This window comes from Bradyrhizobium sp. SZCCT0148 (assembly GCF_018129985.1).
In the GTDB taxonomy this organism is placed as follows: Bacteria; Pseudomonadota; Alphaproteobacteria; order Rhizobiales; family Xanthobacteraceae; genus Bradyrhizobium; species Bradyrhizobium japonicum_H.
In genome coordinates this window covers 1-45,194 of sequence record NZ_JAFCKT010000024.1, presented here as the reverse complement: position 1 = coordinate 45,194, position 45,194 = coordinate 1, and the positions used below count along the sequence as shown (strand labels likewise).

Sequence of the window (45,194 nt, the reverse complement as noted above, 5' to 3'; positions counted from 1 at the left end):
GTCGAAGCGAGCCATCAAAGCCTCCCTTTGGGAAGCCTTGAATCACTCCGCCTCATCACCCGCAAGGGGTTTGGGTACAGAACCTAGTGAGCCACCAGCAAAAGCTGAAAGAGGCAATGGCAATGATCCAGGACATTGCCGAGCTTTCTCATGCAATTTTGTAGATGTCTTTAATGAGAATGCTCGAATTGGAGGGATGACGCAGCCGATCTACTTCGCCTTATGGCCCATCGCGGACCAGTTGGTGCGACCTGGCCCTGTCCGCTATTGACAACTGAACGGGCAAGGTGCCGCCTCCACGCGGGCTGATCGGGTTGACGAGTACACGCCCTAGCGCACGAGCGACTGGATCTCGCCGGGAACGCAGCCCGGGCCTATTTGTTGGTGCTGTCAGGACATATCCCGACAGGAACCCCATGTGCCGCTGGATCGCATACCGAGGCGAGACCACCTCGTTCGAGCCTTACGTCACCGAGCCCGAACATTCGCTGGTCGCGCAGAGCATCCGCTCGCTGCAATCGACAGCGGGCTCGAACGGCGACGGCTTTGGGCTCGGCTGGTATGGCGAGCATCCGGAGCCCGGCCTTTATCGCGAGACGCGCCCGGCCTGGTCCGACGAAAACCTGCGCTACCTCTGCCGGCATCTGCGCTCCCATTTGTTCTTCGCGCATGTGCGCGCCGCCACCGGCACGGCGGTGACGCGGCAGAATTGCCATCCCTTTGCCTGCGGCCACTGGATGTTCATGCACAACGGATTCGTCGGGAGTTGGAATCGGCTGCGGCGCAAGGTCGAGGCGCTGATCCCGGATGCTTACTATCCGTCGCGGCTGGGCACGACCGATTCGGAAGCCGTGTTCCTGGCGATGATGGGTGCCGGGCTCGACGGCGACCCGCTGGGAGCGACGCAGCGTGTGCTGAACGCCCTGGTCGGCCTCGTCAACGAAGGCCAGCTGCGCGAACGGCTCCGCTTCACCAGTGCGATCGCCAACGGCCGGGATCTCTACGCCTTCCGGGTCGCGGTCAACGACGCCGCGAACACGCTCTATTACCGGGAGGACGGCGGCCAGGTCATCGTGGTGTCCGAACCCTTCGACAAGGAATCGGACTGGATCGAGGTGCCGCCGAACCACGCGCTGATCGCACGCGCGTCAGAGAGCGTGAAGATTGTTCCGTTCGACGCGACAATTTGCAGTAGCGCCGACCGGGAACCCGCCCCGACCAGGAGGATTAGTGCCCGCAGGTGAGCTTTGCCGGGTGGGATATGACATTTGCTTCAGACGTTTTGAAACTGCTACGCCTCGATTCCTCGGGTGACAAACAGCATCTCGTGATTCGCTCTGCCGGCGGCGGGGCCAAGGCGGCTGAATATTCCTTCGGCATCGAGGAGGAGTACTTCCTGGCCGACCGCCGCACTTTCGAGGTCGCGATCCACACGCCCAACGAGCTGTTCGAGTCGGCGAACTGGTCGACAGGCGGCCAGGCCATGCGCGAGATGCTGCAATCCCAGCTCGAGGTCGCCACCAACGTCCATGTCGACGTCAACGACGCCCGCGAAGAGCTTCGCTTCCTGCGGCGCGAGGTCGCCAACGTCGCCGCGCAATATGGCTTCGCGATCATGGCCTGCGGAACGCACCCGACCGCGGTGTGGCGCATGTCGCAGCCGAGCCCGAAGCCGCGCTATGAGGACATGATCGAGGATCTGCGCAGCATCGGCCATCGCAACATGATGTGCGGCATGCACGTGCACGTCCAGCTGCCCGATCCCGAGAAGCGCATGGCGGTGATGCGGGCGATGCTGCCGCATCTGCCGCTGTTCATCGCGCTGTCCGCGTCCTCCCCGTTCTGGAATTCGCACAAGACCGGACTGAAGGGCTACCGCCTCGCCGCCTATTCCGAGCTGCCGCGCACCGGCCTGCCCGAACTGTTCGAGAGCCGGCAGGACTACGACGATTATGTCGGCGCCTTGCAGCGCTCCGGCGTCATTCCCGACGAGAGCCACATCTGGTGGGCGATGCGTCCTTCGATGCGGCATCCGACCCTCGAGCTTCGAGCGCCCGACACCTGCACTCTGGTCGACGACGCTGTCGCCATCGCCTCGCTCTATCGCTGCCTGACGCGCCACCTCTATCTGCGGCCGCATCTGTCGAAGGAGGTCACGGCGGTCGAACGCGCGATCGCGGTGGAGAACAAGTGGCGCGCCCAACGCTACGGCACCGATTGCATCTTTGCCTCCAAGGACGGACCGGTCACCATCGCGGAGATGCTCACCCGAATCATCGACGACACCGCCGGGGACGCCGAGGCGCTGGGCTGCACAGCCGAGATCGAGCATTGCCGCACCATCGTGGAGCGCGGCAGCTCGGCCGAATTCCAGCTTCGCGCCTACCGCGAAAATGGCGACGACATCACAGCCGTGTCACGATGGATTGCTACGACGACGACGTCGGGCACGATCGCGCCGATCGGGCGCAGTGCGCCTGCGCCGTCATAGCGCCCGCGCAAGCTTCGCGGACGAGAACGTCATTTCTGATTTGATACGCCGTAGAGGAATGCATGACTGACATCGCCCGGTGCGCAGGTTGCGGCCACAGCATGGTCCCGATCCTGTCCGAGAACGGCCGCGCGCGGCCGAACTGCTTGTGGTGCGAGGGCGTCGATGCGCGGACCATCGAGATGGCTAAGTGGGCGGACAGCCCGGCCGGCAAGCCGGATCGGGCTGCGCCTCACGCTTTCGATTGAGCCGGCTTCCGCGTCACGCCCGCGCCACCACGCGCGGCCGGAACACGGACTCGACCGTCGGCGCCCGAGCCGCGGCCGGCTTTCGCGTCGGCCGGCGTCGCGGGATGAAGAAATTGTTCACGAGGATCGGCTCGTAATCGCCGAGCGCGGTTCGCTCCTTCACCAGCAGGCTCATGACCGAGCGCATCTTGATGACTTCCTGCGCCACGAAGCTGCAGTCCTCCGAGCGATTGATCTGCTCATGCATGATGGCTTCGGCTTCGCGCATGCTGACGCGGAGCGCCCTGATCGTTCTGCGGATTTCGTTGATACGGTTGTCCATGGCTGCCTCCATCTCGGTCGCAGCATAAGAACAAAACATGAACAATCTGTCAATCGCCGTGGCGCTGGTCCCGGCGTCATCGCCGATGCCAAGGGCGGCTTCGTACCGATCCGTAGCCTCTGCCGTTGCACGCGCGTTGGCGAGCTTGCCGACAAATTAGACAGGCCCCGTCGCCGCGCCGCAATCGCGCCGCTGCGGCACGCGTCGGACGATCAGAGCCAGCCGTCGATCTAACCTCCCGTGCAACCACCGGATTTTTCCCGAACCGCCGCGTCTGCATCACGGTGCCGTGGACGCTTGCTGCTTCGCAAACCAACTGGCCCAAAATTCGCAATGACATGGCCAGCGAAGCAACGGCGCAGAGCGGAGAACGTCATGAACGTGCATGCGGGCGATCTCAGGACCACCGGCCTCACCCATCCGAACGGCGCGCCGCTCCGCCTCAACATGCAGGACTTCGTCGCCATCGACCGCGACCGGAATGCGAAGTTCGAGGCGACCTATCGTCCGCAAGCACTCTACAACCGCGCCAACGAAGGCTTTCACGCCAACAACGAAACCTTCCTGCTCCACGAAGTCGCGACCAACCTGCCGATCTACCGCCCCGACACGGGTCCCACCGATTTCCACCTGCATCTTCCACCCGGCGGCTTCCAGCTGGTGCTGGTGACCTCGGGCGCGTTCACCTTCGACTATGACGGGCGCTTCTACAATGTCGGCCCCGGCGCCGTAATGCTGCAAAGCGCGATCGTGCATCGCCAGCTGTTCTACACCTGGTCGGGACTGTCGACCGAAGAGAACTTGAAGACGCCGCAGACGGTGGTGCCGGATCCGGTCTCGATGGGCTATTCGGGCAAATTCCTCGAAGCGTTCATCACCGATCCCACCACCTTTCCGAATCCGACCATCGTCGGTCCGGACCAGATCAATGAAGCCGAGACGCCGCGCGTGGCCTGGAGCCATCCGCTGCACGATCGCCCGGCCAATGCCGGCTTCTGGCTTCAGGATCCGCTGGCGCTGGATGCTCTATTCAAGCCGCTGAGCGACGGTTCGATCAGATCGGCGCTGCCGGTTTACGCGCGCGACATCGGCATCGAAGCACCGAGCGGCCAACTCGTCACCGGGCACATCATCGCAACCGACCCGCGCGGCGGGTCGCTGCTGCCGAAGAGCACATCGTCATCAGCAGACGCCGCCTCGTTCGCCAAGGGCGAGGTGGTGATCTATCGCGTCATTCGCGGCACGGCCGAATTCAAGAACAAGGCGGGCGAGACCTTCGAGCTCGCGGCCGGCGACGTCGTGACCGCGGGCAAGAGCTCGATCAGCCTCATTGCGGTGGGAGAGAACACGCAGGTGCTCCGGCTCGGTCTGCTCAAGGGCATGAACGATCTCCGCAGCTGGACGCCGACCCAGCGCGACGAGATCGACGGTCTCGCCGGCCAGATCATCACGCAGAAGGACATTCGTCCGCTGCGCACCGAAGGTAAGCCGGTCGGATATCTCTACGGGTAGTCGTACAAGGAAGGGCCCGCCCAAGCGGGCCTGGCAAGCGATCTCGGACCCGCAGCGGCATCGTCGTCAGCGAGCGGCGCGAGCAGGTCTTGCCCGCCGGCACCGTCGTCCGCGCGCTTATTCCGGAAGCCGGTGCGCCGGAGAGGTCAGACACGCGTTGATATCGGCAGCCATCTTGTTGCGGTGCGCCTTGTTCAAGAGCGCGTCTCGCTCCGCTCCCGGTTCAAGGCTCGAGGCCTGCTCACGCAGCCTCACTGCATCGGCTGCGAGACGTTCGGCAAGCGAGGTCGCCTGTCGTGCACGGCTGCGGTTCCCAGTCATGACCAATATCCTCGTGGTGTGTCGGAGTGTGGCGAGATCAAGCCAACGTGTTTTGCGGATGAGATCCCAGCACCGCTCGTGTGATGCCGTGGCGACGCAATGTCAGCCATTGTCCTGAACCACTCGCGCGCTCCAGCTTGCGACGACGATTCAAAGAATGAGAGATTACCGTTCAATGCGCGCCTCCGGTCTGTGGCGGGAGCGCGGCAGCGTCTCTCTGTCACCGGGCGCCAAGCATATCCGTGCCCGTGATACTCTGAATATGGTGTCTCAAACGACATTCGCCAGAGCGTTGCCTGAGAAGCCGGTTCCTGCCCCCTTGTCGACGGCCCTAATCGACTGCCGGGCGGCATTCATCGGGTTAGGAACATCCCTCCCTCCCTTCTGTTGGACCTGCACGACATGACCGGTAAACGCGCATGCCGTCCCTCAAAATGGAGATTTGACCATGCGTGCACTCTGTTGGCACGGCAAAGGCGACGTCCGGGTCGACACGGTCCCGGATCCCAAGATCCAGCATCCGCGTGATGCGATCATCAAGATTACCGCCTGCGCCATCTGCGGCTCGGACCTGCATCTCTTCGACGGCTACCAGCCGACCATGGAGAGCGGTGACATTCTCGGCCATGAAAACATGGGCGAAGTGATCGAATTGGGCTCGGAAGTGACGAATCTGAAGATCGGCGACCGCGTCGTCGTTCCCTTCACGATCAGCTGCGGCAATTGCTGGTTCTGCCAGCAAGGATTGTTCTCCTGCTGCGACCGGACCAATCCGAACGCGGAGATCGCCGCCAAGGCGATGGGCCAGTCGCCCGCCGGACTTTTTGGCTTCAGCCACATGCTGGGCGGCTATTCGGGTGGACAAGCCGAGTATCTGCGCGTGCCGATGGCCGATGTCGGTCCGATCAAGATTCCCGACAGCATCACCGATGAGCAGGCGCTGTTCCTGTCCGACATCTTTCCCACCGGCTACATGGCTGCCGTCAATGCGCAGATCGAGCCGGGCGACACCGTTGCGATCTGGGGCTGCGGCCCCGTCGGCCAGTTCGCGATTCGCTCCGCACTCATGCTGGGCGCTGGACGCGTCATCGCCATCGACGAAGTGCCCGAGCGTCTCGAGATGGCGGAAGCCGGCGGTGCCGAAACCATCGATTTCTCGAAGTCCGACGTCCATGAGGAATTGATGCGGCGAACCAACAAGCGCGGTCCCGACAGCTGCATCGATGCGGTGGGCTGCGAGGCATCGGGCCACGGCTCGGCAGACGCGGTGCTCGACAAGGTCAAGGCGGCCACTTTCCTGGCAACAGATCGCGTTCACGTTCTGCGTCAGGCCATCATGGCTTGCCGCAAGGCGGGCACGATCTCGATCCCCGGCGTTTATGTCGGAATGGGTGACAAGATCCCGATCGGCGCCGCAATGAACAAGGGACTGACCATCAAGACAGGTCAGACCCACGTTCAGGCCTATACCAAGCCGCTGCTCGCCAAGATCGTCGAAGGCGAAATCGATCCCAGCTTTGTGGTGACCCATCCGGCCAGCCTCGAAGACGCGCCGGAGATGTACCAGAAATTCCGCGACAAAGAAGCCGGCGTCATCAAGGTCGTGCTGAGACCAGGACGTTAATCCGGAAGTATTCCTTCCCCACTCTCAAATGGCTGGCTGACGTCAGCGAAAGTGTCTTATGCGCATACTGAAAAAGCGTTCGCCATCGCTGGCGGCGACGACCCTTCGCACGCTCGCGGAATATCCGTTCGCCTCCGCCCTTGTCGCAGCGGCCGGCCTGATGGCAACAGCCGCGGTCGTCAATCGGCGCCTTGCCGACAAGGCGCAGCGCGACAACCCGCCTCAAGGGCGATTCATCGACGTCGATGGCGTTCGCCTGCATTACGTGGAGCGTGGTTCCGGACGCCCGCTGGTGCTGCTCCATGGCAATGGCAGCATGATTCAGGATTTCCAATCGAGCGGCCTGATTGACCTCGCCGCGAAAGACTATCGCGTCATCGTGTTCGATCGTCCCGGCTTCGGCCACAGCCTGAGGCCCCGCAACGTGGTGTGGACGCCTGCGGCCCAGGCCGACCTCTTCAAGGATGCGCTCGCGCAGCTCGGCGTCGAGAAGGCGATCGTGCTCGGACATTCCTGGGGCGCGTCGGTTGCGATCGCCCTGGCAAGCAGGCACCCCTCAATGGTCGAGGCGCTGATCCTGGCGTCGGGCTACTATTTCCCGACAGCCCGCGGTGACGCGATGATGGCGATGGCGGGACCGGCGATCCCCGGATTTGGCGATATCCTCAGTTACACGATCTCCCCGATCCTCAGCCGTCTGATGTGGCCGACGATGCTGCGCCAGCTGTTCGGGCCGAAATCCGTCCCGCAAAAGTTTGACGGCTTCCCCAAATCACTGGCGGTGCGTCCTTCGCAGCTGCGGGCCGGCGCGGCCGAGGCGGCGCTGATGGTTCCTGCTGCAATGCTGTCTTCCAAGACCTACGGCGAGCTGGCCATGCCGGTCACCATCCTGGCCGGCGAGGATGACCGCCTGATCGATATCGATGAGCAGTCCGGCCGGCTGCATGACGAAATCAAGCACAGCAAGATGCGTCGCGTCCCGAATGCGGGTCACATGATCCAGCAGTCCGACACGGCCGACCTGATGGCCGCGGTCAACGAGGTCGCGGCGGGCACGCTGCACTGAGGGCCTTATCGGGCCAGACGGATCTGAGTCCAAGGTCTGAAGGCAAGATACCGGAGCAACCTCGTTGCTTCGGTCTCTTGGCCTCGAACATCATTTGACTGGGCAGGATGGTTAGCTTTCGCTTCCGTCATGACCCGCGTCGGTACAGTCACTCGACTGCTTCACGCAGCAACGCGGGCTGACGATTGCATGGCCTCGCGCTGAGCGCGGGTGAAGTCGCGTTGCGTGACAGCTGACGCCGCCGGCCGCCTTGCCTGTCGCCACCAGTGGGCAACCTCACTTCAGTCTCTCAGCCTGAATGTGCAAGACAAAGAGCGGGTTCTGAAATTCGTCGGTGACTTCCATCCGCCATTCGCGATCGGGCTTGAGCCTGCCGTCCAGACCTTGAAGAATCCGACCTGCTGTGACCGTCGCTTCCTGCCAGGCGGCATGCCTGTCGGGCAATTCCTCGCCTACGCGGTCGAGGTCGTCGCAATGATGATAAATATGAAAAAAATATCGGGGCATGGAGGGTAAGCGGCAGCGCTGCAGCATGTTCCCCGGAAAGGCCGTCTGCTCCGGATGCACCCCCGGAGCGGCGCGGCCCAGAAGAATGTCGCGACGGAATAAACGATCGTCCCGATGCGCACGGCGCCTTGGCCAAATGATCGGTCCGTCGGGCAATAGGAAACCAGCCGGTGATCGCCGCCCTACTCCGCCGCCTGACGTACATGGCGCGCCGTCGGCGTGCGCATGGTGACCAGCTCTTCGGCCGCGGTCGGATGCAGCGCGATGGTCGCGTCGAAATCGGCCTTGGTCGCTTTCATCTTCACTGCGATCGCGACGACCTGCGTGATCTCGGCGGCGGCGTCGCCGACGATGTGGCAGCCGAGCACGCGGTCGCTCGCACCATCGACGACCAGCTTCATCAGCACGCGCGTGTCGCGGCCCGACATCGTCGCCTTGATCGGGCGGAACGAGGTCTTGTAGATGTCGACGTGACTGAATTGGGCGCGCGCCTCGGTTTCCGTCAGACCAACCGTGCCGACCTCCGGCTGCGAGAACACGGCAGTCGGGATGTTGGCGTGATCGACCTGCACGCTACGCTTGCCGAACACGGTGTCGGCGAAGGCATGGCCCTCGCGGATCGCGACCGGCGTCAAATTGAAGCGATGGGTGACGTCGCCGATCGCATAGATGCTGTCGACCGAGCTCTTCGAGAAATGGTCGACCGCGATGCCGCCGTTTGCCGGGTTGATGGCGACACCGGCGTTCTCCAGCCCGAGATTGGCCACTGCCGGATGGCGGCCGATCGCGAACATCACCTGGTCGGAGGCGAGGCTCGATCCATTCGACAGATGCGTGGTGAACTCGTCGCCGTGGCGGTCGACCTTGCTCACCGTGCAGCCGGTGAGAATGGTGATGCCCTGCTTCTCCATTTCGGCACGAACATGGGTACGAACATCCTCGTCGAAACCGCGAAGGATGTTGTCGCCGCGATAGATCACGGTCACGTCGGAGCCGAAGCCGGCGAAGATGCCGGCGAATTCCAGCGCGATGTAGCCGCCGCCCTGGATCACGATCCGCTTCGGCAGCTTCTTCAGATGAAATGCCTCGTTGGAGGAGATCACGTGCTCGATGCCGGGAATCGCCGCACCGTGGTTGGGCGCGCCGCCGGTGGCGATCAGAATGTACTTCGCGGTGATCTTGCGGTCGTTCTCGAGCAGGCGGACGGTGTGCTTGTCCGCGATCACCGCGCGGCTCTTGACGATCTGCGCGCCCGACTTCTCGACATTGGCGGTGTAGGCTGCCTCGAGCCGCGCGATCTCCTTGTCCTTGTTGGCAATGAGCGTCGGCCAGTCGAAGCTGGCGGGCGGGACGGTCCAGCCGAAACCCGCGGCATCCTCGAGCTCGTGGCGGAAATGCGAGCCGATCACGAACAGCTTCTTGGGCACGCAGCCGCGGATCACGCAGGTGCCGCCCATGCGATACTCTTCCGCGATCATCACGCGGGCGCCGTAGCCGGCCGCGATCCGGGCGGCACGCACGCCGCCCGAACCACCACCGATGACGAAGAGGTCGACGTCGAATTCAGCCATTGTCCACTCCGACCCCCATCAGGAATTACCGATCAGATAGTGTCTGTCAGATTTCCTTGCCACGCTTGCGCATCTCGGCGCGAAAAGCCCCCATCACGGTCTCGGAGAAGTTCTGGGCCCAGGAGTTCATGAAGGCCATGCTGAGCCCGATGGCGCGCGGCTCGGCGTCGATGAGCTTCTTGCCCAGCGGCGACTTGTAGAAGACGACGAGATCCTTCAGCTCCTGCTCGGTAAACTCGCTGGCGTAGATCTGTGCCATGCCATCGCCGATTTCGTTCTGACGGCCATTGAGCTGCTGTTCGACGATCGGGGCGACCTCGTTGAGGTCCTTCTGGTAGTTCAGATTCTGCTGGATCAGCGCGATCTTGGTCTTCTGGACGAGACCGGGCACGGCGCCCGCATACATCGCGGTGGCGTTCTTGATCTGCAGGATCTCCTTGGCCGCCGCAACCGCCGCGGGCGAGGCTTTCGGCTGCGCGGGTGCGGCAGCTGCCTTGGGCGCTGCCTGCTGCGCAGCGGCCGGGACGACCGTGAGGGCCAGTCCCATCGCGAGGGTCGCAGCCGGCAAAAACTTCAAGACGCTCTTCATTCCTAGTCTCCTTTCGGCTTACGCCGTTCAATCACGCGAATTCCCTCGCCGCCCGCCAGTACGGCCGAGCTGGCCAAGCCGATGAATAACCCGTGCTCGACCACGCCGGGGATCGCGCTCAACGCCTTGGCGAGACGCGCAGGATCCTCGATCCGTCCGAGCTTTGCATCGACGATCCAGTGGCCGCCGTCGGTGACGAAAACGTGGCCGTCCTTGTCCCCGCCTTTGGCCTTGCGGACCGCCATTTGCCCGGAAACGCCGCATTCGGCAAATGCCTTCTCGATCGCCCGGCGCGTCGCGCCAAGCCCGAACGGGATGACCTCGATCGGGAGCGGAAATGCGCCGAGCGTCGGCACCCATTTGGTGTCATCGGCGATCACGATCATGCGATCCGAGGCCGCAGCCACGATCTTCTCGCGCAGCAGCGCACCGCCGCCGCCCTTGATCAGGTTGAGTTCGGGATCGATCTCGTCGGCGCCGTCAATTGTGAGGTCGAGATGGTCGATCTCATCCAACGTGGTCAGCGGCACGCCGCACCTGACGGCATCGAGGCGAGTCGCCTCGGACGTCGGCACGCCGATCACCTTGAGCCCGGCGGCGACGCGCTCGCCGAGCAGCTCGACGAAATGCTTGGCGGTCGAGCCGGTGCCGAGCCCGAGCTGCATGCCGTCCCGCACCTCCTCGAGCGCGCGCGCAGCCGCCTGTCGCTTCAACTGGTCCATATCCACGTCTGCGCCCACCTCATGAGTCCCGAACGTGCCGCCGATCGTGGCCGCTTTCGGCGGCCTATGTAGCCTCGTTTGCCGCCGGAGAACAGGGTCTGGGGAACCAGGCTATAAGGTGATCTTATGACGCCGCCCCTTGCACTGGCCTGACCGGGCCGGTAGCGCTTGGACCATGACCCCTCACACCATCGTCTTCGATCTCGACGGCACGCTTGTGGATACGGCGCCCGACCTGATCACCGCGCTGAACCACGTGCTCGACCGCGAGGGGCTGCCGCCCGTGCCGATGGCCTCGGCCCGCAACATGATCGGCGCCGGCGCCCGCAAGCTGATTGAGCGGGGGCTGGAGGCCGAGGGCCGCAGCGTCACCCCCGCCGACATGGACCGGATGACCGCGGATTTCATTGCCTATTACGCCGACCATATCGCGGTCGAATCCCGCCCCTTCGAGGGGCTCGAGGCCGCGCTGGACCATTTCTCGGAACAGGGCCATCGGCTCGCGGTCTGCACCAACAAGCTGGAGTGGCTGTCGAAGCGGCTTCTGGACCAGCTCGACCTCAGTCGCCGCTTCGCGGCAATCTGTGGCGCCGACACCTTTGGCGTCCAGAAGCCCGACCCGACCATCTTTCGCGAAACGGTGGCGCGGGCCGGCGGAGCGGTCAAAGCCAGTATCATGGTCGGGGATGCCGGAACCGATGTCGGGGTCGCTCGCCGGGCCGGGGTGCCCGTGATCGGGGTCAGTTTTGGCTATACCGACGTTCCGATCGCCGAGCTGAAGCCGGACCGGCTGATCCATCATATGCGTGACCTGCCGGCCGCCGCCAGCAGCCTGATGACCGGATAGCACCGGCAAGCTATTCATATCTCACGTCTATTCGGCCGACCCTGCATTAGCCATTCATTAACCATGCGCAGCCCGGCGGTTGCCTGCCCCGAACGACACTCCTATGGTCCGCGCGGGGTATGTGGCGGTTCGTCGCAGCCGAAGTGGATGGGTCATGCGTCGTGTCATCGCGTTTGCGTTAGCCGGAGCGAGTGTTTTGGGAGCGTTAGGACTTGGGGGCTGCTCCTCGATGTCCTGGGACATGTTCAAATCGGCCCCACCGACGGTTCAGCTCCGGCTCGAATCCAACCCGGGAGCCGACGCCACGACCTCGCTCGGGCCGGGATGCAAGACCCCCTGCTCCGTCTCGGTTCCCGCCCCCGAGGCGCCCTTTACGGTTGCGTTCGTGCTGCCGAAGTACCAGCCGGCGAGCGTCCCGGTGAACGTGATCCGAAATCCCGGGGATTTCACCACGCCCGCTTCGGTGACATCAGACCCGAATCCGGTGTTTGCGGAACTCCAGCCGGCCACTCCGCCGAAACCGGTTCGCAAGCCGCACCGGCCGAGGAAGCCCAAACCGGCTGCGGCTGCGGCCCCCGCCGAATCCGCACCGGCCGCGGGCTCCCCGTTCCCCGATCCGAACGCCGGCAGGCGCTGATCTAAGTAGACCACCCGATTGTCCTCGTCGCGTCCGATGCTTAGATTGAATCCCGAGCACCGCTGATGCAAAGGTGCGCCCGACGCCGCAAGTGAGACAAGGCCTCTCCATGAACGGATCCACCGCGCTGTCGACCCCGATGACCGATCCGTTCGGGCGGACCATCAGCTATCTGCGCGTCTCCGTCACCGATCGCTGTGACCTGCGCTGCTTCTACTGCATGTCGGAAGACATGACGTTCCTGCCGAAGGCGAACCTGTTGACGCTGGAAGAACTCGACCGGCTCTGCACGGCTTTCATCGCCAAGGGGGTCAAGAAGCTGCGGCTCACCGGCGGCGAGCCGCTGGTCCGGCGCAACGTGATGACCCTGGTGCGCTCGCTGTCGCGCCATCTGTCGAGCGGCGCGCTGAACGAGCTGACCCTGACCACCAACGGCACCCAGCTTGCGAAATACGCAAGCGAGCTCGCCGATTGCGGCGTCCGCCGCATCAACGTCTCGCTCGATACGCTTGATCCCCGGAAGTTTCGCGAGATCACCCGCTGGGGCGAGATCGACAAGGTGCTGGAAGGCATCGAGGCCGCGCGCGCCGCAGGACTTGCCGTGAAGATCAACGCGGTGGCACTGAAGAGCCTCAACGAGGACGAACTGCCGGACCTGATGCGCTGGGCCCATGGCAAGGGGATGGACCTGACGCTGATCGAAGTCATGCCGATGGGCGAGATCGGATCGGGACGGATCGACCAGTATCTGCCGCTGTCGCTGGTGCGCGCGCGCCTCGCCCAGCAATTCACGCTGACGGATCTGGCGGAAAGCACCGGCGGCCCGGCGCGCTATGTCGGCGTCGCCGAGACCGGCGGCAAGCTCGGCTTCATCACGCCGATGACGCATAATTTCTGCGAATCCTGCAACCGGGTTCGCGTCACCTGCACCGGAACGCTGCACACCTGCCTCGGCCATGAGGATGCCTCGGATCTGCGCAAACCTCTGCGTGCATCCGATGACGACGCTCTGCTTGCGGATGCGATCGACCGCGCCATCGGGCTGAAGCCCAAGGGCCACGATTTCATCATCGACCGCCGTCACGACCGTCCCAGCGTCTCCAGGCACATGAGCGTCACCGGCGGCTGACACCGGCGGATTACGGTCTTATTCCCCTGAACTATCAACAAACTTCCAATTGACTGGCGGCACGCCCGCTGGTTTGGTGCGGCTGCCTCATGCCTGCGCGGCGAGACAAGCCACGCGCCCGTTCGGCGCAGTCAAGACGGCCGAGGCACACCATCGGGGGAGGACCTATCGTTGCAAGCGCTCCTAAAGCTGAGCCGAGGGATCGACGCGTTCACACGCTGGACGGGCAAACGCCTTGCGTGGCTGATCGTGGCCGCCGTCATCATCTCGGCGGTCAATGCGATCATCCGCAAGTCGTTCGACACGTCGTCGAATTCGTGGCTCGAGCTGCAATGGGTGCTGTTCAGCATCGTGTTCCTGCTGTGCTCGCCCTGGACGCTGCTCGACAACGAGCACATCCGCATCGACATCGTGAACAACGCGCTGCCGAAGAAGTTGCGCAACGTGATCGACCTGGTCGGTCACCTGTTCTTCCTCATTCCGCTCTGCATCGTCATGATCGTCACAGGCGTGCCGTTCTTCCAGCGCTCGATGCAGATCAACGAACAGTCCGGCAATGCCGGCGGCCTGCCGCAATGGCCCGCGAAGTCCCTCATCATGATCGGGTTCGCCATGCTGCTGGTTCAGGCCATCTCCGAATTGATCAAGCGGATTGCGGTGATGCGCGGACTGATACCGGACCCGCATGAATCCCAGGTCTCGGCGCTGGAGGCTGAAGTCGAGCATCTCGTCGAAGCGATCGAGAAGAAGTAGCCGTTGGCGACGGTTTAAGGGGGAATCATGACCGCGTTTATCATCGCCAATATGGCGCCCATCATGTTCGCGTCGCTGGTCGTCGTGCTGCTGCTCGGCTATCCCGCGGCATTCTCGCTCGGCGCCGTCGGCCTGTTCTACGCCATCATCGGCGTCGAGCTCGGCCAATTCCACCCGGACTTCCTGCAGGCGCTTCCCGAGCGCGTCTACGGCGTGATGAACAACGACACGCTGCTCGCCATCCCCTTTTTCACCTTCATGGGACTGGTGCTGGAGCGGTCGGGCATGGCCGAGGACCTGCTCGACACCATCGGCCAGCTGTTCGGCACCATCCGCGGCGGCCTTGCCTATGCCGTGATCTTCGTCGGCGCGCTGCTCGCTGCGACGACGGGCGTGGTCGCGGCGTCCGTGATCTCGATGGGCCTGATCTCGCTGCCGATCATGCTGCGCTACGGCTATGACCGCCGCGTCGCCGCCGGCGTCATCGCAGCGTCCGGCACGCTCGCGCAGATCATTCCGCCCTCGCTCGTTCTGATCGTGATGGCCGACCAGCTCGGCAAGTCCGTCGGCGACATGTACGAGGGCGCCTTCATCCCCGGCCTCGTGCTCGCCGGGCTCTACGCCCTCTACGCCTTCCTCGTCAGCATGATCTTCCCGAAGGCCACCCCGGGCCTGCCGAAAGAAGCCATCGGCTTCCGCGAGGAAAGTGGCGACCGCGGCCTCCGGTCCCTCGGCGTGCTGTTCCTGGCGAGCTGCGTGTTCGGCTGGTTCATGATGCGCAATTCCGAGACGCATGGCGCCGACTATGTCGTGCTCAGCATGTTCTACGGCATCATCTTCGCGTTCGCCGTCGCCGTGCTGAACTGGGTGATCGACAAGCTCACCGGCTTCCGCTTCCTCTCGAAGATGGCGCAGCAGACCACCTTCGTGATGGTGCCGCCGCTGTTCCTGATCTTCCTGGTGCTCGGCACGATCTTCATCGGCATCGCGACCCCGACCGAAGGCGGCGCGATGGGTGCCGCCGGCGCCCTCATCCTCGGCGCCGCGAAGCGGCGCCTGAGCTGGGATCTGATCCGGCAAGCCACGGAATCGACCGCCAAGCTGTCGGCTTTCGTCGTGTTCATCCTGGTCGGCGCCCGTGTGTTCTCGCTGACCTTCTACGGCGTCAACGGGCACGTCTGGGTCGAGCACCTGCTCACCTCCCTGCCCGGCGGCCAGGTCGGCTTCCTGATCTTCGTCAACGTCTTCGTGTTCGTGCTGGCCTTCTTCCTCGACTTCTTCGAGCTGGCCTTCATCGTGATCCCGCTGCTCGGGCCTGCCGCGGAGCATCTCGGCATCGACCTGATCTGGTTCGGCGTCATCCTCGGCGTCAACATGCAGACCTCGTTCATGCATCCACCGTTCGGCTTCGCGTTGTTCTATCTCCGGTCGGTGGCACCGAAGGAACGCTACACCGATCGCGTCACCGGCAAGCGGATGGACCCCGTCACCACCGGCCAGATCTATTGGGGCGCGGTGCCATTCGTCGTCATCCAGATCATCATGGTCGCGTTGGTGATCGCGTTCCCCTCGATGGTGATGCACTACAAGGGCGTGCAGTCCAACATCGATCCCAACACGATCAAGATCGAGGTGCCGCAGATCGAGCTGCCGCCGCTGGATTTCGGCCCGCCGTCGAAATAGCGCACGATCGTATCCACATCGTCATGGCCGGGCTCGTCTCGGCCATGACCCCTCCTAACGACGCGCAGCTGCGATCACTCCGCCCTTGAGGGTGAAGGCGACGGTTCACTCTCCGCCAGCCGAAACCGCAGCGTGAACTCCGCGCCGCCGCCGGGGAGGTTCGCCACCGCCACCGTCGCGGCATGATCGTCGGCCACGGCGCGCACGATCGACAGCCCCAATCCTGCGCCGTCGCTGCGCCGGCGGTCGGCGCGCCAGAAACGCTGGAAGATCAGCTCACGCTCGGCCTCCGCGATCCCCGGACCACAATCGCGCACGCGGACCGAACCATCTTCGCCCACCTCGACATCGACGGTGGTGTCCTTCGCCGTGAACTTGATGGCGTTTTCGGCAAGGTTGAAGACCGCGCGCTGGAGCATCTCCGAATTGCCGTGGATCCTGACCGGCGCGTCGGTGCCCTTGAGCGCGATGTCCTTGTGCTGCGCGATCGCGAACGGAGCGATCGAGGCGACCACCTCGGCACAGACCGCGCGCAGATCCGCGGTTTCGCCGGGATCGAGCACCAGTGTGTCGAGCTCGGCGATCTCCAGCAACTGGGCGACGAGCCGGCTCATGGTTTCGATGTCGGCGTGCAGCGCCTGCCGTGCCGCATGATCGCCGAGCGTCTCGATCCGGGTGCGCAGGATCGCCAGCGGCGTGCGCAATTGATGCGCGGCATCCGCCGTGAACTGCCGCTGCACCCGAAAGCCGCCTTCGAGCCGGTCGAGCGCCTGGTTGACGGCGGTGACGAGCGGCAGGATCTCGCGCGGAATCTGCTCCGTCGGCAGGCGGATGTCGGTGCGCGCCGGTCCGATATTGCTGGCCTCTTCGGAGGCCTTCCACAGCGGCGCGATTGCACGGCGAAAGATGATTATGTCGGTCGCGAGCAGGATCAGCAGGATCGGGATGGTGATCCAGCCCACGCGTCGGAAGAAGTTCGAGACGATGTCGTCGATGATGACGTCACGGTGCGCGAGGTCCTCGGCGACCTGGATGCGCACCGTCCTGCCGTCAATGACGCGGGTGACGGCGGCCCCCGAAATGCTCTCCGATGACCGCGGTGCTGTGGGCGCGGTGCGCCGATGGGACGAGAACAGCAGCCTGCCCTCGGAATCGCGGATGTCGTACTGATAGCGGCCATAGGCATCCGAATAGAGGCCCTTCAGGCTGTCGGGCAGATTGAACGTCAGCAAACCGTCCGGTTGCGCAACGATGCGCTCGGCAAGCACTTCGGCCTGGGCGCGCATGGCATCGCGATGCAGCTGGTCGATCTCGGAGTTGAGCAGCCAGAACAGCACGAGCGGCAGGAAGATCGCGACCACCGCGACGGCGAGGATGTGCAGGAACACGATGCGCCAGATCAGCGATTTGAACGTCGGCGACCTGCCATAGGACCGGGCGCCTTGGAGCCTGCCTTGGAGCCTGTCTTGAGACCCGATCCGGGCCACGCTATTTCTCCACGTCCATGAGATAGCCGACGCCGCGGATGGTATGGATCACGACCTTGGCGCCGTGCTCAGCGAGCTGCTTGCGCAGTCGCGAGACGTAGACCTCGACCGCGTTGGAGGCGACCTCGCCCTCCAGTCCGAAGATGTGGTCCTCGACGTTCTTCTTCGGCACCACCCGGCCCTGACGGCGCAGCAGGATCTCCAGCACCGACGTCTCTCGCGAGGAGATGATCCGCGGCTGGTCGTCGACGAAGATCTGGCGGCTCTCGGTGTCGTAGACGAGGTTGGCGAGACTGAGCGAGCGGCCGAGCAGCTGGCCGGGCCGGCGCAGGATCGCCTCCAGCCGCGCGATCAGCTCCTCCATCGCGAAAGGCTTGGCGAGATAGTCGTCGGCGCCGCTGCGCAGGCCGCTGACGCGGTCCTGCAGGCCGCCGCGTGCGGTCAGCACCAGCACGGGAAGCGGCTCCATCTTGAGGCGCAGCTCGCGCAGCACCGACAGGCCGTCGCCGTCGGGCAGCCCGAGGTCGAGGATCATCGCAGCATAGCTGACGCTGCTCACCGCCTCGCGCGCCTCGGCCGCGCTGCCGACGATGTCGCTTTGATAGCCGGCCGCCGCCAGCCCGGCCGCGACGAGACGCGATAACTCGGCATTGTCCTCGACGATCAGAAGGCGCATGTACTCGACCAGAATTCCGGTATTTCAGAACCGCGGGACCCGCCGCGCTGCGGGATGTCTCCCATCATTCGGCGGCTACGACCAGTAAAAAAATGCGTCGTTGCGGTGTCGAGAGAACCGTAAGGTGTGCGTCAGGCAACGTTGATATGGGTTCCGCTTCGCCGCGACGCTCGCCCTGCCGCACGCACATGCGCCGCAAGAGTCGAACTGATCATCGACGCCAGGACAGCAAAAGCAATCGGCCTCGTCGTGCCGCCGGGCTTGCTCGCGCGCGCCGATGAGGCGATCGAATAGACAGTGATCCTTGCGCGCCCATCCCCTCATCCGGCAGTGACAGCGCGGATGTTGCTCAACTCCGGCCCATCCGTCTATAGCTTGATCGAAAGCCAGCCTCCGCCGAGGCGGCAGTCGACCGGAGTAGCTATGCCCCATCAAGACGACAGCATTGCAGCGAAGATCGAGGCGTTCATCCGGAGTGAAGTCATTCCCTATGAGAGGGATTCCCGGACAGGTCCGCACGGTCCGAGCGACGAGCTCGTGCAGGAGCTGCGCGACAAGGCGCGGAAGGCCGGCGTCCTGACGCCGCACATTCTCGCGGACGGGTCCCATCTCACGCAACGCGAGACTGCGAAGGCGCTGATCAAGACTGGCCTGTCTCCACTCGGTCCATTGGCGTGCAACACCATGGCGCCGGATGAAGGCAACATGTACCTGCTCGGCAAGGTCGGCAGCCCCGAGCAGAAATCGCGTTTTCTCGAACCGCTGGTGTCCGGCAAAGCGCGCTCGGCGTTCTTCATGACGGAGCCTGCCGATGCGGGCGGAGCCGGATCGGATCCGTCGATGATGCAGACGACGTGCCGGCTCGACGGCAACCATTGGGTCATCAACGGGCGAAAGAAGTTCATCACGGGAGCCGAGGGAGCGCGCGTCGGGATCGTCATGGCGAAGTCTGACGATGGCGCGTGCATGTTCCTCGTCGATCTGCCAAATCCCGCGATCCGCACGCTGCGCGTGCTGGATACGATCGACAATTCGATGCCCGGCGGACACGCGGAGATCGACATTGAAAACCTGCGGGTGCCGGCCGACCAGATGCTCGGCGCGTCCGGCGAGGGTTTCAAATATGCCCAAATTCGTTTGAGCCCCGCACGGCTGTCGCATTGCATGCGATGGCTGGGCCTCGCGATCCGCGCCAACGAGATTGCCACCGACTATGCCTGCCGCCGCCAGGCGTTCGGCAAGCCGCTCGTCGACCACGAGGGCGTCGGCTTCATGCTGGCGGAGAACCTGATCGATCTCCAGCAATCGGAGCTGATGATCGACTGGTGCGCCGGAGTGCTCGACACCGGCTCGCTCGGCACGACCGAGAGCTCCATGGCGAAGGTGGCCGTGTCGGAAGCACTGATGCGGGTTGCCGATCGCTGCGTTCAGGTGATGGGCGGCACAGGGGTCTCGACGGAGACGATCGTCGAGCAAGCCTTCCGCGAAATCCGTGCCTTCCAGATCTATGACGGGCCGACTGAAGTGCACAAATGGTCGCTGGCCAAGAAGATCAAGCGCGACTGGAAAGCGGCCCAAAGCTAGAGCGGCCCAAGCCTAGGGCGGCCCAAGGCTAGGGCGGCGCAGTGGCGTAGCGGCACAGGGAGGCCAGTCCGACTTGCCATTCAAATTGCTCCGCCCCCAACACCGGCTCCGGCTTCCGCCGCAGCGATTTTGTAAATTTTCTCATGGATTATCAAGCCGTTGGCTACTGTGCATGGGTTTGTTTTTTAACTTTTGGGGTAGCCACACTCTTGATCGCACAAGAAAACGCCCCGGGCTTTCGCTCCGGGGCGCTGCATTTAACCGGTGATGCGCTCAGCTCTGCGAGCGCCGTGCCATGAAGATGTCGTAGCCGACCTCGGCGACCTGGAACCAGGCGTAGCCGTCGCTCGTGAACTTGGCGAGGGAGTCGTGCACCTTCTTGAAATTGGCGTTGGTCGCGCCGACTTCGGCATGCAGCTCCTTGGCGGCCTTGTAGCATGCATCCATGATCGACGGCGAGAAGGCGTGCAGCTTGGTGCCGCCCGCCAGCAGCTTCTTCAGCGCCAGCGGATTGGCGGTGTCGTAGCGCGCCATCATGTAGTTGTTGGCGTAGTGGCCGGCCTGCTCAAGCACGCTCTGGTAATATTTCGGAAGCGCGTTCCACTTGTCGAGGTTGACGAAGGCGAGAAGCATTGGCCCGCCTTCCCACCAGCCGGGATAGTAGTAGTGCGGCGCGATCTTGTAGAAGCCGAGCTTCTCGTCGTCATAGGGGCCGACCCACTCGGCCGCATCGATGGTGCCCTTCTCCAGCGCCGGGTAGATGTCGCCGCCCGCGAGCTGCTGCGGCACCACGCCGAGCTTCTGGAGCACGCGGCCGGCAAAGCCGCCGACGCGGAATTTCATGCCCTTGAGATCGTCGGGCGTATTGACCTCTTTCCTGAACCAGCCGCCCATCTGACAGCCGGTGTTGCCCGCGAGCAGCGAGACGACGTTGTAGCTCTTATAGAACTCGTTCAGCACGTCGCGCCCGCCGCCCTGCATGTACCAGGCCTGGTTGATGCGCATGTTGGGGCCGAACGGCACGGATGACCCGAAGGTGAAGGTCGGATCCTTGCCGAAATAGTAATAGGAGGCGGTGTGGCCGATTTCGCAGGTGCCATTCTGCACGGCGTCGAGCACCTGGAGGCCCGGCACGATCTCGCCGGCCGCGAAGATCTGGATCTGGAATTTGTTGTCGGTCGCCTCGGCGACCATCTTGCACATCATCTCGGCGCCGCCGAACAGCGTGTCGAGCGATTTCGGCCAGCTCGTCGGCATGCGCCATTTGATTTCCGGCATCGACTGCGCAATCGCGGGAGCCGCAAGGGTGGCCGCGCCGGCCGCACCAAGTCCTGTGACCTTGATGAAGTCTCTTCTCTTCATGATTTCCTGCCCTGATGGTTCAGTGATTGTGAGCCTTCTTTCCGAGGCTTGCGGTCAGCATGACGCAAGCCGGGACCGAATGCCATCCCGATCGCACTGCGGCAAAGAAAAAGCCCGGCCTCCAGTGGAGGCCGGGCTTTCCGGTTTTGATTTGAGGTTGACTTGGCCTGGGCGATCAGCCGCGCGTGCGCGAGCGGATCATGAAGCTGTCGTAGGTGTATTCGGCGACCTGCCACCACAGATATTCGTCGGAGCGGTAAGCCTGCATGGCGTCGATCGACTTCTTGAAGTCGGGGTTCTTGGCCGAGATCTCGCCCCACAATTCGTTGGTCGCCTTGAGGCAGGCTTCCAGCACTTCGTTGGTGAAGGGACGCAGCTGGGTGCCGCCGGCAACCAGGCGCTTCAGGGCCGCCGGGTTCTGCATGTCGTAGCGCGCGGCCATCCAGGTGTTGGCATTGGCCGTCGCGTTGGTGAGGATCGCCTGGTAGTTCTTCGGCAGCGCATTGAACTTTTCCAGGTTGGCGAAGGCGTGGACGGTCGGACCGCCTTCCCAGAAGCCCGGGTAGTAGTAGTACTTGGCGACCTTGGCGAAGCCGAGCTTTTCGTCATCGTAGGGGCCGACCCACTCGGCGGCGTCGATGGTGCCCTTTTCGAGCGCCGGATAGATGTCGCCGCCGGCGAGCTGCTGCGGCACCACGCCGACCTTCTGGAGCACCTGGCCAGCAATGCCGCCGATGCGCATCTTCAGGCCGGAGAGGTCGGCAACGGTCTTGATCTCCTTGCGGAACCAGCCGCCCATCTGGGTGCCGGTGTTGCCGCAGGGGAAGCCGATCACGTTCGACTTCTTGAAGAACTCGTTGGCGAGCTCATTGCCGCCGCCCTGGTAGAGCCACGAGTTCTGCTGGCGCGCATTGAGGCCGAACGGCACCGACGCAAAGATCGAGAAGGTCGGGTCCTTGCCGACATAGTAGTAGGACACCGTATGGCACATCTCGACCGTGCCGCTGGAGGTCGCATCCAGCGCCTGCAGACCGGGAACGAGCTCACCGGCGGCGAACACCTGGATCTGGAATTTGTTGTCGGTCATCTCGGCGACGTACTTCGCCACCTGCTCGGCACCGCCATAAATGGTATCGAGCGACTTCGGGAAGCTCGAAGTCAGGCGCCACTTCACCTCGGGCGAGGATTGCGCGATCGCCGGCGAGGCAACTGCGGTCGCCGCCGCGCCTGCTGCCGACACTTTCAGAAAATCACGACGCTTCATCTTCAGGTCTCTCCTTGCTGGGGCGTTTCCCCTTGACTTCTCTTCTTGCCGCCGCTCATTCCGGCGACGCGTTAGGCCGCGTCGAACCGAAGGGGCTTGACCGCCGTGGGCCTTTACCACGGAAGCCCCGCCTGCGGAACGCGACAATGGCATGACGGGGCTCTACGAAAGTCGCATGTCCCCAATAAGACCAGCGTGGCCGCGGGGGCCGGCTCAGGCCGCCGCGATGACGCCCTTGAGCTGGTCGCGAACCTGCCCTGCGATGGCGCGGTAGATCGCCGCATGGGGACCGTCCGGCTCGCTATCGACGACGGGATTGCCTGCATCCGAGGTGGCGCGAATCGCCATGTGCAGCGGGATCTCGCCGAGGAAGGGGACCTCGAGCTTCTCGGCCTCGTGCCGCGCCCCGCCATGGCCGAAAATGTCCGATCGCGTGCCGCAATGCGGGCACTGGAAGTAGCTCATGTTCTCGACGATGCCGAGCACCGGCACGTTGACCTTCTTGAACATGGCAAGCCCCCGCCTCGCGTCGATCAGGGACAGGTCCTGCGGGGTCGAGACGATCACCGCGCCCTTGAGCGGCACGTTCTGCGCCAGCGTGAGCTGGGCATCGCCGGTGCCCGGCGGCATGTCGACGACCAGCACGTCGAGCTTGCCCCATTCGACATCCCGCAGCATCTGGGTCACCGCCGACATCACCATGGGACCGCGCCAGATCATCGCGGTCTCTTCCTCGACCAGGAAACCGATCGACATGATGGCGAGACCGAAGCGCCGCAGCGGAATCATTTTTCGCTCACCGTTCAACTCCGGCTTGTCGTGCAGGCCGGTCAGCCTTGGCACCGAGGGGCCGTAGATGTCGGCATCGAGCAACCCGACCTTGAGGCCGAGGTCGCGCAGACCGAGAGCCAGGTTCAGTGCGGTGGTCGACTTGCCGACGCCGCCCTTCCCGGAGGCGACCGCGATCACGGCGGCAACGCCCGGAATTTCCGACTGCCGCGCCATCGGCGATTGGGCGCCGCCCTGTGGCGGCGGCTTGTGGGCATGGACCGGCTGAACGCCGGGCGTGCCGCGGCTCGGTTGCGGAGGTGGCGGCGGCGCAGAGCCCGGCTTGCGCTCGGCGGTCAGCGCCACCATGACGGTGGTGACGCCGGGAATGGCGCGCACGGCGGCCTCCGCTTCGGCCCGGATCGACTCCCAGGCCCTCGCCTCGCCGGCATCGACGTTGATCGAGAAGAACACCTTGCCGTCGGACGCGCTGATCGCGCTCAGCACATTGGCGTTGGTGAGCGCGACCCCGCGGGGGGATTTGATCCGGGCGAGGCTGTCGAGAACCTGTTGCTGCGTCACGCTCAAAGCGCATCTCCTCAAAGTTCAGGATGCCCCATTAGAGCGGAAACGCCCAAAAGGCTACTGCCTGCCGATATCGTCAGCCTTCTCGACGGGCGCTGCCCCCTGCTCCTTGGCGGCCTCGTAATTCAGCTCGATCATGACCCCGTTGGGGTCGTTGACGAAGATCTGCCAGAGGTCTCCGCCGGGCACCTGGCGGGAGTCGAACGTCATGCCCTTGGATGCCAGCCGCTGCTTCATGCCGTCGAAGCCGCGACTGACGAAGGCGACATGATGGACAACGCCGGAATCCGGCTTTTGCGGCTCGGCGGTCGCGGAAATATCGACGAGGTGCACCACCGCCTTGCCCTCGCTGTACATCCAGGCACCGGGGAAGGCGAAATTCGGCCGGGCGCCTTTTTCCAGGCCCAGCACATCCTCGTAGAAGCGGACCGTCTCGGCCAGCTGCCGGGTCCGGATGTTGAAATGATCGAGGACGCCAACGCTCACGCCGCCCATGCTTTCGCTCCCTTTTTTGAAGTCCTTGGATCCGCCATCCTAGCACAGGGGGCCGCCAAACGAAGCCGTTGCCCTCTGCCCTTAACGGTTTATGGTGCGCCTCCGGTCCGCCCTCGCGGTGGAACTTCGAGGACGCCGCCCTGGCGCCCTCGCCCGGCTGCAACCGTAAAACTCAAGCTACGGACAAGGTACCACACATGGCAAAAGTCGCTTTCCTCGGTCTCGGCGTGATGGGCTATCCCATGGCTGGACACCTCGTGAAAAAAGGGGGCCATGAGGTCACCGTTTACAATCGCACCGCGGCCAAGGCGAAGGAATGGGCGGACAAGTTCGGCGGCAAGACCGCCCCGACCCCGAAGGCCGCCGCCGAAGGCCAGGATTTCGTGATGTGCTGCGTCGGCAACGACAACGATCTGCGCGCGGTCACGATCGGCGCCGACGGCGCCTTCGCCGGCATGAAGAAGGGTGCGACCTTCGTCGATCACACCACCGCCTCTGCCGAAGTCGCGCGTGAGCTGGATGCGGCCGCGACCAAGGCCGGCTTCAAGTTCGTCGACGCGCCGGTCTCCGGCGGCCAGGCCGGCGCCGAGAACGGCGTTCTGACGGTGATGTGCGGCGGCGCCGAGGGCGCCTATGCCGGCGCCGAGCCGATCATCACGGGGGCCTATGCGCGGATGTGCAAGTTGCTCGGGCCCGCGGGCAGCGGCCAGCTCACCAAGATGGTCAACCAGATCTGCATCGCCGGCCTGGTGCAGGGTCTCTCCGAGGGGATCCACTTCGCCAAGAAGAGCGGCCTCGACGTCGCCGCGGTGATCGAGACCATTTCCAAGGGTGCGGCGCAATCCTGGCAGATGGAAAATCGCTACAAGACCATGAACGAGGACAAGTACGATTTCGGCTTCGCAGTGGAATGGATGCGCAAGGACCTCTCGATCGCGCTGGCGGAAGCCCGCCGCAACGGCGCCAACCTGCCTGTCACCGCGCTGGTGGATCAGTTCTACTCAGAGGTCGAGAAGATGGGCGGCAAGCGCTGGGATACGTCGAGCCTGCTGGCGCGGCTGCAACGCTGATGAACGCATGAGGGCCGCAGCCGGGCAGCTGCGACCCTCGCGGGTCTCGACGCGGCACTCGCCGCGACGAGGCTCGCATTGAGTCGAAGAACGAATTCCGGGGGGAATTGACTTGCTGAGCGTGATAGCCGCCATTTTCATCGTTGCGTATGCTGCCATCGCGCTCGAACACCCGCTCGGCGTCAACAAGAGCGCCTCGGCTCTCCTGGGAGCCGGTCTGCTCTGGACCATTTACGCGCTGTCCGTCGGCGACGCCTCGCTCGTCAACCACCAACTCGACGAATCCGTCGCCTCGACCGCGCAGATCGTCTTCTTTTTGATCGGCGCCATGACGATCGTCGAGGTGATCGACGCCCACAACGGCTTTGAAGTCATCACCTCGATCATCCGCACCACGAAGCAGACCTCGCTGATGTGGATCATCGGCTTCGTCACGTTCTTCCTGAGCGCGATCCTCGACAATCTGACGACAACCATCGTGATGATCTCGCTGATCCAGAAGCTGATCGGCAACAAGAGCGATCGTCTGCTGTTCGCCTCCATCATCGTCATCGCGGCCAACGCTGGCGGCGCGTGGACCGTGATCGGCGACGTCACGACGACGATGCTCTGGATCGGAGGGCAGATCACTCCCCTCAGCATCATGAAGTCGGTGTTCCTGCCGTCGCTGGTCAACCTTCTGATCCCGCTGTTCATCATCGGCTATTCGCTCAGGGGAAAAGAGATCGTCCCTCCGCTGCAAGGGGGAGAGCAGGCCCTCAGGGTCGAGGCGTTCGAGCGCAATCTGATGTTCTATCTCGGCCTCGGCACCCTGGTTGCGGTCCCGGTCTTCAAGGCCGTGACGCACCTTGCGCCCTTCATGGGTATTCTTTTCGGGCTGGGCATCCTCTGGCTGGTCGGCGAGATCGTTCACCGCCACAAGGACGAGGACGCGCGCCGTCCCCTCACCCTCGTCCATGCGCTGACGCGCATCGACATGAGCTCCATCGTTTTCTTCGTCGGCATCCTCATGGCCGTCGCGTGCCTGGAGCATGCTCGCGTGCTGGAACTGTTGGCGAAATGGCTCGACGTCACGGTCGGGCGCCTCGACATTATCGTTATCCTGCTCGGCCTCCTGAGCGCCATCATCGACAACGTACCGCTCGTCGCCGCGACGATGGGCATGTACAATCTGGTGCAATATCCGCCCGACAGCTTCATCTGGGAGTTCATCGCCTATTGCGCCGGCACCGGCGGCTCGATCCTGATCATCGGCTCGGCCGCGGGCGTCGCCGCGATGGGCCTGGAGAAGATCGAGTTCTTCTGGTACGCCCGCCGCATCGCAGGCCCCGCGCTGGTGGGATATCTGGCGGGAGCGATGGTCTACATCGTGCAGCACGCGGCGCTGCACTGACGGCGGGCCAGAATCAAATTAACGCCGGGTTAACGTAATTCTTTAGCTCCTTAAGTCACCTCTTAAGGATTTCTTGCCAGAGATAGAGAATGCAGAAGGCCCGCGTCCGGCGCGGGCAGGAATCGTTGTTGCTTGATGAGTAACCCCGCTGAAAAGCCCGAGGTCGTGCAGCTTCCGGCCGAGCCGGTGAGCGCTCCATCGGCGAGCAGCCGGAGGGCCGCGGCGCAGCGGGTACGCGAGGCGCGGGACAAGTTAACGTCGACCAGTGGAACCCGGCCTGCCTTCGACGCGGAGATGCTGCGCCAATACGCCCAGACGCGGCTGTCGGCTTCCTATGTCGTGATGCTGCTGGTGGTCGCGACCGGCGTGCTGTTCGGCCTGTGGATGCAGCCGATCCCGGCCGCCGCGTGGACCGCCGGCATGCTCTGCCTCCACGCCGCGATGATCCGCAGCTGCCGTCGCTTCCTCACCGAGCCCGCCTCGCCCGCGGCGACGCGGGCATGGCGGACGCGTTTCGTTGTGCTCGACCTGCTCTACGGCCTGTGCTGGATGGCGATCCTGATCCATCCCGTGCTCGACATGGTCACGGAAACGCTGATGATGTTCCTGATGCTGCTGGTGATCGCAGTGTCGAGCATGCTCGCGGCCAATCTGCCGATCGCAGCCCTCGCCGCAACCGCGCCGGTCGCGGTCGCGATGGCGCTGAGCTTCGTGATGACGGGCTCGCTGGACAATTACATCCTGGCCGCGCTCGCGCTGGCCGCCGAAGGCTATTTCGTGCTGCTGGCTCATCGCCTGCACTCCTCGACCTTCGCCACGCTGGAAGCGCGCGCCGAGAAGGACGCGCTGATCGGCGAACTCGAACAGGCCAAGGCGATCTCGGACGAAGCGCGTCACCGCGCCGAATCTGCCAACGTCGCCAAGTCGCGCTTCCTCGCGCAGATGAGCCACGAGCTGCGCACGCCGCTGAACGCCATCCTCGGCTTCTCAGAGGTGATGAAGAGCGAGATCTTCGGCGCGCATGCGGTGCCGGTCTACAAGGAGTACTCGGCGGACATCCATAATTCCGGCGTGCACCTGCTCAACCTCATCAACGAGATCCTCGACCTCTCGCGGATCGAGGCCGGCCGCTACGAACTCAACGAGGAAGCGGTTTCGCTGGTCGGCATCGTCGCCGACTGCCATCATCTGATGAAGCTGCGCGCCTCCAGCCGCGGCATCACCATTCACGAGGTGTTGGAGCAGGCCATGCCGCGGCTGTGGGCCGACGAACGCGCGATCCGCCAGGTCGTGCTCAACCTGCTCTCCAACTCGATCAAGTTCACCCCGCAAGGCGGCGAGATCTGGCTCAAGGCCGGCTGGACCGCCTCGGGCGGACAATATCTCTCGGTGCGGGATTCCGGCTCCGGAATCCCCGAGGACGAGATCCCGGTCGTTCTCGCCTCGTTCGGCCAGGGCTCCAACTCGATCAAGTCCGCCGAACAGGGCGCCGGGCTCGGCCTGCCGATCGCCAAGAATCTGATCGACCTGCATGGCGGCACGTTCACGCTGAAATCGAAGCTGCGCATCGGCACCGAGGTGATCGTCACCTTCCCGCCGGAGCGCGTGATGAGCGCACTGGCGCCGCTTTCGGATGATTCCCCGCCGCTCCAGCCGGAGAGTTCCGTCCTGCCCGAGGAGAAGCGCCGGCCGCGCCACAAACCGATCATGAGCGCAGGCACAGGCTCCTAACCAGATGCTTGCAGACATGCCCGACAATCCCCCACTATGTCCCAATGAGCAAAGAAACGCCGTGCGTCGCCGTCTGCATGATCGATCCCAGGACCAAGCTGTGCTTCGGCTGCGGCCGGACGTTGCCCGAGATCGCGCGCTGGCACGCCATGGAAAGCGCGGACCGGCTCGCGGTCATGGCGCTGTTGCCGGCCCGCATGACCAACGCTGGACTGGCGCCGATCGCGGCATCGCCAAAACGAACCTGACAGGCTTGCGTGCCTGCGGAGGCGCGCGATGATCCGCTTCCTGCTCGTTCTCGCCATGCTCGCCGGCACGGCAGGCGCAGTCGTCGCCTATGGCGACCCCGATCAGATCGCGCGCGCCAGCCACAAGGTCTCGCACATCTTCCGCGGTCAGACGGTAACGCCCGCCCCCGCCGTACAGATCCCGCGCGGCCAGCGCGGTGAATTCGCGCTGCGTGCGAAGATCAACGGCGTCGCCGCGCCGATGGTGATCGATACCGGCGCGACGTCGGTGGTGCTGACCTGGGAAACCGCCAAAGCGATCGGCCTGCCGCTCGAAATGCTCGAATACGATGTCGACCTCGAAACCGCGGGCGGCCATACCAAGGCGGCCCGCCTCACGCTCGACCGTCTCTCCGTCGGTCATCTCGTCGAAAAATCGGTGCCGGCCCTCGTCGTCCAGCCCGGACAGATGAAGATCAATCTGCTCGGCATGAGCTTCCTCGACCGCCTGGAGAGCTGGGGCGTGCGCGCCGACAAGCTGATGCTGACCGGCTATCCCGAGCTTCAGAGCAGCCACCGCCGCTCGCGCACGGCGATCGACTAGCAACCTCGGCGCCTAGCGCACGAGGCACGCGACGATGGCGCTCGTGCTTGCAATGTGCAAGCCGCTGCACGTCGGTCAGATTGGTGCCCATGCGCAATCCGCGATCGAGGCTGCGCGGTTGCATCGCGGGACTGTCGGGATGCGTTGCGACCTGCTTCTCCCAGATCTGCCTGATTGCTCATCCCCGTTATCAGATCAGGCTGGACTTGCCGCGGCTGAGTACCTCGCCCGCGCCCTTGTCACCGACGATCTTGCCGTGCTCGTACACCACACGTCCCCGCGCGATCGTGGTGACCGGCCAGCCGGTGACGTTAAAGTCTTCCCAGGGCGTATAGTCGGAGCCGTGATGCAGATCGGCCTGCCGGATCGGCTTTGTCAGCTTCGGATCCCACAGCACGATATCCGCGTCGAAGCCCACCCCGATCGAGCCCTTGCGCGGATAGAGGCCGTAGATGCGCGCATGGTTGGTCGCGGTCAGCTCGACGAATTTCTGCAGGCTGATCCGCCCCTTCGAGACGCCTTCCGAGAACAGGATCGGCAGCCGCGTCTCGACGCCGGGAATGCCGTTCGGTACCCAGCGGAACGAGGTGCGTGCATTCGGCGTCAGCTTGCCCTGGGGATCATCGTAGCGGAACGGGCAGTGGTCGGATGAAAAGGTCTGGAACACGCCGGTCGTGATGCCCTCCCAGATCGCCTGCTGGCTTTCGACGTCGCGCGGCGGCGGCGAACAGACATATTTCGCTCCCGTGATGTCCATGTTCAGGCCCTTCATGTCGTCGGCCGTCAGCGTGATGTATTGCGGACAGGTCTCGGCATGCACCGGCAGTCCGCGCTGCTGGGCCCAGCGCACCTGCTCCATCGCCTCTCGGCCTGAGACATGCACGATCATGATGGGAACGCCGATCACCTCGGCATGGCTGATGGCGCGGTGCGTCGCCTCGCGCTCGACGGCCTGGGGCCGCGACACGCCGTGGTAATAGGGCGCGATGTGGCCTTCGCGCTCGAGCTTGCTAGTGAGGAAGCGGATCGCGTCATAGCCTTCGCAATGGACCATCACCAGCGCCTCTTCGCGGCGCGCCACGTCGAACACCTCAAGCAGTTGGCCGTCGCTGAGCACGAGATCGTCATAGGTCATGAACACCTTGAACGAGGTGTAGCCGTCCTTGACCAGCGCCGGCAGCTCCTGCCCGAGCACGACCGCGGTCGGATCGGAGATGATGAGATGGAACGCGGTGTCGATGTAGCACTCGCCCTCGGCAAGCTTGCGGTAGTTCTCGACGCAGGTGCGCAGCGACGTGCCCTTCTCCTGCAGCGCGAAGGGCAGCACCATGGTGTTACCGCCGGCCGCGGCCGCGCGCGTCGCCGAGGCAAAATCGTCGGCCATCACCACGTCGGGGCCCGACGGCTGCGAAATATGGACGTGGCTGTCGATCCCGCCCGGTAGCGCCAGCAACCCTGTCGCGTCGATCTCGCGCGACGCGCCCTCGATGCAATCGGCAATGCTGACGATGCGGCCGTCGCGAATGCCGATATCGGCGCGGAACTCGTCGCTGGCCGTCACGATGGTGCCGCCGCGAATGGCGAGATCGAGCTGGGTCACAGGCGCCTCCGTTATTCGTTGACCGCGGGTGTCTGGAAGATCCGGCCCCACGACGCAAGAGCAGCGACGTCACCGCCGGCAAGCGCCAGCGTTCGCCACAGCGTGACCGCGACCGAGTCGAGCACCGCGATGCCCAATTCCCGTTCGAGCGAGGCCGCGAGCACAGCGCCGTCGAGATTGGTGCAGAGAATGACGACCGCATCGGCGCCGTCCGCCGCGACCGCGCGGATCATGTCCGCGATGGTCGCAGGCGGGACCTCGCCGAAGGAGAAATTGTCGCGCAGGCCGAGATGCCGCTCGGCATGCGGAACGATGCCCTCTTCGGCCCAGACGTCGCCGATCCGCCGCTGGACGTCGTCGGTGTAGGGCGAGACCAGGCCGACGCGCCTCGCTCGAAGCGCCCGGGCGGCGTCGATGCAGGCGAGCGTGGACGTCGTCGCCGGCACGCGCGTACGCGCCGTGATTGCTTCGCACAGGCTCCTGTCCCGCCCGATGCCGAGCCAGCTCGCCGAGGTTCCGTTCCAGGCGATCGCGTCGACCTTGGCATCGGCCAGCAGGTCCGCCGCCGGCAGCATCACCGAGGCGTCGAACTGGTTGAGCGCGGCGGTATCGAGCGCAATCTCGGTGACGCGGAAGCGCGAGAAATGCGCGGTGACAGGCACGCCATGCAGCATGGCGCTGGTGACGGGCTCGAGCACCGAGTTGGAGGACGGCGTGATCATGCCGAGACGCTTGCGCATGGCGATACCTTACGACGCCTGCGCCAGGCGCGTCGACTCCTCCCGGATCAGGGAGAGGATGCGGCGCTTCGCGTCATTGAATTCGGGGCTGGTGATGTCGCGCGGGCGCGGCAGGTCGAAGTTGACGGCCTCGCGGATACGGCCGGGCCGCTTCGTCATCACCACGATCTTGTTGCCGAGCACCAGCGCCTCGTCGACGCTGTGAGTGACGAAAACGATGGTGCAGCGGCGCTTCTGCCAGATTGCGACCAGCTCCTCCTGCATTTCGAGCTTGGTCTGGGCGTCAAGCGCCGCGAAAGGCTCATCCATCAGGATGACGCTAGGATTCATCAACAGCGCGCGGGCGATACCGACGCGCTGATTCATGCCGCCGGACATCTCGGAGGGATGATGGTGCTCGAAACCGCGCAAGCCGACGAGATCGATGAACTCGATGGCGCGATCGTGCCGCTCGGACTTGCCGACGCCCTTGAGCTTGAGATGAAAGGCGATGTTGTCGATCGCCGTCAGCCACGGCATCAGGGTCGGCTGCTGGAACACCACCCCGCGGTCGGAGCCGGGCTGCAGCACCTGCCTGCCGTCGACCAGCGTTCGGCCGGACGTCGCCTGCTCGAAGCCGGCGATGATGTTGAGCAGGGTCGACTTGCCGCAGCCGGACGGACCGAGCAGGCAGACGAAGTCGTTGGCCTCGATGTCGAGATTGATGTTGTCCAGCGTCAGCAGGTCGCGTCCGCGCCGCTTGTCGGAGAACACCTTGACGATGTTGCGTAGCTCGATGGCCGCCATCAGCCTGCCCTGCCCTGCACGGTGGTTGTCTGCTGCCAGCGCAGCGTGTGCGCCATGATCGCCTTGAGCCCGAGGTCGGAGAGATAGCCGAGCAGCCCGATCGAGATCATCGCCGCGAGCACGATGTCGTAACGCAGGAAGTAGTAGGAATCCCACAAGACGTAGCCGAGGCCGCTTTTGACCGCGACCATCTCGGCCGTGACCGTCAGCATCCAGGCCGAGCCGACCGCGATGCGAAGGCCTGCGAAGATCGAAGGCAGCGCCGCCGGCAGCACGATGTCGGTCAGCATCTGGCGCTGGTTCGCGCCCATCATCGCGCCGGCGCGCACGAGATTGTGGTCGACGGTCTTCACGCCATGGATGGTGTTCATCAGCACGGGAAAGAACGCGCCGAGGAAGACCAGGAAGATCGCCGGCTTGTCGGCAATGCCGAACCAGATAATGGCGAGCGGGATCCAGGACACCGGCGGGATCGGCCGCAGCATCTGCAGCGTCGGCTCCAGCGTCTTCTCGAACAGGCGCGACCAGCCGATGGCGACGCCGGCGAGGATTCCGAGCAGGCTTGCCAGCGCGAAGCCGCCGAACACGCGAAGCGCGCTGGCGAGCGCATCGCGCAGCCAGTGACCGGAATAGGTTTGCGTCGTCTCGTCGAAGCCGAACACCCAGTCGCCGAGCGCATGCAGCACCGCGCTCGGCGCCGGCAGCAGCGCGGGCGGAAGCACGCCGCTACGAGCGAAGGCTTCCCAGCCGGCAATCAGCAGCGCAGGGACAACGAGGCGTTCGAGCCCCTGCAACGCCCGCGTCAGCCGAAAGGCCGGCCTCGCGGGCGAGACGTCAGTAACCGAGGTCATTCTTGGCCTTTCCCGTGGCCTTCTCCAGGAACGAATAATCCATGTTCTTCTCCGCTTCTGCGGAGACGTCCTTCTGAATGTATTTGAGGTCGCGCATCATCGCCGCGATCGCGAGCGTTTGCGACCGATGGATCGCCGAATCGGGCGAAGCGTTCTTCAGCGCTTCGGTCGCCACATTCTTATCGAGGCCGGTCAGCTTGTTGATGACCTCGATCCACGGCGTCTTGTCGGCGATCAGCTTGTTGTCGAGCTCAACAACGGCGCTGACGACGCCCTGAACGCCGGCGCGCTGGCTTGCGATGACGTCAGAGCGGGTGACGATCAGGTTGGTCAGATTGCCTGCCGCCTGCTCATACGGCAGCACGAAATGCTTGCCGGCACCGGCGAGCCGGATCTGCGAGGCGAACGGCTCGACCGAGCAGATCATGTCGACCTCGCCGCGCTGCAGCGCCGCGAGATGGTCGGACGGATTGGGGATGTTGATGAACTGGACGTCCTTGTTGGGATCGACGCCCTGCTTGAGGAATGCGCCGCGCATGTGGATGTCCTGCGCATTGCCGCGGGAGGCCGCGACCTTCAGCAACTGACCGTCGCTCTTGCCCTTGGCAACGATGGCCTTGAACGCGGTCCAGTCATCAGGCGGGAGGTTCAGCTTCGTGGAGGAAAGACATTCCGAGCCGCCGTTGATCTGGCCGGACACGGCGACGACGTCAAAGCCCTTGTCGAGCGCGGTAATGTAATGAAGGTAGGTGACCTGCGCGACGTCGATGCTCTTCGAGATCAGCGCGGTGAGCACGTCGTTGCCCGAGTTGAAGCCGGTGGCCTCGACCTCGACGCCCTTCGCCATGCCTGGGATCAGCGACATCGGCAGACAGTGCGCGCATTTGGCGTAGCCGAGCTTGATCTTCGCGGTCTGCGCGGAAGCGAGATGGCTCGCACCGAACATCGCCGCCATCACCACGAGGCCCAGTCGCAAACTCGTCCGCATCGCATACTCCGTTTCGATAGAGCGCGAGATCCCGCGCGTTGCGCAGGATCATCCGTCGCCCTTCGCCGCAGCGCAATCCGGTTTTTGCATGCTGCATACAATTTGCGCGCTATGCCATTGTTTTCAGCGACATGCGTCGGTATTTTGGGCAAGCAAAGCGGCCGGAAACGGCTAGGATGAACTGAAGCAATGAGGCGCGCGTGCAGCAGAAGTCGGAAACCCCGAAGGGCCGAAAATCGCCCAAGCTCAAGAGGATGGGCCTGCATGAGCGCGCCGCCGCGCGGATGCGGACGATGATCATTCGCGGCGAACTGGCGCCGGGATCGCAGACCCAGGAGACCAAGCTGTCGAAGGAACTGGGCGTGTCGCGCACGCCCCTTCGCGAGGCGATGAAGGTGCTCGCGGCCGAAGGGTTGATCGAGCTCCGCCCCAACCGCAGCCCGCGCATCGCCGACATTGCGATCGCCGGCATCTCGGAATTGTTCGAAGCGCTCGCCGGCATCGAGCGGCTCGCCGCAGAACTCGCCGCCGAGCGCGCCACCGAGCGCGACCTCGCCCGCCTGCGCGCGCTGCAGACCCGCATGGAAGGTCATCACCGCAGCGGCAAGCTCGACGATTACTTCGCCATCAACGGCGAGATTCACAACACCATCGTCCGGATGGCGCGCAACACGCCGCTGCGCGAGGCGCACGAGACGTTGATCTCCCGCGCCGAGCGTGCACGCTATCTGGCGCTGGGTGCCGACAGGCGCTGGAGCAATTCGGTGGACGAACACGCCGGTATCCTCGCCGCCCTCGAAGCGCGCGACAGCGAAGCCGCGGGGCGCCTGCTCGGCGCCCATGTCCGGCAGACCGGCACTGCGCTGCTCGAGACGCTCGCGCCCAAACCCAAGCTGACGGCGGCATGACCATGAAGCTGCTGCTGCTCAATCCCAACACCAGCACGGGGGTCACGCGGTTGATGACGGATGTCGGGCAGCGCGCCGCCGCGCCCGGCACCGAGATCGTCCCCTGCACCGCCGCGCGCGGCGTGCCCTATATCGCAACCCGCACCGAGGCGCAGATCGGCGGCGCCATCGCACTGGAAATGCTGGCCGAACAGCATACCAAGGTCGATGCTGCGATCATCGCCGCCTTCGGTGACCCCGGCCTGTTCGCCGCGCGCGAGACGTTCGATATTCCCGTGATCGGCCTTGCGGAAGCCGCGATGCTGACGGCCTGCATGGCCGGACGGCGCTTTGCCATCGTCACCTTCGCCCAGGCGCTGGGGCCCTGGTACGAGGAATGTGTCCGCGACCACGGGCTGCGCGAGCGCTGCGCGGGCATCCGCATGCTCGACGCGCCGTTTCAGGCGATCTCCGAGGTCGGCACCGAGAAGGAGGACCTTCTGGTCGAACTCGCACAGCGCGCGATCGTCGAGGATGAGGCCGATGTGCTGATCTTTGCAGGTGCGCCGCTCTCGGGTCTTGCCGAGCGCGTCGCCGACCGGATCCCCGTTCCCGTCGTCGACCAGGTCGTCGCCGCCGTGAAGCTGGCCGAGGCACTTGTCGCGCTGCGCCTGCGCAAGGCCACGGCCGGCACGTACCGCCGGCCCGCTGCCAAACCCACCATCGGTCTTGCCGGCGCGCTCGCCGCCCGGCTCGAGCATCGCGACAGCTAGGGGAGCCTCGGCCGGCGATGCGAAAAGCCCAATTCGTTTTCGATGGCACGGCCGAAAGCAAACAGGCGGGATTCGCAACCCGGCGGCGCGATGATCTGGATGCCGAAGGGCAGCTGATTCTCCCCCCGCCGCACCGGCAAGGTCAGCACCGGAAATCCGACCAGCGAAACGATGAAGGTGACGGCGAGATAGTCGATCGGCGTCTCCAGCTCTGCGCCGTCGATCGCGGTGACGTCACTGATCTCGTTCGGCCAAGGGAAAACCGACGCCGCCGGCGCGATCAGGAAATCCGCACGCGCGAACAGCGCGCCAAAGCTGCGGTAGATCGCGGTGCGCCGCCGCTCGGCGTTCAGGTAATCCTCGGCCGAGAGTTTGGCGCCCGCCTCGATATTCCAGATCACGGTGGGCGTAAGCTCGCTGCGGCGCGTTCTCAGCAGCTCGCCATAGCTGTTGGCGATGTGCGCGGCCCGAAGGGTGCGGAAGGTCTCGATCGCACCGCTGCAATCCGGCGAAGACGAGACGATTTCGGCAACACGCGCGAGCGCTTCGCAAGCATCGGCAAACCGGGCGCGCACATCGCGCGAAACCGGCGCAACACCGAAATCAGGCGTGACTGCGATCCGGGAACGTCCAAGCAGGGGACGATGGTCATTGACGACGCCGGTCGAGAGCGGGTCCAGGGCATCGGCGCCAGCGCAGACCGACAGCGCGAGTTCGAGATCATCGACGCCGCGGGCAAGAAAACCGTGGCTGGCCAGCATGTCCCAACCGAGCGGTCGGCGGGGCGACGGGATGCGGCCAGGGGTCGGCCGAATCGAGGCGACGTCGCAGAAGCTTGCGGGCGTGCGCACCGAGCCACCGAAATCGGTGCCGTGCGCCAGCGGCACCATGCCGGCCGCCACTGCCGCGGCGGAGCCACCGGACGATCCGCCGGAAGTCAGCGCTGGATCAAACGGATTGCGCGTCGGCCCGCACAATTTATTGGTGCAGACCGCGCCGAAGCCGAACTCCGGCGTGTTGGTCTTCCCCAGGATGATCGCACCGGCGCGCCGCAGCCGCGCAACGACGAGGTCATCCTCGGCCGGGACGTGGTCGCGAAACAGCACCGATCCGTAGGTGGTCGCAAGCCCGGCGGTGTCGGTGAGGTCCTTGATCGCGACGGGCACCCCATGCAGCGGGCCGCTCGGCTCAGCCGCCGCGTCGCAGATGTCGGCCGCACGGCGGGCACCCTGCGCATCAACAGTCACGAACGCTGCGATTTGCCTCTCCACCAGTGCAATCCGCGCCAGATGCGCCTCGACGGCGTCACGCGAAGACAGCTCTCCCCTGGCAATGGCGCGCGCGAGGGTTGTGGCGGTGAGGTGGCAGATCGATTGATCCGAGGTCATCGGATGACAATGCCAAAACGCACCGCAAAAAGCGACCGCGTCGGGCACGGGACTTGCTTTCTCCTCTGGGGCAATGGGAGGCAACATCATGGCTGAACCGCAAGGCGGACGATCGCTGGTCGTCGACGCTGTCACCCACCGCTACCCGAGCGGCGCGCTCGCGGTTGAAAACATCAATCTCGACATCAAGGGCGGCGAGATCATCGCCCTGCTCGGCCCGTCCGGCTGCGGCAAGACCACGCTGCTGCGGATCATCGCCGGCTTTATCGCGCAGACGCAGGGCCGCATTATCATCGGCGACGACATCGTCGACACGCTGCCGCCGAACCGCCGCGCCGTCGGCATCGTGTTCCAGAACTACGCGCTGTTCCCGCATCTCTCCATCAGCGAGAACGTGGCCTACGGGCTCGCTGCCCGCGGTATCGACAGGGCGACGCGCCAGCGCGAGTCGCAGCGCCTCCTGGAATTGGTGCAATTACCGACCATGGCTGAACGCCTGCCGCGGCAGCTCTCGGGCGGCCAACAACAGCGCGTCGCGCTGGCCCGCGCGCTCGCGATCAAGCCGTCGATCCTGCTGCTCGACGAGCCCTTTGCCGCGCTAGACAAGAATTTACGTCTCGACATGCAGATCGAGGTCAAGCGGCTGCAGCGTGTCTCCGGCATCACCACGCTGATCGTGACGCACGACCAAGAAGAGGCGCTGTCGATGGCCGACCGCGTCGCCGTACTGAGTCAAGGCAAGCTCGAGCAGTTCGGCACGCCGTCGGACGTCTACGACCGCCCGCAAACGCTGTTCGTGAATACCTTTGTCGGCTCCAGCAATCGCATGCCCGGCGTGGTCGTTTCGGCGGACCGAACTGCCGCCAAGATCCGCCTCGATGCCGGCGCGGAGATCATCGCGCGGCCTGCCACAGGCACGCTCACCGAGGGAGGCCGTGTTACCGTGTGCATCCGACCCGAGCATCTGCAATTCGTCGGCGACGAGACCGGCTTCGCCGGCGTGGTCGGCATGTCGCTGCCGCTGGGCGCGACCGTCGTGCACGAGGTCACGACGGCCGACGGCTCCGGCGTCAAGATTTCCCAGGCGCGCATCGGCGAGACGCGCGCACTGGAGAGCGGCGCCGCCGTGCGCCTTGCACCACTCGCGCCTTCGCTCGCCAACGCATTTCCCGCAACGCTTTAGTTCCTGTCATTGTCCATACGGAGTTCGACATGATCCTCAATCGCCGCAGCCTGATGACGACCGCCCTCACGCTGGGGGCCATGAAGGCGTTTCCCGGACTGAGCTTCGCGCAGGCACGCCCGCTGGTGTTTGCGACCTTCACCGGAAGCTGGGAAGAAGCGCACAAGGCCGTGCTGGTGCCCGCCTTCCGCAAGGCGAACGCCGACGCCGCGATGGTGCTCGACCCCATGCTTTCGGTCGACCAGATCGCGAAGGTGAATGCCGCGAAGGCCAATCCGCCGATCGACGTCATGCTGCACGATCCCGGCCCTGCCCTCGTCGCGATCGGTCAGGACCTGGTCGAAGCCTATCCGGTCGAGAAGAGCGCCTATTACAAGGACCTGATCGCCGAGGCGCAGGAGCCGATGGGACCGGCTCCGTTCTTTCAGGTCGTCGGCCTCACCTACAACCCGGAAGCCGTCAAGACGCCGCCGACCTCGTGGGCTGATCTCTGGAAGCCCGAATTCAAGGGCCGGGTCGGCATCACCAACCTCAACTCGACGCTCGGCACCGGCTGGCTGGTCGAGATCGCCAAGATGCGCGGCGGCTCGGAAGCCAATATCGATCCCGCCTTCAAGGCATTGGAGGAACTCAAGCCCAATCTCGCCGCGGTGGCCGCCAACCCTGGCGCGCTTGCGACCCTGTTCCAGCAGGGCCAGATCGACATCTCGCCCGGCAATTTCAATGCTATCCAGATCCTCAAAGCCCGCGGCGTGCCGGTCGAGTTCGTGGCGCCGAAGGAAGGTGCCATCGCCTTCAAGACCACGATCCACATCGTCAAGAACTCGCCAAACCGCGAGCTTGCCTTCAAGCTGATCGAGGCGGCGCTGACGCCCGAGGTCCAGACCACGCTGATGAACCCGCCTTATCTGATCGTGCCGACCAATTCCAAGGTGACGATGGGCGGCGAGATCGCGCGCGTGCTCGCAAAGGACACCGCCGAGCTGAAGAAGAAGTTCGTGTTCCAGGACTGGAAGAAGATCAACGAGCAGCGCTCGGCCTGGATCGAGCGCTTCAACCGCGAGATTAAGATCTAGGACCCTCACCATGGGCACGGCACCGGCATCACGGGACGTCACCTCATATGGAATGGGATTGGCGGCGCCGCTGGCGCTGTTCTTCCTGTTCTTCTTCGTCGCGCCGCTCGTGCAACTGTTCTGGCTCTCGCTGCACAACGACACGGCCGGGCTCCATTGGGGGCTCGGCCAGTACATTCACTTCCTCACCGACCCTTTCAGCCTCAGCGTTCTCGGCTCGACGCTGCTGCTGGGGGCCGAAGTGACGGCCGTCTGTCTCGTGCTCGGCTTTCCCATCGCCTGGCTCTACCAGCGGGTCGGGCCCAGGCTTCAGACCATCATCATCCTGATCGTGCTGCTGCCGCTGTTGACCAGCGTGGTGGTGCGTACCTTCGCGTGGATCGTCATCCTGGGCCGCCAGGGCATCATCAACGCGACACTGCAGTCGCTGGGGATCATCGATACGCCCCTGAAGCTGCTCTACACCCAGTTCGGCGTCGTGATCGCGCTCGCTCAGGTGCAGATGCCGCTGATGATTCTTCCGCTGATCACCGCGCTCGGCCGCATCGATTCCAATCTCGACGATGCCTCCTGCTCGCTCGGCGCCGGAAGCTGGCGCACCTTCTTCCGCGTCGTCCTGCCGCTGTCGCTGCCCGGCGTGATCGCCGGCTGCACCCTGACCTATGCTGCCGCCATCACCGCCTTCATCACCCAATCGCTGGTCGGTGGCGGGCAGATGCTGTTCATGCCGATGTATCTCTACCAGCAGGCCTCGACCTTGCAGAACTGGCCGTTCGCGTCGGCGATCTCGATCATCTTCCTGCTGGCCGTGCTCGCGGTCGTCTCGGTCTTCACCACGCTCGGCCGCCTGTCGCGCGGCTATGGAGGCGCATGATGGCTGGCCGCAAGCGCACGCTCGAGGCATTCAGCTTCGAACTGGTGATGACGTTGGTCGCGATCATCGCGCTGATCCTGATCATCGCGCCGTCGCTCGTCGTCCTGATCGTCTCCTTCACGAGCGGCTTCTCGCTGAGGTTTCCGCCGCCGGGCTATTCGCTGCGCTGGTACGCCGAGCTCTGGGACGCCTGGCAGCTGCACTTCGCGGCGAAGAACAGCCTGATCGTCGCGCTGTGGGCGACGGGCCTGTCCGTCGTGCTCGGTGTCGCCGCCGCGCTTGCGATCTCGCGGTCGCAGGCACTGTCGGCGCGACTGCTCGATTCCCTCTTCATGTCGCCGCTGGTCCTGCCTGCGCTGGCCTTTGGTCTGGCTGCGCTGATGCTGTTTTCGCTGGTCGGCCTGCCGGTGTCCCCGCTGACGCTGGTAATCGGCCACACCGTAGTCTGCGTGCCCTATGTCGTGCGCAACACGGTCGCTGCCCTTGCCCAATTGGAGCCGACCCTGCTGGAGAGCTCCGCGGTGCTCGGCGCGAGCCGCCTTTACACGTTCCGGCGCATCGTGCTGCCGCTGATCCGGCCCGGCATCATTGCCGGCGCCTTCATCGCCTTCATGTCGTCCTTCGACAACGTGCCGGTCTCGCTGTTCCTGCGCGACGCAGCGACCGACATGCTGCCGATCCGGATGTGGCAGGACCTCGAAGGCAAGCTCGACGTCACCATCGCCGCGCTGTCGAGCGTGCTGATCATTGCCACCGTTGTTCTGGTTGCGGTGATGGAGCGCGTCACCGGCCTGTCGCGGCGGCTGACCAACTGATCAGGCCCCGCGAAACAGCGAGTAGCCCCAGCGGGTGAATTTCAGCGGCAGATGAAAATGTTCATCGACGTTCTTGATGCGGAAGCGAAACGGCGCCACGGTCAGGAAACCGTCGCTGTCGCCGAAGAACGCGCCGAGATGAAACAGGACTTCATACTCGCCGGCCGTCACGCCCGCGCCTTGCGCGACGGGATGATCGAGCACGCCGTTGGCGCCGAGCCGCCCGTCGGCGATGCGCAGCGAGTCCGGATCGATCCGCCAGATCTCGGCGCGCAGGCCCTGCGCCGGCCGTCCGCTCGCCACGTCGACCGCGTGAATGGAAATACCACCTGCCACCATGATCCTCCTATGAGTGCAGCTGCATGGTAGACGCAAACGGTGCCGCTCGGCCAGCGCCCGCGCTGCTGCCGGCCCTGGGGGCGATGACCTGGCTCCAGGCCCTGGTGGCGCTCGCGCTGTTCGCGCCGGGCGTGGTCGCGCCGCGCGCCCGTATCGAGGTCTGGCAGCTCTCGATGTTCTCCTGCGCGGTGTTCGCCGTCGGAATCCCCGCCTCGTTCTGGGGCGGCGGTTTCATTGCGCGGCTGGGCTCGCTCCGGATCGCCAGCCTTTGCGCCGCGGCCATCGTCGTCAGCATGGCGCTGGCCTCGCTCGGCACGACGGCTGCGCTGCTCGCTGCGGGCCTCTGTCTCGGCCTTGCATTCGGACCGGAGACGCCGGCTAGCGCGGCGCTGCTGTCGCGGCTCGTGACGGCCGAACGGCGGGCCTTCGTGTTCTCGGTGCGACAGACCGGCAACCAGATTGGCGCCGTCTGCGGCTCGCTGGTGCTGCCTGCCATTGCCGTCTCGCTCGGACCCGCCTGGTGCTACGCAGCCGTCGGAGCCTGCGCGCTGCTCGCGATCCTGCTGTTCGAGCGGCTGCGGCCGGCCTATGCCGGCAAGGCGGCCCCACTTCCAGAGCTCGGTCTCCGTGCACGGCTGGCGCTCGTTACCGCGGACCGGCGCATTGCGATGCTGGCGCTGGCCTCGATGCCGTTCAGCGCGATGCAGGTGTCGCTCAACACGGTCTTCGTCACGCTGGGCACCCGCGAACTCGGCCTCAGCCATATCGAGGCCGGGATGGCGCTCGCCTGCGCGCAAGCCGGTGGCCTGGTGGGTCGGCTCGGCTGGGGCTTTGTCGCGATGCGGCTCGACGCCTCGCGCGCCGTTCTTGTCGTCATCGGCCTCGGCATGGCCTTCTGCGCCGCGCTGCTCGGCCTCGACGGCGGATCGCTCGGACGCACCTGGCAATTCGCGATGGCCGCGCTGTTCGGCCTGACGGCGTCGGGCTGGAACGGCGTTTTCGTTGCCGAGATCGCGCGCCTCGCGCCGCAGGATCGGATCGGCGAGACCACCGGTGCGGTGTTGACCGCATCCTATGCGGGATTGCTGGCTGCCGCGGCGCTGATCTCGATCCTGGACGCCGCGGCCAGCCTCGGCGCGGCTTTCGTCGCCTTGGCCTGCCTTGCGCTGTGCGGCACATTGGCGTTGATCTGGGGAGGCCATGACAAGACTGTTCAATAGTGCGCGCGGGATCGCGGTCGATGTCACGGCCGGACGAACGACCGCGGTCGAGACCGCCAAAGCCGCTCTCGCGCGCGTCGAGGCCGCCAAGGCGCTCAATGCGGTGGTCACGATCGACCCCGAGCGCACGCTGGCCGATGCCGCAGCGGTCGACGCTCGCCTGCGCGCCGGCGAGACCATGCCGCTCGCGGGCGTGCCCATCGTCGTCAAGGACAACATCTGGGTCGCCGGCTGGCGTGTCACGCAGGGCTCGCGCCTGTTTGCCGATTTCGTCGCGCCCGACGATGCGATCGCGATCGAGCGGCTGCGCAGCGCCGGCGCCGTCGTCGTCGGCATCGGGGCGACGTCGGAATTCGCCTGCAAGGGGGTCACCACATCACAGCTCTACGGGCCCACGCGCCACCCGCTCGATCACGCGCTGACACCGGGCGGCTCGTCCGGCGGTCCTGCCGCTGCCGTCGCAGCCGGCCTCGTGCCGCTCGCAATCGGCACCGATGCCGGCGGCTCCAGCCGCAGGCCGCCGGCTCATGTCGGCGTCGCCGGCTTCAAGCCATCCTATGGCGCGATCCCCTACGGACCCGGTTTTGCCGAGCCGTTCTTCGGCCTCTCCGTGATCGCACCGATCGCGTCCGACGTGGCCGATATCGCATTGGCTTTCGAGGCCATGGCCGGCGCCGATCCGCGCGACCCGGACTCCGCCGTCATCCCCGCGCAGGCCGAAGACGTCGCCGGCCTGCGCATCGCATTCTCGCCCCGTCTTGGGCTCGACGTCGCCGTCGACGACATCGTCGCGGATGGCCTCGCCTCAACCGTCGACCGCCTTTCCGCGGCAGGCTTGCGCATTATGCAGCGCGATCCGGTCTGGCCGGCGGGCGCGACCGAAGACGCCATCATGCCGCTCCAGCATGCGGGTCTCGCTGCGCTCTATGGGGACGCGTTCCGCAAGGATCCCTCCATGTTTGATCCTGACGTCGCCAGGCAGATCGAACGCGGCCTGTCCTGGTCGGGTGCAGAGGTTGCTGGAGCTCTGGTCGCAAGCGCCGCGGTCGCCAGGGCGTTCGCCGGTTTCCTCACGGAGGTGGACTTGCTGCTGACCCCAACCGTCCCCTGCGTCGCTTGGTCGCTGACGCAACTTGGGCCGGACATGATCGGCGGCAAGCCCGCGAGCCCACGGGGGCATGCGGTGTTTACGCCCTTCGTCAACCATGCCCGCCTGCCCGCGATCTCGATTCCGTGCGGAACGGATCCGCGCGGCCTTCCGTTCGCCCTGCAAATCATCGCCCGGCGGGGAGAGGACCGCACCCTGCTTGGCGCCGCCCAGCAGATCGAGGCCATGTTGCGGAGATAGCCTCGCCGAGGACATGACCGACAAGGTGGACTCGCTAGCATGGGTTTTGCATAAATTGCGGGCGACATGGACGCCGCATGAACCTCGTCAGCCTCGACATCCGCATGCTCCGGTCGCTGATCTCGGTGGTCGAGACCGGCAGCATCACCGAGACCGCGCGACGGCTGGGCCGCACCCAGCCGGCGATCACGTTGCAATTGCAGCGGCTGGAGGAGCTCACCGGCAAGCAGCTGTTCGAGCACGGCGGCCGCAGGCTCATCTTGACGGACGACGGCACCACGGTCCTCACCTACGCCAAATCCATCCTGAGGTTGCATGACGAGCTGATTTCGCAACTGGCGTCGCAGGAGATCGAGGGCCAGGTCGTGCTCGGCACGCCGGATCTCTATGCCGCGTTCATGCTGCCGCAGATCCTCAGCGTGTTCAAAAAATCCTTTCCGCGCGTGCAGGTCGAGCTCAATTGCGCGCTGTCGACGCCGCTGGTCGGCCTGGTCAAGCGCGGCGACGTCGACATCGCGCTCGTCACCCGCATGAACGATTTCACCGGCGGCCAGGTGGTGCGGCGCGAACAGCTGGTGTGGATGACGGGCGAGCAGTCCACGGCGCATCAGGAGCGACCGATCCCGCTCGCGCTGCTGCCGCCGGGCAACATCTATCGCGACTACGCCATCGATACGCTGGAGCGCGCCAATCTGCGCTGGCGCGTCGCCTGCGTCAGCGAAAGCGTCGGCGGCCTCCAGGCCGCGGCCTTCGCCGGGATGGCGGTGACCGTGCTCGGCCGCAGCGCGCTGGTGCCGGCCATGCGCGAGATCGGACCGAACGAGGGCCTGCCGCCGTTGCCGAAGATCGAGCTGTTGCTTTACAAATCCAGCGGCGCGACCTCGAAGGCGGCGACCGCGCTGCACGACTATCTCGCGCATTATCTGCGCCTCGACGAGGAGCTCAGCGGCCGCGGCGCACCGATCGAGCTGGGCTAGGTTCTACCCAAACCCCTTGCGGGTGATGAGGCGGAGTGATTCAAGGCTTCCCAAAGGGAGGCTTTGATGGCTCGCTTCGAC

At 64.8% G+C, this 45,194-nt stretch carries 45 protein-coding genes; 26 read left to right on the top strand and 19 right to left on the bottom strand.

The window, feature by feature from the left end; translation table 11 throughout:
* The first annotated feature begins 416 nt into the window (after window positions 1-416).
* The 3 genes from JQ580_RS32495 to JQ580_RS32485 all read left to right on the top strand — a co-directional run bounded on the left by JQ580_RS32495 (window position 417) and on the right by JQ580_RS32485 (window position 2,739).
* Window positions 417-1,244 (top strand): class II glutamine amidotransferase, encoded by an 828-nt coding sequence (locus JQ580_RS32495; protein ID WP_212285248.1) that lies wholly within the window; start codon window positions 417-419, stop codon window positions 1,242-1,244.
* A gap of 17 nt (window positions 1,245-1,261) precedes the next feature.
* A complete protein-coding gene (locus JQ580_RS32490) occupies window positions 1,262-2,491 on the top strand; it encodes a carboxylate-amine ligase (protein WP_212285246.1) in 1,230 nt (409 codons plus the stop codon).
* Window positions 2,492-2,553: 62 nt separating this feature from the next.
* On the top strand, window positions 2,554-2,739 hold the full coding sequence (locus JQ580_RS32485; protein WP_212285244.1) for a hypothetical protein: 186 nt from the start codon (window positions 2,554-2,556) through the stop codon (window positions 2,737-2,739).
* Window positions 2,740-2,752: 13 nt separating this feature from the next.
* On the opposite strand, the gene JQ580_RS32480 is transcribed toward JQ580_RS32485, so the two are convergent.
* Window positions 2,753-3,061: a hypothetical protein gene (locus JQ580_RS32480; RefSeq protein WP_249134604.1), complete on the bottom strand. Its 309-nt coding sequence runs from the start codon at window positions 3,059-3,061 to the stop codon at window positions 2,753-2,755.
* 375 nt (window positions 3,062-3,436) lie between these two features.
* Here JQ580_RS32480 and JQ580_RS32475 point away from each other — a divergent pair, with 375 nt between their 5' ends.
* Window positions 3,437-4,573, top strand: coding sequence for a hypothetical protein (locus tag JQ580_RS32475; RefSeq protein WP_212285242.1), 1,137 nt, complete (start codon window positions 3,437-3,439; stop codon window positions 4,571-4,573).
* Between the two features lie 117 nt (window positions 4,574-4,690).
* On the opposite strand, the gene JQ580_RS32470 is transcribed toward JQ580_RS32475, so the two are convergent.
* Window positions 4,691-4,894 (bottom strand): hypothetical protein, encoded by a 204-nt coding sequence (locus tag JQ580_RS32470; RefSeq protein WP_212285240.1) that lies wholly within the window; start codon window positions 4,892-4,894, stop codon window positions 4,691-4,693.
* A gap of 448 nt (window positions 4,895-5,342) precedes the next feature.
* Between JQ580_RS32470 and JQ580_RS32465 the strand changes: the two genes are divergently transcribed.
* On the top strand, window positions 5,343-6,518 hold the full coding sequence (locus JQ580_RS32465) for a zinc-dependent alcohol dehydrogenase (protein WP_212285238.1): 1,176 nt from the start codon (window positions 5,343-5,345) through the stop codon (window positions 6,516-6,518).
* 58 nt (window positions 6,519-6,576) lie between these two features.
* A complete protein-coding gene (locus JQ580_RS32460; protein WP_212285236.1) occupies window positions 6,577-7,584 on the top strand; it encodes an alpha/beta fold hydrolase in 1,008 nt (335 codons plus the stop codon).
* A gap of 276 nt (window positions 7,585-7,860) precedes the next feature.
* Here the strand turns inward: JQ580_RS32460 and JQ580_RS34035 are convergent, their stop codons facing one another.
* Genes JQ580_RS34035 through rpiA form a run of 4 tightly spaced genes read right to left on the bottom strand, consistent with a single transcriptional unit; the run spans window position 7,861 to window position 10,979 of the window.
* Complete coding sequence (locus tag JQ580_RS34035) at window positions 7,861-8,247, bottom strand: DUF6894 family protein (protein WP_249134603.1); 387 nt, start codon at window positions 8,245-8,247, stop codon at window positions 7,861-7,863.
* Between the two features lie 26 nt (window positions 8,248-8,273).
* Window positions 8,274-9,662, bottom strand: a complete 1,389-nt coding sequence (gene gor / locus JQ580_RS32450) for a glutathione-disulfide reductase (protein ID WP_212285234.1) — start codon at window positions 9,660-9,662, stop codon at window positions 8,274-8,276.
* 46 nt (window positions 9,663-9,708) lie between these two features.
* Complete coding sequence (locus JQ580_RS32445) at window positions 9,709-10,251, bottom strand: DUF2059 domain-containing protein (protein WP_212285232.1); 543 nt, start codon at window positions 10,249-10,251, stop codon at window positions 9,709-9,711.
* 2 nt (window positions 10,252-10,253) lie between these two features.
* Window positions 10,254-10,979 (bottom strand): ribose-5-phosphate isomerase RpiA, encoded by a 726-nt coding sequence (gene rpiA, locus JQ580_RS32440; RefSeq protein ID WP_212285260.1) that lies wholly within the window; start codon window positions 10,977-10,979, stop codon window positions 10,254-10,256.
* Between the two features lie 169 nt (window positions 10,980-11,148).
* Between rpiA and JQ580_RS32435 the strand changes: the two genes are divergently transcribed.
* The 5 genes from JQ580_RS32435 (at window position 11,149) to JQ580_RS32415 (ending at window position 16,022) form a co-directional block, all read left to right on the top strand.
* Window positions 11,149-11,820, top strand: a complete 672-nt coding sequence (locus JQ580_RS32435; RefSeq protein ID WP_212285258.1) for an HAD-IA family hydrolase — start codon at window positions 11,149-11,151, stop codon at window positions 11,818-11,820.
* A gap of 154 nt (window positions 11,821-11,974) precedes the next feature.
* Window positions 11,975-12,457 carry a hypothetical protein gene (locus JQ580_RS32430; protein WP_212285230.1) on the top strand — a complete coding sequence of 161 codons (483 nt, stop codon included), beginning with the start codon at window positions 11,975-11,977 and terminating at the stop codon, window positions 12,455-12,457.
* Window positions 12,458-12,566: 109 nt separating this feature from the next.
* Window positions 12,567-13,586, top strand: a complete 1,020-nt coding sequence (gene moaA / locus JQ580_RS32425; protein ID WP_212285228.1) for a GTP 3',8-cyclase MoaA — start codon at window positions 12,567-12,569, stop codon at window positions 13,584-13,586.
* Window positions 13,587-13,757: 171 nt separating this feature from the next.
* Window positions 13,758-14,339 carry a TRAP transporter small permease subunit gene (locus JQ580_RS32420; RefSeq protein ID WP_212285226.1) on the top strand — a complete coding sequence of 194 codons (582 nt, stop codon included), beginning with the start codon at window positions 13,758-13,760 and terminating at the stop codon, window positions 14,337-14,339.
* Window positions 14,340-14,366: 27 nt separating this feature from the next.
* Window positions 14,367-16,022, top strand: coding sequence for a TRAP transporter large permease (locus JQ580_RS32415; RefSeq protein ID WP_212285224.1), 1,656 nt, complete (start codon window positions 14,367-14,369; stop codon window positions 16,020-16,022).
* A 74-nt stretch (window positions 16,023-16,096) separates the two neighbouring features.
* Here JQ580_RS32415 and JQ580_RS32410 read toward each other — a convergent pair whose 3' ends face one another.
* The gene (locus tag JQ580_RS32410; RefSeq protein ID WP_409363241.1) at window positions 16,097-17,509 is read right to left on the bottom strand and encodes a sensor histidine kinase; all 1,413 of its coding nucleotides are present in this window, start codon (window positions 17,507-17,509) and stop codon (window positions 16,097-16,099) included.
* Window position 17,510: 1 nt separating this feature from the next.
* A complete protein-coding gene (locus JQ580_RS32405) occupies window positions 17,511-18,185 on the bottom strand; it encodes a response regulator (RefSeq protein ID WP_212285223.1) in 675 nt (224 codons plus the stop codon).
* 423 nt (window positions 18,186-18,608) lie between these two features.
* Here JQ580_RS32405 and JQ580_RS32400 point away from each other — a divergent pair, with 423 nt between their 5' ends.
* Entirely contained in the window at window positions 18,609-19,769 is a 1,161-nt protein-coding gene (locus tag JQ580_RS32400; RefSeq protein WP_212285221.1) for an acyl-CoA dehydrogenase family protein, read from the top strand.
* A 273-nt stretch (window positions 19,770-20,042) separates the two neighbouring features.
* On the opposite strand, the gene JQ580_RS32395 is transcribed toward JQ580_RS32400, so the two are convergent.
* The 4 genes from JQ580_RS32395 to JQ580_RS32380 form a co-directional block, all read right to left on the bottom strand.
* Window positions 20,043-21,131, bottom strand: coding sequence for a TRAP transporter substrate-binding protein (locus JQ580_RS32395; RefSeq protein ID WP_106950391.1), 1,089 nt, complete (start codon window positions 21,129-21,131; stop codon window positions 20,043-20,045).
* A 175-nt stretch (window positions 21,132-21,306) separates the two neighbouring features.
* Window positions 21,307-22,395 carry a TRAP transporter substrate-binding protein gene (locus tag JQ580_RS32390; protein WP_212285219.1) on the bottom strand — a complete coding sequence of 363 codons (1,089 nt, stop codon included), beginning with the start codon at window positions 22,393-22,395 and terminating at the stop codon, window positions 21,307-21,309.
* Window positions 22,396-22,608: 213 nt separating this feature from the next.
* Window positions 22,609-23,751, bottom strand: a complete 1,143-nt coding sequence (locus tag JQ580_RS32385; RefSeq protein WP_212285217.1) for an Mrp/NBP35 family ATP-binding protein — start codon at window positions 23,749-23,751, stop codon at window positions 22,609-22,611.
* A 54-nt stretch (window positions 23,752-23,805) separates the two neighbouring features.
* Window positions 23,806-24,243 carry a VOC family protein gene (locus JQ580_RS32380; RefSeq protein ID WP_212285216.1) on the bottom strand — a complete coding sequence of 146 codons (438 nt, stop codon included), beginning with the start codon at window positions 24,241-24,243 and terminating at the stop codon, window positions 23,806-23,808.
* Between the two features lie 197 nt (window positions 24,244-24,440).
* Here JQ580_RS32380 and JQ580_RS32375 point away from each other — a divergent pair, with 197 nt between their 5' ends.
* The 5 genes from JQ580_RS32375 (at window position 24,441) to JQ580_RS32355 (ending at window position 29,268) form a co-directional block, all read left to right on the top strand.
* Window positions 24,441-25,313: an NAD(P)-dependent oxidoreductase gene (locus JQ580_RS32375; RefSeq protein WP_212285214.1), complete on the top strand. Its 873-nt coding sequence runs from the start codon at window positions 24,441-24,443 to the stop codon at window positions 25,311-25,313.
* Between the two features lie 112 nt (window positions 25,314-25,425).
* Window positions 25,426-26,706, top strand: a complete 1,281-nt coding sequence (gene nhaD, locus JQ580_RS32370) for a sodium:proton antiporter NhaD (protein WP_212285212.1) — start codon at window positions 25,426-25,428, stop codon at window positions 26,704-26,706.
* A gap of 135 nt (window positions 26,707-26,841) precedes the next feature.
* Complete coding sequence (locus JQ580_RS32365; RefSeq protein WP_212285210.1) at window positions 26,842-28,437, top strand: sensor histidine kinase; 1,596 nt, start codon at window positions 26,842-26,844, stop codon at window positions 28,435-28,437.
* A 44-nt stretch (window positions 28,438-28,481) separates the two neighbouring features.
* Window positions 28,482-28,685: a DUF1289 domain-containing protein gene (locus JQ580_RS32360; RefSeq protein WP_212285208.1), complete on the top strand. Its 204-nt coding sequence runs from the start codon at window positions 28,482-28,484 to the stop codon at window positions 28,683-28,685.
* A 28-nt stretch (window positions 28,686-28,713) separates the two neighbouring features.
* Window positions 28,714-29,268 carry a TIGR02281 family clan AA aspartic protease gene (locus JQ580_RS32355; protein WP_212285206.1) on the top strand — a complete coding sequence of 185 codons (555 nt, stop codon included), beginning with the start codon at window positions 28,714-28,716 and terminating at the stop codon, window positions 29,266-29,268.
* A gap of 190 nt (window positions 29,269-29,458) precedes the next feature.
* Here JQ580_RS32355 and hydA read toward each other — a convergent pair whose 3' ends face one another.
* From hydA to JQ580_RS32330, 5 genes are read right to left on the bottom strand one after another with little or no spacing between them, the layout of a single operon-like run.
* Window positions 29,459-30,868: a dihydropyrimidinase gene (gene hydA, locus JQ580_RS32350; RefSeq protein WP_212285205.1), complete on the bottom strand. Its 1,410-nt coding sequence runs from the start codon at window positions 30,866-30,868 to the stop codon at window positions 29,459-29,461.
* 11 nt (window positions 30,869-30,879) lie between these two features.
* The gene (locus JQ580_RS32345; RefSeq protein ID WP_212285203.1) at window positions 30,880-31,608 is read right to left on the bottom strand and encodes a maleate cis-trans isomerase family protein; all 729 of its coding nucleotides are present in this window, start codon (window positions 31,606-31,608) and stop codon (window positions 30,880-30,882) included.
* A gap of 9 nt (window positions 31,609-31,617) precedes the next feature.
* Entirely contained in the window at window positions 31,618-32,394 is a 777-nt protein-coding gene (locus JQ580_RS32340) for an ABC transporter ATP-binding protein (RefSeq protein ID WP_212285201.1), read from the bottom strand.
* Entirely contained in the window at window positions 32,394-33,245 is an 852-nt protein-coding gene (locus JQ580_RS32335; RefSeq protein ID WP_212285200.1) for an ABC transporter permease, read from the bottom strand. Before JQ580_RS32335 ends, JQ580_RS32340 begins: the two co-directional genes overlap by 1 nt.
* Window positions 33,229-34,233, bottom strand: coding sequence for an ABC transporter substrate-binding protein (locus JQ580_RS32330; RefSeq protein WP_212285197.1), 1,005 nt, complete (start codon window positions 34,231-34,233; stop codon window positions 33,229-33,231). Before JQ580_RS32330 ends, JQ580_RS32335 begins: the two co-directional genes overlap by 17 nt.
* A 200-nt stretch (window positions 34,234-34,433) precedes the next feature.
* Here JQ580_RS32330 and JQ580_RS32325 point away from each other — a divergent pair, with 200 nt between their 5' ends.
* Complete coding sequence (locus tag JQ580_RS32325) at window positions 34,434-35,141, top strand: GntR family transcriptional regulator (protein WP_212285195.1); 708 nt, start codon at window positions 34,434-34,436, stop codon at window positions 35,139-35,141.
* A 2-nt stretch (window positions 35,142-35,143) separates the two neighbouring features.
* The gene (locus JQ580_RS32320; RefSeq protein ID WP_212285254.1) at window positions 35,144-35,893 is read left to right on the top strand and encodes an aspartate/glutamate racemase family protein; all 750 of its coding nucleotides are present in this window, start codon (window positions 35,144-35,146) and stop codon (window positions 35,891-35,893) included.
* On the opposite strand, the gene JQ580_RS32315 is transcribed toward JQ580_RS32320, so the two are convergent.
* Entirely contained in the window at window positions 35,890-37,281 is a 1,392-nt protein-coding gene (locus JQ580_RS32315) for an amidase (RefSeq protein WP_212285193.1), read from the bottom strand. The two genes, JQ580_RS32320 and JQ580_RS32315, sit on opposite strands and share 4 nt — an antisense overlap.
* 88 nt (window positions 37,282-37,369) lie before the next feature.
* Here JQ580_RS32315 and JQ580_RS32310 point away from each other — a divergent pair, with 88 nt between their 5' ends.
* From JQ580_RS32310 to JQ580_RS32295, 4 genes are read left to right on the top strand one after another with little or no spacing between them, the layout of a single operon-like run.
* Entirely contained in the window at window positions 37,370-38,464 is a 1,095-nt protein-coding gene (locus tag JQ580_RS32310; protein ID WP_212285191.1) for an ABC transporter ATP-binding protein, read from the top strand.
* A 29-nt stretch (window positions 38,465-38,493) separates the two neighbouring features.
* A complete protein-coding gene (locus JQ580_RS32305; RefSeq protein ID WP_212285189.1) occupies window positions 38,494-39,540 on the top strand; it encodes an ABC transporter substrate-binding protein in 1,047 nt (348 codons plus the stop codon).
* 10 nt (window positions 39,541-39,550) lie between these two features.
* A complete protein-coding gene (locus JQ580_RS32300) occupies window positions 39,551-40,414 on the top strand; it encodes an ABC transporter permease (protein ID WP_212285188.1) in 864 nt (287 codons plus the stop codon).
* The gene (locus tag JQ580_RS32295; RefSeq protein ID WP_212285252.1) at window positions 40,414-41,229 is read left to right on the top strand and encodes an ABC transporter permease; all 816 of its coding nucleotides are present in this window, start codon (window positions 40,414-40,416) and stop codon (window positions 41,227-41,229) included. The genes JQ580_RS32300 and JQ580_RS32295 overlap by 1 nt, the downstream gene beginning before the upstream one ends.
* On the opposite strand, the gene JQ580_RS32290 is transcribed toward JQ580_RS32295, so the two are convergent.
* The gene (locus JQ580_RS32290) at window positions 41,230-41,565 is read right to left on the bottom strand and encodes a hydroxyisourate hydrolase (RefSeq protein ID WP_212285250.1); all 336 of its coding nucleotides are present in this window, start codon (window positions 41,563-41,565) and stop codon (window positions 41,230-41,232) included. It abuts the gene before it with no gap.
* Window positions 41,566-41,591: 26 nt separating this feature from the next.
* Here JQ580_RS32290 and JQ580_RS32285 point away from each other — a divergent pair, with 26 nt between their 5' ends.
* The 3 genes from JQ580_RS32285 (at window position 41,592) to JQ580_RS32275 (ending at window position 45,113) form a co-directional block, all read left to right on the top strand.
* Window positions 41,592-42,788, top strand: coding sequence for an MFS transporter (locus tag JQ580_RS32285; protein ID WP_212285186.1), 1,197 nt, complete (start codon window positions 41,592-41,594; stop codon window positions 42,786-42,788).
* Window positions 42,769-44,136 carry an amidase gene (locus JQ580_RS32280; protein WP_212285184.1) on the top strand — a complete coding sequence of 456 codons (1,368 nt, stop codon included), beginning with the start codon at window positions 42,769-42,771 and terminating at the stop codon, window positions 44,134-44,136. Before JQ580_RS32285 ends, JQ580_RS32280 begins: the two co-directional genes overlap by 20 nt.
* A 77-nt stretch (window positions 44,137-44,213) precedes the next feature.
* Window positions 44,214-45,113: a LysR substrate-binding domain-containing protein gene (locus JQ580_RS32275; RefSeq protein WP_212285182.1), complete on the top strand. Its 900-nt coding sequence runs from the start codon at window positions 44,214-44,216 to the stop codon at window positions 45,111-45,113.
* Window positions 45,114-45,194: the final 81 nt, after the last annotated feature.

Bases quoted from the DNA above. Each gene is read 5' to 3' on its own strand.
- JQ580_RS32495 (WP_212285248.1), top strand. From the start codon at position 417: ATGTGCCGCTGGATCGCATACCGAGGCGAGACCACCTCGTTCGAGCCT.
- JQ580_RS32490 (WP_212285246.1), top strand. From the start codon at position 1,262: ATGACATTTGCTTCAGACGTTTTGAAACTGCTACGCCTCGATTCCTCG.
- JQ580_RS32485 (WP_212285244.1), top strand. From the start codon at position 2,554: ATGACTGACATCGCCCGGTGCGCAGGTTGCGGCCACAGCATGGTCCCG.
- JQ580_RS32480 (WP_249134604.1), bottom strand. From the start codon at position 3,061: ATGGACAACCGTATCAACGAAATCCGCAGAACGATCAGGGCGCTCCGC.
- JQ580_RS32475 (WP_212285242.1), top strand. From the start codon at position 3,437: ATGAACGTGCATGCGGGCGATCTCAGGACCACCGGCCTCACCCATCCG.
- JQ580_RS32470 (WP_212285240.1), bottom strand. From the start codon at position 4,894: ATGACTGGGAACCGCAGCCGTGCACGACAGGCGACCTCGCTTGCCGAA.
- JQ580_RS32465 (WP_212285238.1), top strand. From the start codon at position 5,343: ATGCGTGCACTCTGTTGGCACGGCAAAGGCGACGTCCGGGTCGACACG.
- JQ580_RS32460 (WP_212285236.1), top strand. From the start codon at position 6,577: ATGCGCATACTGAAAAAGCGTTCGCCATCGCTGGCGGCGACGACCCTT.
- gor (WP_212285234.1), bottom strand. From the start codon at position 9,662: ATGGCTGAATTCGACGTCGACCTCTTCGTCATCGGTGGTGGTTCGGGC.
- JQ580_RS32445 (WP_212285232.1), bottom strand. From the start codon at position 10,251: ATGAAGAGCGTCTTGAAGTTTTTGCCGGCTGCGACCCTCGCGATGGGA.
- JQ580_RS32435 (WP_212285258.1), top strand. From the start codon at position 11,149: ATGACCCCTCACACCATCGTCTTCGATCTCGACGGCACGCTTGTGGAT.
- JQ580_RS32430 (WP_212285230.1), top strand. From the start codon at position 11,975: ATGCGTCGTGTCATCGCGTTTGCGTTAGCCGGAGCGAGTGTTTTGGGA.
- moaA (WP_212285228.1), top strand. From the start codon at position 12,567: ATGAACGGATCCACCGCGCTGTCGACCCCGATGACCGATCCGTTCGGG.
- JQ580_RS32415 (WP_212285224.1), top strand. From the start codon at position 14,367: ATGACCGCGTTTATCATCGCCAATATGGCGCCCATCATGTTCGCGTCG.
- JQ580_RS32405 (WP_212285223.1), bottom strand. From the start codon at position 18,185: ATGCGCCTTCTGATCGTCGAGGACAATGCCGAGTTATCGCGTCTCGTC.
- JQ580_RS32400 (WP_212285221.1), top strand. From the start codon at position 18,609: ATGCCCCATCAAGACGACAGCATTGCAGCGAAGATCGAGGCGTTCATC.
- JQ580_RS32395 (WP_106950391.1), bottom strand. From the start codon at position 21,131: ATGAAGAGAAGAGACTTCATCAAGGTCACAGGACTTGGTGCGGCCGGC.
- JQ580_RS32390 (WP_212285219.1), bottom strand. From the start codon at position 22,395: ATGAAGCGTCGTGATTTTCTGAAAGTGTCGGCAGCAGGCGCGGCGGCG.
- JQ580_RS32380 (WP_212285216.1), bottom strand. From the start codon at position 24,243: ATGGGCGGCGTGAGCGTTGGCGTCCTCGATCATTTCAACATCCGGACC.
- JQ580_RS32375 (WP_212285214.1), top strand. From the start codon at position 24,441: ATGGCAAAAGTCGCTTTCCTCGGTCTCGGCGTGATGGGCTATCCCATG.
- JQ580_RS32365 (WP_212285210.1), top strand. From the start codon at position 26,842: ATGAGTAACCCCGCTGAAAAGCCCGAGGTCGTGCAGCTTCCGGCCGAG.
- JQ580_RS32360 (WP_212285208.1), top strand. From the start codon at position 28,482: ATGAGCAAAGAAACGCCGTGCGTCGCCGTCTGCATGATCGATCCCAGG.
- JQ580_RS32355 (WP_212285206.1), top strand. From the start codon at position 28,714: ATGATCCGCTTCCTGCTCGTTCTCGCCATGCTCGCCGGCACGGCAGGC.
- JQ580_RS32345 (WP_212285203.1), bottom strand. From the start codon at position 31,608: ATGCGCAAGCGTCTCGGCATGATCACGCCGTCCTCCAACTCGGTGCTC.
- JQ580_RS32340 (WP_212285201.1), bottom strand. From the start codon at position 32,394: ATGGCGGCCATCGAGCTACGCAACATCGTCAAGGTGTTCTCCGACAAG.
- JQ580_RS32335 (WP_212285200.1), bottom strand. From the start codon at position 33,245: ATGACCTCGGTTACTGACGTCTCGCCCGCGAGGCCGGCCTTTCGGCTG.
- JQ580_RS32330 (WP_212285197.1), bottom strand. From the start codon at position 34,233: ATGCGGACGAGTTTGCGACTGGGCCTCGTGGTGATGGCGGCGATGTTC.
- JQ580_RS32320 (WP_212285254.1), top strand. From the start codon at position 35,144: ATGAAGCTGCTGCTGCTCAATCCCAACACCAGCACGGGGGTCACGCGG.
- JQ580_RS32315 (WP_212285193.1), bottom strand. From the start codon at position 37,281: ATGACCTCGGATCAATCGATCTGCCACCTCACCGCCACAACCCTCGCG.
- JQ580_RS32310 (WP_212285191.1), top strand. From the start codon at position 37,370: ATGGCTGAACCGCAAGGCGGACGATCGCTGGTCGTCGACGCTGTCACC.
- JQ580_RS32305 (WP_212285189.1), top strand. From the start codon at position 38,494: ATGATCCTCAATCGCCGCAGCCTGATGACGACCGCCCTCACGCTGGGG.
- JQ580_RS32300 (WP_212285188.1), top strand. From the start codon at position 39,551: ATGGGCACGGCACCGGCATCACGGGACGTCACCTCATATGGAATGGGA.
- JQ580_RS32295 (WP_212285252.1), top strand. From the start codon at position 40,414: ATGGCTGGCCGCAAGCGCACGCTCGAGGCATTCAGCTTCGAACTGGTG.
- JQ580_RS32285 (WP_212285186.1), top strand. From the start codon at position 41,592: ATGGTAGACGCAAACGGTGCCGCTCGGCCAGCGCCCGCGCTGCTGCCG.
- JQ580_RS32280 (WP_212285184.1), top strand. From the start codon at position 42,769: ATGACAAGACTGTTCAATAGTGCGCGCGGGATCGCGGTCGATGTCACG.
- JQ580_RS32275 (WP_212285182.1), top strand. From the start codon at position 44,214: ATGAACCTCGTCAGCCTCGACATCCGCATGCTCCGGTCGCTGATCTCG.